Raw genomic sequence first — 57,671 nt, forward strand, 5'->3', positions numbered from 1 at the left:
ACCTGCGCTACGCGATGTACGACAAGTACTTCAAGAAGATCGGCAACTGCGTGGGCCCGTCCACCTGCGCGGCCGGCACCGGCAAGGACGCCTCGCACTACCTGCTCTCCTGGTACTACGCGTGGGGCGGCTCGACCGACACGAACGGCGGCTGGGCCTGGCGCATCGGCTCCAGCTACGCCCACAGCGGCTACCAGAACCCGCTGGCCGCGTACGCGCTGAGCTCGTACGCCGACCTGGAACCCAAGTCGGCGACCGCCGCGGGGGACTGGAGCAAGTCGTTGCAGCGGCAGCTGGAGTTCTACCAGTGGCTGCAGTCGTCCGAGGGCGCCATCGCGGGCGGCGCGACCAACAGCTGGGCGGGCCGGTACGCGACTCCACCGGCTGGCAAGTCGACCTTCTACGGCATGTACTACGACGAACAGCCGGTGTACCACGACCCGCCGTCCAACCAGTGGTTCGGCTTCCAGGCCTGGTCGATGGAGCGGGTCGCCGAGCTCTACCAGCAGACCGGCAACGCGCAGGCCAAGGCGGTCCTCGACAAGTGGGTCACGTGGGCGCTGTCCAAGACCACCATCAATCCGGACGGCACCTACCAGATTCCCTCCACCCTCCACTGGTCCGGCCAGCCCGACACCTGGAACGCCTCCAGTCCCGGCTCCAACAGCGGACTGCACGTCACCGTCGCCGACTACACCAACGACGTCGGCGTGGCGGCCGCGTACGCCAAGGTCCTGACGTACTACGGCGCCAAGTCCGGTGACCCGACGGCCAAGTCCACGGCGAAGGCGCTGCTCGACGGCATGTGGAACAACTACCAGGACAGCCTGGGCATCGCCGTCCCCGAAACCCGCACCGACTACAGCCGGTTCAACGACAGCGTGTACGTGCCGAGCACCTTCAGCGGCACGATGCCGAACGGGGACGCGATCAACTCCTCGTCGACGTTCGCCTCGCTGCGCTCCTTCTACAAGAACGACCCCGCGTGGTCGAAGATCCAGGCGTACCTGGCGGGCGGCGCCGCGCCCGTCTTCACCTACCACCGGTTCTGGGCCCAGGCGGACATCGCCCTTGCCATGGGTTCGTACGCGGAACTCCTCGAATAGCCCCCGCCGAAGTCCCGCGTACGCGCCCCCGTCGCAGGGAGACGGGGGCACCGACCGGGCGGTCCTCGACCACGTGGGGACCGCCCGGCATCTGTCAGGAACATGATCTTCGTGTACCACGTGGAATGGAATTGGGAGCGCTCCCAAATCCTGGGCGCTGCTCCCGCTCCCCACCAGTCCCCAGCGGAGGACCCGCATGCAACAGTTGAAGAACCACGGCAAGCTGCACACCCTGTTCGCCGTGCTGCTCGCCTCACTCGTCGCGCTGGCGGCGCTGATCACCGCCGCTCCGGCGTCGCACGCCGACACGACCATCTGTGAGCAGTTCGGCTCGACCACGATCCAGGGCCGATACGTCGTCCAGAACAACCGCTGGGGCACCAGCGCCACCCAGTGCATCACGGCCACGGACTCCGGTTTCAGGATCGTCCAGGCCGACGGCTCCGTTCCGACGAACGGCGCGCCGAAGTCGTACCCGTCCGTGTACAACGGCTGCCACTACACCAACTGCTCACCGGGCACCAACCTGCCGGCCCGGCTAAGTTCCGTGGCGAGCGCGCCCACGAGCATCTCCTACAGCTACGTGAGCGGTGCGCAGTACGACGCGGCCTACGACATCTGGCTGGACCCGACGCCCCGCACCGACGGCGTGAACCGCACCGAGATCATGGTCTGGCTCAACCATGTGGGGGCCGTGCAGCCGGTCGGCTCGCCAACCGGAACCTCCACCGTGGCCGGGCGTTCCTGGCAGGTGTGGTCCGGCAACAACGGCACCAACGACGTGCTGTCCTTCGTCGCTCCGTCGGCGATCGACAGCTGGAACTTCGACGTCATGGACTTCGTCCGCCAGGCGGTCGCCCGGGGACTGGCCCAGGACAACTGGTACCTGACGAGCGTCCAGGCGGGCTTCGAACCCTGGCAGAACGGTGCGGGACTGGCCGTGACCTCGTTCTCCTCGGCCGTCAACCTCGGCGGCGGCACCGGTGGCGGCACCGGAGGTTCGGGCGGCTCGGCGGCCTGCAAGGTGGCCTATGGCACGAACGTGTGGCAGGGAGGGTTCACGGCGAACGTCACCGTGACCAACACGGGCTCGTCGCCCGTCGACGCCTGGAAGCTCGCGTTCACGTTGCCGGCCGGGCAGCAGATCACGAGTGCGTGGAGCGCCCAACTCTCTGCCTCGTCGGGAGCCGTGACGGCCGGCGGTATGGCATACAACACGTCCATCGCACCGGGCGGCCAGGTCTCCTTCGGGTTCCAGGGGACCTATGACGGCGCCTTCGCCGCACCGGCCGCGTTCAGCCTCAACGGCACGTCCTGCACCAGGGCCTGAGGCCGTCGCGGCGGGCGGTCCGATCCCGGCCGCCCCGAAGGCCGCCCGCCTCCGGCCGCGGGCACCGGCACCGCGGATCCGCCCGGCCGACGTCTCTGCTCGGCCGGGCGGATCCGCCGCTGCTTCCCGGATCCCGTCGCCCTGGGCCGGGGCGTGCCACCGCTGTCCACCTCCTTCGCGCCGAGCCCCGTCGATCATGTGCGGAAGGCATGTGCCCGAGTCCTCCGTCCCGTAAGATCGGTGATCTCGCGGGTGGGGGAGGTGGTCATGGCCAGGCGACGACCTGGAGCGCCGACGCTGGAAGAGGTGGCCGCCCGCGCCGGGGTGGGACGGGGCACGGTCTCCCGGGTCATCAACAACGCGGCCGGCGTGAAGGAGTCGACGCGCCGGGCCGTCCAGCAAGCCATCGAAGAACTGGGGTACGTGCCCAATCTCGCGGCCCGCACGCTGGCCGGGCAGCGTGCGGACGCCGTGGCCCTCGTCCTGACCGAGCCGGACTGGAGGCAGTTCGCGGAGCCGTTCTTCTCCGAGATCGTCCGCTCGCTCGGTGACGCGCTGGCCGACACCGGGATGCAGCTGCTGCTCACTCTGGTTCGCTCGGAGGACGAGCGGCAGCGGTTTTTGGAGTACGCGCGGGGCGGCCGGGTCGACGGGGTCCTGCTGATGTCGGTGCACGCGGACGACAGGCTGCCGGACATGCTCGCCGAGGCCCGGTTGCCGACCGTGCTGCTGGGGCGCCGCTCGGGCGACGAGTACGTCAGCTATGTCGACGCGGACAACGTGGGCGGCGCCCGAAACGCCGTGTCCCATCTCCTGAGGCAGGGCCGCACGGCGGTGGCCACCATCACCGGGCCACTGGACATGTACGTCGCGCAGTGCCGGCTGCGCGGTTATGAGGATGCGCTGGCCCTGGCAGGCGTGAAGAGGTCACGGTCCTGGGTGGCGGAGAGTGATTTCTCGGAGGAGAGCGGACGTCGTGCCATGGCGGAACTCCTCGAACGGCATCCCGAGATCGACGCCGTCCTCGCCGCGTCGGACACCACGGCGGCAGGGGCGCTGCACGCACTGCGCGCGGCCGGGCGGCGGGTGCCCCAGGACGTCGCCGTCATCGCTTTCGACGACTTCCCGCTGGCCCAGCGCACCGAGCCGCGGCTGACCACGGTGCGTCAGCCCCTCGAGGAGATGGGGCGGGCCATGATCAGGCTGCTGCTGGAGGAGATGGAGGAGCAGTCCGTGGCCTGGCGCCATGTCATCCTCCGTACGGAGCTGGTTGTCCGAGAGTCGTCCTGACCGCCCTCCTCGAACCACCTGGCGGCCCATCGGACGAGGGCGGCGAAGCCGTACGGTTTCGGACAGTGGCGGCACGTACGGTCTCGTCCTCGACGAGCTCGGGCGGCGAGCCCGTCGCACGTCCTACGACGTTCCGAGGCGCAGGGCGAACCGATTCGACGCAAGCGCTTCGACCGGACCCACGACCGGCATTGCGCGGCAGTCGCGAAGCGCAAACGGCGCGAATCCCCGGTCACGGGCGTCTGCTTCGGCCAACGGTGTTCGCTCCGGCGCTCCGCGATCCGGGGCAACTCGGAGACGTTCCTGTTCAGGTGCGTCGCGAAGGGGCATCCGGAGGGTCGGTGACCGGCCACCGGCCACCCCCGCGCGGTCCCCAACGCCACTGCGGCAACAGGCCGGTCCGCGGTCGGGAGCCGTTCCATCGCAACTTTTCGTGACAACCAAGAGCTTGCGAACCGAGGAAATCAGCAGTCGAATCGATTCCGCAACAAAGCCGCAACACGGTCCCCAGGGCGGGTCTGCCCTTGGCAGCTCTGCGGGACCGGCAACACCGTCTGCCCCGACATCTCTCGGCAATCCCACTGCACAACGGCACGCTCAGGCACTTCGGCATGTGTCACCGCAACCACCGCCACCACCGCGACCCGACCGGGTTGCACCGGCACGGGAGGGAGCCCAGATGGGAACCACACGTACGAGACGCCGTCTGTTGCCCGGGCGCGACAGCGTCGAGCGGTTGCTCGCGGCGTTACGCCACCGTCGCGCGCCCCGGAACTCGTCGGCTCGGACATCTCTCCCCCCGGCGGCGGGCCCGGCCCGTTCCCGGTGGCTGACGTTCGCCCGGACGGGAGCCGCAGCCGCGCTCGTCGCCGGCGCTCTCGTCGGCGCCACGGCCACGGCGGGCACGGCGCGGGCCGCCACGTCCGGCCCCTGTGACATCTACGCGGCGGGCGGCACGCCCTGTGTGGCGGCGCACAGCACCACCCGAGCACTGTACGCCTCGTACAACGGGCCGCTGTACCAGGTCCGGCGCGCCTCGGACAACTCCACCCGTGACATCGGGGTCCTGAGCGCGGGCGGATACGCCGACGCCGCCGCTCAGGACTCGTTCTGCTCGGGGACGTCCTGCCTGATCACGGTCATCTACGACCAGTCCGGCCGCAACAACAACCTCACCCAGGCACCCGGCGGCGGCGCCGCGGGCGGCCCGGACAACCTCGCGAACGCGACCGCCGCGCCCACCACGGTGGGCGGACACAAGGCCTACGGCGTCTTCGTGGCGCCCGGCACGGGCTACCGGAACAACCACACCAACGGCATCGCCACCGGAGACAACGCCGAGGGCATGTACGCGATCTTCGACGGCACGCACTACAACGGCGGCTGCTGCTTCGACTACGGCAACGCCGAGACGAACAGCAACGACGACGGCAACGGCACGATGGAGGCCATCTACTTCGGCAACATCAAGGTCTGGGGCTACGGCAGCGGCAACGGCCCCTGGATCATGGCCGACCTCGAAAACGGCCTGTTCTCCGGCGTCAACCAGCACTACAACGCCAATGATCCGACCATCAACTACCGCTATACGACCGCCATCATCAAGGGCGGCCCGAACCACTGGGCGATCCGCGGCGGCAACGCGCAGTCCGGCGGCCTGTCCACCTTCTACGACGGCGTCCGGCCCAACGTCTCCGGCTACAACCCGATGCGCAAGCAGGGGGCCATCATCCTCGGCACCGGCGGCGACAACAGCAAGGGCGCCCAAGGCACCTTCTACGAGGGCGTGATGACCTCCGGCTACCCGTCGGACGCCACCGAGGACGCCGTCCAGGCCAACATCACCGCGGCCGGATACAGCAACGCCTCCGGCGGCACGGGCACGGGCGCGCTGCACGCGGTGGGCGCGGGCAAGTGCCTGGACGTGCCCAACTCGTCCACCACAGCCGGTACGCAGCTGCAGATCTGGGACTGCAGCGGTGGCGCCAACCAGACCTGGACGCGCACGTCCTCGGGCCAGCTGACCGTCTACAGCGGCAGCAGCCAGATGTGCCTGGACGCCTACAACAACCAGACGTCCGCCGGCACCAAGGTGGTGACCTGGCCCTGCAACGGCGGTGCCAACCAGCAGTGGCAGGTGAACTCCGACGGGACCGTCACGGGCGTCCAGTCCGGGCTCTGCCTCGACGTCACCGGCGCCTCCACCGCCAACGGTGCCCTGGCCGAACTGTGGACCTGCAACGGCGGGTCCAACCAGCAGTGGCGCCTGAACTGACCTGAAGGGCCCCGGCCCGAGGCCGGCTCGCCGCCGGTCTCGGGCCGCGCACCACCGCGTGACAGACAGCACAGGACCACAAGCGTCACCACCGGAGGATGACGATGTCCAGAGCCAGAGCGCTCCGCGGCCTGTGGGCTACCCCCACGGCGCTGCTCGCCCTGCTGGCCTGCGGGCCGGCCACGGCCGGGGTCGCCCACGCGTTGACGGCCGAGCGGGCAGCGGTGGCCGCCGACCTGTACGTGGCGCCGGACGCGGCGCCCGGTGGTGACGGCAGCGCCGCGCATCCCTTTGCCGCCCTCGACCAGGCGCAGCAGCCCGCGCACAAGCTGTCGGCCGACACGGACGTCGTCGTCCATCTGGCGGGTGGCACCTACCAGCTGTCCAGGCCTTTGGCCTTCGGCTCCGGCGACGGCGGCCAGAACGGTCACACCATCACCTACCAGGCCGCGTCCGGTCAGCAGCCGGTGGTGTCCGGCGCCCAACAGATCACTGGTTGGCAGGTCCATGACCAGGCGAAAAACATCTGGTCCGTCCACGTAGGTACGGGCATCAACACCCGCCAGCTGTATGTGAACGGCAGGGAGGCGCCGCGGGCGGCGATCCAGGTGCCCCGCTCCGCCTTCGCCTTCACCCAGACCGGCCTGACCGTCACCGACTCCTCCCTCGACTACCTGTCCGGCCTCTCGGACCAGAACCACATGGAGGTCGAGAGCCTCAACTCCTTCACCGACCGCTACGCCCCGGTCCAGTCCATCAGCGGCAGGACCATCACGATGCAGCAGCCCGCATGGAACAACAACTCCTGGGGCTACGACACCATCAACGCGCCGTTCGCCGGCGGGACGATGTACCTGGAGAACAACTACGCGTTCCTGCAGCAGGCCGGCCAGTGGTACCTCGACTCGTCCACCGGCGATCTGTACTACCGCGCCCAGTCGGGCCAGAACCCGAACAGCCTCGACGTCGAACTGCCCCGGCTGCAGAGCCTGCTCGGCATCAGCGGCAGCTACGGCACACCGGCGACGGGGCTCGCCTTCAGCGGCATCCGGTTCACGGGAACCTCCTGGCTCGGACCCAGCGGACCCGACGGCTACGCGGACCAGCAGAGCGGCGCGCACATCACCGGCGCCTACCCGATGCCGGACAACTGGCTGAGCAGCTGCAAGTCGGGATGCACCCGGTTCGAGGCCACCCGCAACCGCTGGGCGCAGATGCCCGCGGCCGTCCAGGTCTCGGCCGCCGGCGGCATCACCTTCTCCGGCAACACCTTCTCCGAGCTCGGACAGGCCGGGCTCGGCGTGGGCAACGACGGCGTCGCCAACGCCTCCGGCACCGGACTCGGTGCGAACGGCGTCACCATCACCGGCAACACGTTCACCGACACCGCGGGCAGCGGCATCCAGGTCGGCGGGATCCAGCCGGACGCGCACCATCCCAGCAACCCGCAGATGACCAACCAGAACATCACCATCAGCAACAACAAGGTCAGCGGCGTGGGCACCGACTACAAGGAGACCGCCGCCATCCTGTCCACCTACGTCACCAACGCGACGATCACCCACAACCAGTGCGACCACCTGCCCTACGACGGCATCGACATCGGCTGGGGCTGGGGCGCCAACGACCCGGGCGGCAGCCAGGACTACGTCAACCGGGGCACGTACAACTACCAGCCCGTGTACAGCACCCCCACGACGCTGAAGAACAACACCGTCACCCACAACCTGATCTACGACACCAAGAACGCGATGTTCGACGGCGGCAGCATCTACAACCTGTCGGCGAACCCCGGCTCGGTGATCTCCGAGAACTACATGTACGACAACAACCGCACCACCGCGCTGTACCTCGACGAGGGCTCCCGGTATCTGACGGTGTCGCACAACGTCGTTCAGGACGCGGGCAATTGGGCGCTCACCAACGCCAACGCGAACAACCACACTGACGACAGCACCTTCTCCGGCAACTGGTACAACGGCGGCAACACATACGTGGCCACCGGGCCTCCGCACAACAACGTCCTCACCGGCAACGTCCAGGTCAGCGGTACCAATTGGCCGTCGGGCGCGCAGCAGGTGATCCAGCAGGCGGGCGTCCAGTCCTCGGGCGGCGGTGGCGGATTCCCCACCGGCTCCCACCAGTTGGCGATCGGCAGCAGCGGCCTGTGCCTGGACGTGTACGGCAACGCCGGCAGCGCGGGCGCCGCCATCGACCAGTGGACCTGCAACGGGCAGGCCAATCAGCAGTTCCAGTTCGTACCGGGCGCCGACGGTTACGGTCAGTTGCAGGCGCAGAACTCGGGCCTCGTGGTGGGGGTTTCGGGCAGCGTCACGGCCGCCGGGACGCCGGACATCGTGCAGCAGGCGCCCAGCGGGGCGACCGGCGCCCAGTGGCTGCCGGTACGGCAGTCCGACGGCTCGTACTCCTTCCAGAACCAGAACAGCGGCCTGTGCCTGGACGTCTACGGCGGCGGCAGCAACCCCGGCCAACAGCTCGACCAGTGGCCCTGCAAGAACACGGCGGGCAGCAACCAGGACTTCACCCCGCGCTGACCGACCCCCACCCGCTCGTTCACCGCCACCCACTGTCCCGCACCCAGTGAGGAACACAGATGAAGAAGAAGTCCACGGCACTTCTGGCCGTCGCACTGACGGCAGCTGCCGCCACCGGCACCGCGTTGCCCGCGGCGGCCGCCACCGGCACCGGATCACCGGCCTCCACCGCACGGGCCGCCGCCGCGCCCACCGCCCTGCGGCTGATGCCGCTGGGCGACTCCATCACCTGGGGCGTCGGCAGCCCGTCGGGGAACGGCTACCGGAGCTTCCTGTGGAACCGGTTGGCGAACGAGGGGCATGCCCTGGACTTCGTGGGATCGGGCCGCAACGGCACGATGTCGGACCCCGACAACGAAGGCCACTCCGGCTGGCACATCAGCGAGATAGCCGGCATCGCGGACTCCGTGCTGGCCCGGTACCGGCCCAACGTGATCACCCTGGAGATCGGCACCAATGACCTGAACGGCGGCTCTCAGGCCGAACCCGCCGCCGAACGGCTCCATGCGCTCATCGACCAGATCACGGCCGACGCCCCTGACGCGACGGTCCTCGTCGGCACCGTGATCGTCTCCACCAGCAGCACCGAGGAGGCCACCCGCCCCGCGTTCAACGCCGAACTGCCCGGCATCGTCCAGGCCGAGCAGGCTGCCGGCAAGCATGTACGCCTGGTGGACATGAGCGCTCTGACCACCGCAGACCTGTCCGACTCCTTGCATCCCAACGACAACGGCTTCGGCAGGATGGCCGACGCCTTCAACGCCGGGGTCCAGGCCGCGGACGCGGCAGGCTGGATCAAGCCCCCGGTCTCCGTGGGCGCTCCGGTTCACTCCGGGGTCGCGGGGAAGTGCCTGGACGTCAACGGCGGCAACAGCGCCAACGGCACCGCCGCGCAGATCTGGTCCTGCAACGGCGGCGACGCGCAGCTGTGGTCCGCCCGCTCGGACGGCACCTTGCGGGCGCTCGGGAAGTGCCTGGACGTCACGGGCGGTGGTACCGCCAACGGCACCAAGATCGAGATCTGGGACTGCAACGGCGGCGCCAACCAACAGTGGCAGGCCTACAACAGCGGTTATCGCAACCCCGTTTCCGGCCGCTGTCTCGACGACCCCGGAGCGTCTGCCACCGACGGTACGCAACTGGTCCTGTGGGACTGCAACGGCGGATCCAACCAGCAGTGGACCGCACTGCCGGTCACCTCCGCCCAGTGACCCGACCGGGGTGCCGACGTCTGGACGGTGCCCCATCCCCCCCCCACACACAAGGAGACTGATTCCTCATGTCCTGGCTCAACGAAGAGCCCCGTCTGCGCACGGTGCTGGCCCTGGCCGCCGGACTGACTGCGGGCACGGCGCTGGCTCTCGCCGGTCCGGCGACCCCCGCGGCCCACGCCGCCTCCGGCACGCTGGGCGCGGCAGCGGCCGACAGCGGCCGCTATTTCGGTACGGCGGTGGCCGCCGGGAAGCTCGGTGACTCGACGTACTCCACGATTCTCGACCGGGAGTTCAACATGATCACCCCGGAGAACGAGATGAAATGGGACACCACCGAGCCCTCGCGCGGCGGCTTCAACTTCGGGCCCGCCGACCAGATCGTCAACCACGCCACAGCCCACGGTCAGCGCATGCGCGGCCACACCCTGGTCTGGCACTCCCAACTCCCCTCCTGGGTGAGCTCCATCACCGACCCCAACACCCTGCGCAGTGTGATGGACAACCACATCACCCAGGAGATGACCCACTTCAAGGGCAAGATCTACGCCTGGGACGTGGTCAACGAGGCCTTCGCCGACGGCGGCAGCGGCCAGCACCGCAGTTCGGTCTTCCAGAACGTGCTGGGCAACGGCTTCATAGAGGAGGCGTTCCGCACCGCGAGGACGGCCGATCCGGCGGCCAAGCTCTGCTACAACGACTACAACATCGAGAACTGGTCCGACGCCAAGACCCAGGGCGTCTACAACATGGTCAAGGACTTCAAGTCCCGCGGCGTGCCCATCGACTGCGTCGGCTTCCAGTCCCACTTCGGCACCGGCGGCCCGCCCGCGAGCTTCCAGACGACGCTGTCGAACTTCGCCGCGCTCGGCGTGGACGTCCAGATCACCGAGCTGGACATCGCGCAGGCGCCGGCAAGCGCCTACGCGAACACCGTCAAGGCGTGCTTGAACGTCGCGCGTTGCACCGGCCTCACCGTGTGGGGCATCCGCGACAGCGACTCCTGGCGCAGCGGCGAGAACCCGCTGCTGTTCGACAGCAACGGCAACAAGAAGGCCGCCTACGACGCGACCCTGACCGCGCTGGGCGGTGGCACCGGGACCCCGGGCGGCGGCATCGTCTCGGGCCAGGTGTACCAGATGAGCGTGGCCTCCGCGGGGCGGGTGCTGGACGTGCCGAGCGGGCAGACCGGGAACGGCACGCCGGTGCAGGTCTGGGACGCCAACGGGAGCGCCGCGAACCAGCAGTGGCGGGCGAACCAGAACAGCGACGGCTCGTACACGCTGACCAACATCGCCAGCGGGCGGGTGTTGGACGAGCCCGGTGGCCAGACCGGCAACGGCACGCGGTTGACGATCTGGGACAACAACGGCGGCGCCAACCAGCACTGGCGGGCGAGCCAGAACAGTGACGGTTCCTACACCCTGATCAACGTGGCCTCCGGCCGCGCCCTGGAGGTCCCCGCGGGGCAGAGCGCCAACGGGAGCCCCGTCCAGATCTGGGACTCCAACGGCGGCGCCAACCAGCACTGGAGGCTCGGGTGAGGTGACCGGCACCCGGTAGGGGCCCTCCGAGCGGACACCCGCGCCCGGTACGGCAGTCGTAGCCGGACGCGGGTTCCGGCCTGCCCTCAGACAGCGCGAACATGGGCAAGACATGGGATGTATCGAGCAGAGAATCACCAGGTGGGATCTATTGACAGGGTGTTGTGCCTGTGACATCACTATGCGACATGGGATGTATGAGTGTTCCCTGTGCGTGCTTGTGAGCGCGCAGACGGGAGCGGTCGACATCCCTTCCGAACCCTCTCGGACAGGCACGGCACTCTCCGTCCCCTTCCCCCGCATACGCGAGGACACAGAATGCAGCCTTCATCCGCTCCGCCTCGTCACCCCACCGCTCGCGCGTCCCGCTTACCGGCGGCCGCCGCCGTGTGCGTGATGGGACTGCTGCTCGTGCTGCTCGCGAACGGGCCGACATGGTCCGCGTCGACGTCGCCGGCACCCCTGGTCGGTTCGGCGTCGGGCCGGTGCCTGGACGTCAAGGGCGACGTCGACACACCGGGTACGACCCTGGACATCTGGGACTGCAACGGCCAGGCCAACCAGGCATTCCAGCCGACCTCGGCCGGTGAGTTGAGGACGATGAACGGCACCCGGTGCGTGGACGCCCTGGACGGGAGGACGACGCCCGGAGCCCCCGCGGTCATCCGCTCGTGCGACGGGCGGTCGACCCAGGTGTGGCGACAGAACGCCGACGGGTCCCTCACCGGTGCCGCGTCCGGATTCTGCCTGGACGCGAGTGGAGCGGGTACGGCCAACGGCACCGCGGTCATCCTGTGGACCTGCAACGGCCAGGGGAACCAGAAGTGGACCGCACCGGCCGCCCCGCCTCCGCCCCCGCCCGGTGGGTCGGGCCCGTGCGACCTCTACGCCGCGGGTGGTACCCCGTGCGTCGCCGCCCACAGCACGGTGCGCGCCCTCTACGGCTCGTACAACGGCCCGCTGTACCAGGTCAGGCGTAGCTCGGACAGTGCGACCCGGGACATCGGCGTGCTGGCGCCGGGCGGCTTCGCCGACGCCGCGGCCCAGGACGCCTTCTGCGCCGGCACCAGTTGCGTGATCACGGTCGTCCGCGACCAGTCCGGGCACGGCAACGACCTGTGGTACCAGGGCTCCGCCCAGGTCCCGGGATCGAGCCAGAGCAGCCCGGCGAAGGCGACCGCCGAGTCGCTGACCGCCGGGGGCACCAAGGCGTACTCGCTGTACATCAACCCCGGGAACAGCTACTGGCGCGACGGTCACCTGACGGGCGTGCCGACCGGTGCGGCACCCGAAGGGGCGTACATGGTGACCAGCGGCACCCATGTCAACGGCGGCTGCTGCTTCGACTACGGCAACAGCGAGACGACCAGGAAGGCCGACGCCGCCGGGGCGATGGACGCCATCAACTTCGGCACCGAGTGCTGGTTCGGCGGCTGCCAGGGAAGTGGCCCCTGGGTGCAGGCCGACCTCGAATGGGGGCTGTACCCCGGCGGCGGCCAGTCCTGGAACCCCGGCCAGCGGGCGTTCAACGACAAATTCGTGACCGCGATGCTGAAGAACAACGGCACGTCCAGGTTCGCCCTCAAGGGCGGCAACGCCCAGTCGGGCGGCCTGACCACTCTGTGGGACGGCGCCCTGCCCGGCGGATACAGCCCCATGAAGAAACAGGGGGCCATCGTCCTCGGCAGCGGCGGCGACTGCTGCAAACCCGGCGGTGGCGCCAACCTGAGCGCCGGCACCTTCTACGAGGGAGCCGTCGTCGCGGGCTATCCCTCCGACACGACCGACAACGCGGTGCAGGCCAACATCACGGCCGCCGGTTATCGCTGAACGCCTGTCAGTTCCCCCCTCCGGTCCAGGAGTAGATGCCCCATGCCCACGACCACCCCGCCGCCCCCTTCGCCGTCCCTGCGCAGAATCCTGGCGCTCACCTTCTCGGCCGTGCTGCTCGCCGTGGCGGCACCCCTGCTCGCCCTCGGCACGGCGCACCCCGCCGCCGCTCTCGGCAACGGACTCGCGCCGACCCCGCAGATGGGCTTCAACGACTGGAACGCGTACGGCTGCAACGTCTCCGAGTCGCTCATCAAGTCCACCGCCCAGGCCATGCACACCAACGGCATGCAGGCGGCGGGCTACACGTACGTCAACATCGACGACTGCTGGATGACCAAGAGCCGTGACTCCGGCGGCCACCTGGTGCCGGACCCGGCGAAGTTCCCCGACGGCATCAAGGGCACCGCCGACTACGTCCACTCCTTGGGCCTGAAGCTGGGCATCTACGAGGACGCGGGCACCGCCACCTGTGCCGGCTACCCGGGCAGCCTCGGCCACGAGAGCACGGACGCGCAGTCGTTCGCATCGTGGGGCGTGGACTACCTGAAGTACGACAACTGCAACAACACCGGCGTGCCCGCCCGGACCCGGTACACCGCGATGCGGGACGCGCTCGCGGCCACTGGCCGGCCGATCCTGTACAGCCTGTGCAACTGGGGCCAGGAGAACGTGTGGACCTGGGGCGCCGACGTGGGCAACAGCTGGCGCACCACGGGAGACATCAGCCCGACCTTCTCCAGCATGCTGTCGATCTTCCACAGCAACGTCGGGCTGGCCTCCTACGCCGGACCCGGCCACTGGAACGACCCGGACATGCTGGAGGTCGGCAACGGCTCGATGACGGCGACCGAGAACCGCAGCGAGTTCAGCCTCTGGGCGGAGATGGCCGCACCTCTCATCGCCGGCACCAACATCCCCCAGGCGAGCGCCTCGACCCTGGCCACGCTGACCAACTCCCGGGTGATCGCGGTCGACCAGGACCCCCTCGGCAGGCAGGGAACCATGGTGTCCTCCGCCGGGGGCCTGGACGTGCTGGCCAAGCCGCTCGCGAACGGGGACGTGTCGGTCGCGCTGTTCAACGAGACCGGCTCCACGGCGACCATCACCACCACCGCGTCCGCGATCGGGAAGACCGGAGCGTCCGCCTACACCCTCACCGACCTGTGGTCCGGCGGATCGTCCACGACCTCCGGCACCATCAGTGCCTCGGTACCGGCCCACGGCACCGTCATGTACCGGGTCGCGGGCGGCACCAGCGGCGGCTCGGGCAACAGCGTGACAGGGGCATTGCACGCTGTCGGCGCGGGCAAGTGCCTGGACGTACCCAACTCCACCACGACCGCCGGCACCCAGGTGGAGATCTGGAGCTGCAACGGCGGCGCCAACCAGACCTGGACGCACACCGCCCCGGGGCAGCTCACCGTCTACTCCGGCACCGGTCAGATGTGCCTGGACGCCTACAACAACCAGACCACGCCTGGCACGAAGGTGGAGATCTGGCAGTGCAACGGCCAGAGCAACCAGCAGTGGACGCTGAACTCCAACGGCACGATCACCGGGGTCCAGTCCGGTCTGTGCCTGGACGTGGCCGCAGGGGCCACCGCTGACGGAAGTCTCGTCGAGCTCAGCACCTGCACCGGCAGCAGCAGCCAGCGATGGACGCTGGGATGAACCGCCTCCCGCTTCGCCCACGGGCAGCTGCGGTGCCGCCGTGCGGCGGCACCCTCACCAAGGAGGTCTCCTTGCCCCGATCGGCAACCGATGACCGGCGAAGCCGGTTTCCGGCCGCGCTCCTGATCGCCCTGGTGTTGGCTTTGGCCGCGCTCGGCACACCGGCGTTCGCGACGTCCCCGCAGGCCGCCGCGCCGGCCGCGCCCGCCGCCGCGCAGCTTCCCTGCGACCTCTATGCCGCGGGCGGCACACCGTGTGTGACCGCTCACTCCACGACCAGGGCGCTCTTCGCGGCGTACAACGGGCCGCTGTACCAGATCCAGAGGTCCTCCGACCACGCCTACCGCGACATCGGGCTGCTCGCCGCCGGCGGATACGCCGACGCCGCGTCCCAGGTCTCGTTCTGCGCCGGCACCTCGTGCACGATCACGAAGATCTACGACCAGACAACCCGCCACAACGACCTGCCGATCTCCTGGGGCGGCTACTGGAAGGGCCCCGGTCCCAACGGATCCGACGTCGGAGCCGACGCCATGGCACTGCCGGTGACCGCGGCCGGCCACCAGGTCTTCGGCGTCAAGGTCACACCCGGAGTCGGCTACCGCATCGACCACGCGAGCGGCGTCGCCACCGGCTCCCAGCCCGAAGGCATCTACATGGTGACCTCGTCGAACTACACCAACCAGTGGTGCTGCTTCGACTACGGCAGCGGCGAGAACACCCACACCGACACCGGCAACGCCACCATGAACGCCATCTACTGGGGCAACGCCTGCTGGTTCAACGGCTGCACGGGCACCGGTCCCTGGGTCGAGGCCGACCTCGAGAACGGCATGTTCCACACCAATACCGGCTCCAACAAGGACCCGAACAACCAGGGCGTGCACCACCCGTTCGTCAGCGCGTGGCTGAAGAACAACGGCACCAGCAACTTCACCCTGAAGTACGGCGACGGCGCCGCCGGAGGGCTGACCACCACCTTCTCCGGCCCCCTTCCCAACGGCTACTCACCGATGAAGGTCGACAGCTCCGTCCTCCTGGGTACCGGCGGCGACAACAGCGTCTCGGGACAGGGCGAGTTCTTCGAAGGCGCGATGACGGCGGGTTATCCCTCCGACGCCACCGAGAACGCCGTCCAGGCCAGCATCACCGCCGCCGGGTACGGAACGTCGGGCGGCAGTGGCGGTGTCACCGGTGCGCTGCACGCGGTGGGCGCGGGCAAGTGCCTGGAGGTACCTGGCAGTTCGACGACTCCGGGCACGCAGGCGCAGATCAGGGACTGCTCCGGCGGGGCCAACCAGACCTGGTCCGAGAGCACCTCCGGTGAGCTGACCGTCTCCCTCGCAGGCAACCGCCTGTGCCTGGACGCCTCCGGGCAGGGCACCAGCCCCGGCACGAAGGTCATCACCTGGACCTGCAACGGCCAGAGCAACCAGCAATGGACGCTCAACGCCGGCGGCACCGTCACCAGCGCCCAGTCCGGACTGTGCCTGGACGTGTCGGGCGCCGCCACCGCCAACGGCACCCCCGTTCAGCTGTGGACCTGCAACGGCCAGTCCAACCAGAAATGGACGCTGAACTGACCCCGTGAGTCCATGCGCCCGACCCCGGGGCGGCGGCTCCCGCCGCCGCCCCTGCCCAGGAGGACCCGATGAGGATGAGAGCGAGACCCGGATTTGCGGCACTGGTGAGCGGCATCGTCCTGGCACTCGTCATGGCGCTGCTGACGACGGCCCCGAGCCAGGCCGCCGCGGGCACGGCGCTGCGCGTCGACCTGGCCTCGCCCCGGGGGCCGTCGACCGGCGTGGGGGAGGGGTTCCTCTACGGCATCAGCCAGGACGGCACGCAGCCCGTCGACCAGTTCCTCCAGCCGCTGGGCATCAACGCGTTCCGCGGCGGCGGATGGTTCTCCGGCGGCTGGATCAGGGACGGCTACCAGTACGGGTCCGCGACCCGGGCCGACCTCGACTCGATCACCGCGCAGGCCCGGCGACTCACCCGGCCGCCGTACCACGCGCAGTACCAGGTGCTGGTCAGCGACATCTACGGCGTCAACGGCGGCCAGCCCTCGAACACCAGATACCCGTGCGACAACGGCGACTGCTCGAACTGGATCAACTTCATCGACGCCACGGTGGGCGCCCTGCAGGGATCGGGGCTCACGTTCTCCTACGACATCTGGAACGAGCCGGACATCTCCGTGTTCTGGACCCGGGGTGTCAACAGCGCCCAGTACTTCCAGATGTGGGACACCGCCTACCGGGAGATCCGGCGCATCGCCCCCGGGGCCAAGATCGTGGGGCCGTCCCTCGCCTTCACCCCGCAGCGCAACCCTGAGGAGTGGGGGACCTGGCTCGCGCACGTGAAGGCCGCCGGCACCGTCCCCGACATGATCAGCAACCACAACGAGGGTGACGTCGACGACCCCGTCACCGTCGCCCAGAGTCTGCGCAACGCCCTGAACTCCGCGGGCATCGGCCCGCTGCCGCTGTCCTCGAACGAGTACCAGCCCGCCGACCGGGGGACCGCCGGCGTGACGGCCTGGTACCTGGCCCGGTTCGCGCAGTCCGGATACACCAACGCCATGCGCGGCAACTGGGTGTGCTGCGTCACGCCGAACCTGACGGGAGTACTCACCCAGAGCGGAGGCACCTGGCAGCCGACCGGCAACTGGTGGGCGCTGCGGGACTACGCCGACATGACCGGAACCCTGGTGGACACCTCCGGCCAGGTCGGCTCCACGGCCATAGCCGCCTCGGAGGACTCCGCCGCCCAACGCGCCGTGGCGCTCATCGGCGACTCCAACGGCTACACCGGGGCCGCCTCCGTGACGTTCGACGGACTGTCGTCGGTGCCCTGGCTGACGAACGCGGGCAACGTCCACGTCACCGTGCACCGCATCCCGGACCAGGCCCCGCTGAGTGCGCCGGGGACCGTGTACGACCAGAACGTGAGCGCATCCGGTGGCTCGCTCACCGTGCCGCTCACCTTCCAGGGCTCGCACGACGCGTTCGCCGTCTACCTGACCCCGGCCTCCTCCGGCGGCACGGGCTTCCCGGACGGCTACCACCAACTCGTCGTCGCCGACGACAACCTGTGCCTGGACGTCTACGGCAACTCCACCGCCGCGGGCGCCGTGATCGACCAGTGGACCTGCAACGGGCAGGACAACCAGCGCTTCCTGTTCGTGCCGGCCTCCGACGGCTACGGCGAACTGCGCGCCCAGCACTCCGGCCAGGACGTGGCGGTCGCGGGCAGTTCCACGGCGGTCGGCACCCCGGACATCGTGCAGCAGGCCCCCGGCACCGCCGCCAACGCCCTCTGGCTGCCCGCGCGCCAGTCGGACGGCTCGTACACCTTCCAGAACCGCAACAGCGGCCTGTGCCTGGACGTCTACGGCGCCGGCAGCACCGCGGGACAGCAACTGGACCAGTGGCAGTGCAAGAACGCGCCGGGCACCAACCAGGACTTCATCGTCCGCTGAGGCCGCACCCGACGCGGACTCCATCGACCTGCGAAAGGAAACCACCGTGTCAGCAATCAGACGGCTGCTGCGGCGCCTGCGCGCCTCGACCGCCGTGCTCACGGGCCTTCTCCTGGCCGTCGGCGGCCTTGTCGGCGCCGTCGCCGCCCCGGCGCACGCCGCCACCTCCCTCACCATCAACGGCGCGTCCGGAGGGCGGACCTTCGACGGCGTCGGCGCGATCAGCGGAGGCGGCGGAAACAGCAGGCTCCTGATCGACTACCCCGAGCCCCAGCGCGGTCAGATCCTCGACTACCTCTTCAAACCCGGTTACGGGGCCTCGTTGCAGATCCTCAAGGCCGAGATCGGCGGGGACACCAACTCCACCTCCGGCGCCGAGCCCAGCCACCAGCACACCCGCTCCGACCTGAACTGCGACCGGGGCTACGAATGGTGGCTCATGGAGCAGGCCAAGGCCCGCAACCCGAACATCAAGCTCTACGGTTTGGCCTGGGGCGCCCCGGGGTGGATCGGCGGCGGGAACTTCTGGTCCACCGACATGGTCAACTACCTTGTCTCCTGGCTGGGTTGTGCCAAACAGCACGGCCTCGCCATCGACTACCTCGGTGGCTGGAACGAGCGCGGCTACAACGTCTCCTGGTACGAGCAACTGCGCAACGCGCTCAACTCCAACGGCTACGGCAGCGTCAAGATCGTCGCCGCCGACTCGGACTGGACCGTGGCGAACGACGTCAACTCCAACTCCGCTTTCGCCGCCGCGGTGAGCGTCATCGGCACGCACTACCCCTGCGGTTACCGCTCCTCCCAGTCCAACTGCTCGGTGCCGTCGGCCGCCACGACCTCCGGCAAGCCCCTGTGGGCCAGTGAGAACGGCTCGGACGACTACAACGGGGGAGCCCCCGCCATGGCGCGCGGCATCAACCGCGGATACATCGACGGTCGGATGACCGCGTATCTCAACTGGCCGGTGGTCGCGGCGATCACGCCGAACCTGCCGTACCCCACCATGGGCCTCGCCCTGGCCTCCCAGCCCTGGTCCGGACACTACGCGATCGGCAAGAACACCTGGGTCATGGCGCACACCAGCCAGTTCACCGCCCCGGGCTGGAAGTACCTCGACTCCTCCAGCGGCTACATCGGCGGCAACCGGAACAACGGCAGCTACGTCTCGCTGAAGTCCCCGAACGGCTCCGACTACTCCACCGTCATCGAGACGATGGACGCCGGCAGCGCCCAGACCCTGAACTTCGACGTCACCGGTGGCCTGTCCGGCGGAACCGTCCACGTCTGGTCGACCGACGTCAACTCCTCGAACCCGGACGACTACTTCGTGCACACCGCCGACGTCACCCCCTCCGGCGGAGGCTTCAGCCTGACCGTGCAGCCCCATCACCTCTACACCCTGACCACCACCACCGGGCAGGGCAAGGGCACCGCCGCAGGCCCCGCGCAGGGCGCCATGAGCCTGCCGTACGGCGACACCTTCGACGGCTACACCACCGGCACCGAAGCGAAGTACCTCATGGACTGGCAGGGCGCCTTCGAGGTGACGGCCTGTGGCGGTGGCCGCGGTGGCAAGTGCGTGCGCCAGATGAGTCCGCAGAAGCCGATCACCTGGGACGCGCTGTCCGATCCGCACGCCCTGCTCGGTGACGTGGGCTGGAGCGACTACACCGTCTCGTCGGACGTGCTGCTGGAACAGCCGGGATACGCCGAGCTGATCGGCCGTGCGAACGGCCAGGACTACAGCAGCACCGGCGGTCTGAACGCCTACCACCTGAGGGTGAGCGACACCGGTGCCTGGTCGATCCTGAACTCGGGCACCAACGGCAACGTCTCCACCCTCGCCCGTGGGACGACCACGGCGCTGGGCACCAACCGGTGGCACACCGTCGCCCTCACCTTCTCCGGAAGTACGATCAGCGCCGTCATCGACGGCTCCACGGTCGGCTCCGCCACCGACCGCACCTGGGCCGGCGGGCAGGTCGGCTACGCGACCAGCCAGGGCGAGACGGCACAGTTCGACAACCTCTCCCTCACCCCCGGAAGCGGCGGTGGAGGAGGCGGTACGACCGGTCCGATCGTCGGCGCCGCCTCCGGCCGGTGCGTGGACGTGCCCAACCAGTCGCAGACCTCCGGAACCCAGGTGGAGCTGTGGGACTGCAACGGCGGCAGCAACCAGCAGTGGACGAGCACACCCGCCGGTGAACTGCGGGTGTACGGCAACGCCTGCCTGGACGCGGCGGGCGGCGGCACCAGCCCCGGCACCAAGGTCGACATCTCGGGCTGCACCGGCGGCGGCAACCAGAAGTGGACGCTCAACGCCGACGGCACGATCACCGGCGCCCAGTCGGGCCTGTGCCTGGACGCCACCGGTGCGGGAACGGCCAACGGCACCCTGCTGGAGCTGTGGACCTGCACCGGCGCCGGCAACCAGAAGTGGACACGCGAGTGACCGGCACCGGCCGGGACCGCCACCCCGTCACCTGACCCTGAAGGACCCCCACATGACCGCCTCCCCCCGCCCGATCAGCCGACGCCGTCTGCTCGCGGCGACCGGCGCGGCCACGGCCGCCGGCCTGCTGCGGTTCGCGCCTCAGGCCGCCGCCACCGACGGCCCCGCGAGCTACACCGCCACCTGGTCCTCCGTCGACCAGCACCCCCCGGCCCCCGCCTGGTTCAAGGACGCCAAGTTCGGCATCTACTACCACTGGGGCGCCTTCAGCGTCCCCGCGTACGGCAACGAGTGGTATCCGCGCAACATGTACGTCGGCGGCTCCAACGAGAACCAGCACCACATCGCCACCTACGGCGACCCCTCGGTATGGCCGTACCAGAACTTCCTCGACGGCGCTCGCGACAAGGCGGGCAACTTCGTCCAGTTCGCCCCGAAACTGGTGTCCCAGGGCGGCAACTGGGACCCGGACGCCTGGGCCCGGCTGTTCAAGTCCGCGGGCGCGAGGTTCGCCGGCCCGGTCGCCGAACACCACGACGGCTTCTCGATGTGGAACAGCCGCGCCAACCCGTGGAACTCCGTCCAGCACGGCCCCCGACTCGACCTGGTCGCCCTGCACGCCCAGGCGATCCGCGGGCAGGGCCTGAAATTCATGGCCTCCCTCCACCACGCCTACCACTTCAACGGCTACTACGACCACGTGCCGTCCCAGTCCGACCCGGCCCTGCGCATCCTCTACGGACAGCAGGGGACGGCGGCGGAGAACAAGCTCTGGTACGACAAGCTCATCGAGGTCATCGACGGCTACCAGCCCGACCTGCTCTGGCAGGACTTCGACCTCAACCTGGTCCAGGAGTCCTACCGGCTGCAGTTCCTCGCCCACTACTACAACCAGGCGGTCGCCTGGAACAAGGACGTGGCCGCGACCTACAAGGACGGGCTCGACAACCAGGGCGAGGTCTTCGACTTCGAGCGCGGCGGCCCGGCAGGACTGCTCACCCCCTACTGGCTGACCGACGACAGCATCTCCTCCTCCAGCTGGTGCTACACGGTGGGCATCGGCTACTACTCGACGCAGGCGCTGCTGCACTCGCTGATCGACCGGGTCAGCAAGGGCGGCACCATGCTGCTGAACATCGCGCCCATGGCCGACGGCACCATCCCTTCCGGTCAGCAGTCGATCCTGCTCGCCCTGGGGGACTGGCTCGGCCGCTTCGGCGAGGCGGTCTACGGCACCCGCTCCTGGTCCAGCTACGGCGAGGGCCCCACCAAGATGGGCGGCGGCTCCTTCAGCGGACCGGTGGCCGGCAAACCGCAGGACATCCGCTTCACCCGCAGCCAGGACAACAAGGTCCTCTACGCCACCGCGCTGGGCTGGCAGGGCGCCACCATGACCGTCACCACGCTGAACTCCAACCAGATCAACCTCAGCACCCTGACCGGCGCGCAGCTCCTGAACAACGCCGCCGGCACGTACGTCAGCCTGCCCGCACCCACCCAGGACGCCTCCGGCCTGCATCTGACCATGCCCTCGACGAACCCGCCGTTCAACGCCCTCGCCTACACGGTCAAGCTCACCTTCTCCGGCGAGATCCCCGTCCTGGGCGCACCCGGCGGCTCAACGACCTGGGTGAAGATCGCCAACGTGACCAGCGGTCTGGTTCTGGACAGCGGGGGCAACGTCGCCTCCGGCTCCAACCTCAAGCAGTGGAACTACGACGGCAGCGCCAACCTGCAGTGGCAGCTGGTCGACCTCGGCAACGGCTACTACCGGATCATGAACCGCGCCAACGGCATGGCCGCCGACAGCTGGGGCAACTCCGCCAACGGCGCTCCCGCCCGGCAGGAGGCGTGGAACGGCGGCAACAACCAGCAGTGGTCGCTGACCAGCCTCGGCAACAGCCGCTACCAGATCATCAACCGCGGCACCGGCACCGCCCTCGACGGCAGCGGCAGCACGACGGTGGGCTCGACCACGGTCATGTGGACACCGAACTCCAGCACCAACAACGAGTGGACCATCACCGCCGTGTGAACCGCCCGCACCACCGAAATCCCCCCGACGCAAGAAGGAGCGCGTATGAAACGCAGACCACTTCTGATGTCCATCGCGGCCGCGATACTTCTCGTCCTGTCGGCAGCCGGCACCTCGTCCGGCAACAGCCACGCCGCCCCCCGTCCGGCCGCGGCCGCCGCCTCGGCCACCGCCGGCTGCGGCAAGGCCCCGGCGCTGACGAGCGGCACCCACACGATCCAGGCCGGCGGGCAGACCCGCAGTTACATCCTGAGGGTTCCGGCCGGCTACGACAGCAACCACCCCTACCGGCTGATCTTCGGCTTCCACTGGCGCGGCGGCACGGCCGGCGACGTCGACTCGGGCGGAACGGACGGATACAACTGGTCCTACTACGGCCTGAGGCGCCTGGCGGACGCGAACAACAGCACGATTTTCGTCGCGCCCCAGGGCAACGGCAACGGCTGGGCCAATCCCGGCGGCCAGGACGTGGCCTTCGTCGACGCCATGGTCAGCCAGATCGAAGCGGGGCTGTGCGTCGACACCACCCAGCTGTTCTCCGCGGGCTTCAGCTACGGCGGTGCGATGTCCTACGCCCTTGCCTGCGCCCGGGCGACCGTCTTCCGGGCCGTCGCGGTCTACTCCGGCGCCAACCTCAGCGGCTGCAACGGCGGCAACCAGCCCATCGCCTACATGGGACTGCACGGCCTGAGGGACAACGTGCTGCCCATCCAGTCGGGACGGGACCTGCGCGACACCTTCGTCCGGACGAACGGCTGCACCCCGCAGAACCCGCCCGAGCCGGCCTACGGCAGTCTGACGCACATCATCACCACCTACTCCGGATGCCGGTCGGGCTACCCCGTCGTGTGGGCCGCGTTCGACGGAGCCGGCCACGACCCCGGCCCGATAGACGGCTCCACCGGTGACGGCTGGCGCACGTGGACGTCTGCGGCGGTGTGGCAGTTCTTCACCCAGTTCGGCTCCAGCACACCACCGCCCCCGCCCCCGCCGTCGAGCAGCCAGGAAATCGTCGGCCAGCAGTCCGGGCGCTGCCTCGACATCAACAACTCCACCACCGCCAACGGCACCCAGGCGCAGCTGTGGGACTGCAACGGCGGCTCCAACCAGCGGTGGACCCTTACCGCCGCCAAGCAACTGATGGTCTACGGCAACAAGTGCCTGGGCGTCGGCCAGTCCGCCGGCAGCGGCACCCCGGCGGCGATCTGGGACTGCGACGGGCAGCCGGACCAGCAGTGGAACGTCAATCCCGACGGCACGATCACAGCGGCCCAGTCGGGTCTGTGCCTGGACGCCAACGGCCAGGCAACAGGCAACGGGACGAAGGTCCAGCTGTGGACCTGCACGGGCGGAGCCAACCAGCAGTGGCGCCTGCAGAACTGACAGCCCCGGGCCAGGTACGGCACATGCCGACCTGGCCCGCGGGTACATGCTCGGCGAAGTCCATGCGCTCGCAGAATTCCTCGCCGCAGGCCAACCTCCGCACCCCATACAGGCCGCCCGTCCTGCGGTCGTAAAGACCCACACGGACACCGCTGATCCGGGCACGGCGTCCGCGCCGAAGCGCTCGATCACGCCGCGCGAGCCCAACGTCAGCCCCATCGACTGTCTGCCGCCGCCTGCGTGCTGATCCGGGCCGGCAGCAGCTCCTCCGCGACGGTGATCCGTCAGCAGCGGGCGACGGCCCGCCCCTGGCGCAGCACCGAGGCTTTGAAGCCCAGTGGGGCGCCGGTGCCGAGACCTCGAACAGCCGGGCGCGCGGGCCAGTCCATCCGAAAGGCCCGGCTGTCCATGCCGACGCGAGCGTCCCCAAATGAGTACTACTCATTTCTGTTAAGAAGTGCAGATGAGTTGATATCTCGCCTGAGCGCCGGCAGGGTTGAAGTAGCTCTGAACTGCCACTTTATCTCCTCTCATCATTGGCGTGCCAAAATACACCTGCTCATTCTCTTGACCGACGCCCTCTCTAGCCCCGATAAATGCAACTCATGGGCAACGTGGCTCAGAGAGGACACCGCACATGAGACCCCTACGCCTCGCCGGACTCGCCAAGGCACTCGCGGCCGGAGTCGTCGTCTTCGCGACGGTTCTGCCGGCCCAGCCGGCGCAAGCGGCCACGACGAACTTCTACGTCGACCCGACGGGTGGCAACGACAGCAACTCCGGCACCAGCACCACCGCTGCTTTCAGGACCATCCAGGCGGCCCAGGCCGCCGTCCGCGCCGCGAACACCAACATGTCCAGCGACATCGTCGTGAACCTGCGCGGCGGCACCTACAACCTCACGAGCCCGATCACCCTGGGCACGAGCGACTCCGGCACGAACGGCCACACCGTCGTCTACCAGGCCTACAACGGCGAGACGCCCGTCATCAGCGGCGGCCGGACGATCACCGGATGGACCGCCGCCGGAAACGGCGAGTACAAGGCGTCGGTGGGCAGCCTCAACTTCCGTCAGTTGTACGTCAACGGAGTGTGCGCCACCCGAGCCCGGTACCCCGACCTCGGCTCGGACTTCCAGCTCCAGGGCAGCGACAAGACCAACAAGCTGCTGCAGGTGCTCAGTTCGCAGATCTCCAACTGGAGCAACCTCAGCCAGACCGAGATGGTCCTCGAGCTGCAGTGGGCGGAGAACTACCTGCGGCTGAAGTCGTTCACCACCGCGGGCGGCACCGCCAACGTCTCCATCCAGGATCACGAGGCCGGCATCCTCTTCCAGCGGCCCTTCCCGGTCCTGTCCAGCGGCTCCCCGCTGCACTTCGAGAACGCCCACGAGTTCCTCAACGAGCCGGGCGAGTTCTACGTCGACACGGCAGCGCAGACGGTGTACTACAAGCCGCGCTCCGGCGAGGACATGTCCACCGCCACCGTGCAGGCACCCACCCTGCCGACGCTCGTGGAAGTCAAGGGCACCAGCCTCGACGCCCCGGTCCACGACCTGCGCTTCTCCGGCATCACCTTCGCCCAGACCACCTGGATGGAAGCGACCGACAACGGTCTGCTCAACGGCCAGGGCGGCAACTTCAACCTCTCTGCCGATCCCTCCAACCACCAGTACGTCGACCGTCCGCCGGCCGGAGTCCACGTCGCGGACGCCGACCGCGTCTCCTTCACCGGGAACACCTTCACGCAGATGGGGTCCACCGCCCTCGACCTGCACCACGGCGTCCACGACAGCAGCGTGACCGGCAACGTCGTGTACGACATCTCCGGCAACGGCATCATGGTGGGCAAGTTCTCCGACCCCACGGTCGAGTACCACACCATCTACAACCCGCCCACGTCCCCGGCGGGTGAGGACGCCCGCGAGGTCGTCAAGAACGTCACCGTCAACGACAACCTGATCACACGGATCGGCGAGGACTACCTGGGCACCGCCGGCATCAACGCGGGCTTCGTCAACAGCACCACCATCAACCACAACGACATCAGCGACGCCCCGTGGGCCGGCATATCGCTGGGCTGGGGCTGGCAGTCCGCGGCCAACGCCGAGGGCAACAACAGCATCAGCTACAACCGGATCGGCAACGTCGTGAACCGGCTGTGCGACACCGCCGGCATCTACCACCTCTCCAACGACCCGGGAACCGTCATGAACGGCAACTACGTTCACGACGTGGTCCGGGGCCCGGCCGCCTGCGGGTCCGCAGTGGCGGGCCTCTACCTGGACGAGGGCTCCAACAACATGAGTCTGTCCAACAACGTGTTGTCGCACACGGACGGTTTCATCAACCAGAACGTCAACGGCGGCAATGTGACGCTGTCCGGCAACGCGACCTCGGGCACCTCGGTGATCCAGGCCTCCGGACTGGAGCCCGCCTACCAGTCCTTGGAGGCGAGGCTCAACCTTGCCTACAACAAGCCCGCGACCGCGTCCACGGTCCTGAACTCGAGTGTGGCGGCCTCCAAGGGCAACGACAACGACAGCTCCACCGGGTGGTCGCCGACCGGGACGGACACCTCGGCCTGGTGGCAGGTCGACCTCGGCCAGGCCTACCAGCTCGGCCAGTACTCCCTGACGATGCGCCAGGACATCGACCAGCCCGAGACGCGCGCCAACTTCGAGATCCGCGCCTCGAACGACCCGTCGTTCGCCACCTACACCGTGTTGGGCCGCCAGGGCGCCACGACACTGCCGATGGCCTCCACGCTGACGGGGAACATCGACGTCCGCCAGAAGTTCCGTTACGTCCGGGTCGCCAATACCGACGGCGCCTACTTCTTCTTCTCCGACTTCAGCGTGCAGCAGGCCGGCGGTGCGCTGGAGGATGCGACCGGCACGCCGAACGTCAACCCGTCGACGTACTACACCATCAAGAACGTCAACAGCGGCCAGCTGGCCGACGTCTACCAGGCCTCCACCGCCGACGGCGCGAGCGTCGTCCAGTGGCCGGCCAACGGCGGCACCAACCAGCAGTGGAACATCGTCCAGGTCAGCGGCCAGCTCTACAAGATTGTCAACAGAAACAGCGGCAAGGTCCTCGATATCAACGGCGCAACTCACTACAGAGGGACCGATCTTCGGCAGTACACCTACAACGGCGGCAACAACCAGCTCTGGTACTTCGAGCCGACCAGCGGCGGATACGGCATCCGGAACTTCGAGACCAAGCAGGTCCTGGAGGTGGGCGCCGGCTCGACGGCCAACGGTGCGGCCATCGACCAGTGGATGGCGCTGAACCAGTCTCACCAGGCGTGGACGATCCAGTGACCCGGATGACGCGATAAGGCTCAGAAGACGGCAGGACCGGAATGCATCGGCTGAGCGGCTTCCGCAAGCTGGATGGTGCAGCGAGTGACTCGTATCCCCGTTGTTGGCAACCGGTGTGGCAAAGAACCTTGATGACGTGCTCCGTCAACGTGTCCGCTTCCTGTACGAACACCACTCGGGACCCGATAAACGCCCCAGGGACATCCCGTGAGGCCACACAGAAGTACCCCAATGGGCAGAGCCGACCTGGTGACCTTGTGCTCGGCCATGAGCTGTGGCACCTGAACGCCGGCCACCGCGGACACCCTCAACGGAACCGCCGTCTCCGCACGCTCCAGGCCGTCGCCGCCGTGGGAGCTGCCGCGCCACGCCGGACCGGCCGTACCGATCTTGACCGGCTCAGCACCAACGCGGCCCCGCCCGTCGCCGGCAGCGTCGGCGGCCTCATCGGACTCGGCTTCATCCTGCCGCATGCCGGCGAGCGCATGTCCCGCCGGAGGTCCGCCCGCCGCGAATAAGGCGCTCCGGCGCCCCGGGCCCGCGCAGTCAAGACGTACCGTCGGCCTGCGACCTCCTGACGCAAGAAACGAGCGTGACCTCATGAACACCCCCACCAGCGCAGCCAGTCACCATTCCCCCCGCCGCGCTGTCATCATCGGCGGAGGCCTCACCGCTATGCTCACGGCGCACGTGCTGTCGAAGCACACCGACGTCGTCCTTGTCGAGCGTGACACGCTGCCGGAGCAGCCAGAGGACCGCAAAGGCCTTCCCCAGGCCCACCACGTGCACATCCTGTGGTCCGGCGGAGCAGAAGCCATCGACACACTCGTGCCCGACACCCTCAAAGACCTCGAAGCGGCGGGCGGCCGCCGCATACCGCTGACCACCGGTATGGTCGCTCTCAGCCCGAAGGGCTGGTTCCGACGCTGGCACGAAAGCCACTACGCCATCGCCTGCCACCGCAACCTCCTCGACTGGGTGGTCCGCCGCCGAGTCCTCGGCGCCGAGAACAGCGCCGTCACGGTCCTGCAGAACACCACCGTGCTCGGCCTCACCGGCAACGCGGACACGGTCACCGGTGTCGAGATCAGCCGGGCGGGCGGCGAGACGGAGACGCTCTCGGCCGACCTGGTCATCGACGCGAGCGGCAAGGGCTCCCAAGCGCCCGCCTGGCTCAGGACCCTCGGGGCGCCCGAACCCATGTCACGTGAAGTCGATTCCGGGCTCGTCTACGCCAGCCGCCTCTACCAAGCTCCGTCCGGTCTCCCCGAGTCCTGGCCCGTCATCAATGTGCAGGCCGACCCGCGCGGACGCGGTCCCGGTCAGGCTGGCGTCATCGTGCCCATCGAAGACGGACGCTGGCTCGTCACCCTCTCCGGCACCCGCGGCGGACAACCCACCGGCGACGAGGACGCCTTCGTCGACTTCGCCCTCGGCCTGCGCCACCCCATCGTCGGCGAACTGATCAAAAAGGCGAACCCGCTCGGCCCGGTCCGCGTCACCCGCATGACAGCCAACCGGCGACGCTTCTACGAAAAGACAGCCCTGCCCGAGAACTTCCTCGTGCTCGGCGACGCGGTAGCCGCCTACAACCCGACGTACGGCCACGGCATGTCAGTGGCGGCCCAGAGCGCGCAGGCACTGGACAACATGATCCGGCGTCACGGCTGGCTCACCCCCGGTCTGACCAAGCGCGCACAGAAGGCGGTCGCCCAGCGCGTCAACGTCGCCTGGACATTCGCGACAGGCACGGACGTCTTCTATCCGGGCGCGACCGATCGCGGCCCCACAGCAAGCGAGCGAGCGGCCGCACGTTTCGTGGACCGCCTCACCCTCACCGCCACCGGATCCGGCCGCATGGCCCGAGACCTCACCGACGTGATGACCCTCGAGAAAGGCCCGGAACGACTGTTCAGCCCGCGCACCCTCATCGCAGCCGTACGGGGGCCCTTGAAGCCTCCACTCACCGCCCCGCCGCTGAGTCCCGAGGAGCGCCAGGCCATCGACTCCGCCTGACCAAGACCGTTCCTGTCGCACTGGGCATACCGGCAGGGCCCCGTACGGGGTGATGTGCGGGGCACCCCGCGGCGCCTCCTCGCAGTCCGGCGCACGCAAGACACCTCCCGCCGGGCCGCGGCGGCCGCCGTCATTGCTCACGGGGTTGCGCGAACGCCTTCGTGTTCGACGCCCAGCTGCTCGATGGCCGAGGCCATGTGCGCGTGCAGGACCTCCAGTGCTGCCGCCGCGTCCGCGCGGGCGATCGCGTCGGCGATGGGGGAGTGGGAGGTCGCGGCCATGGCCACGTCACGCCGCTCGCCGGCAGCGCTCATGATCACCGCGCGCATCGGTCCCTCGAGCTGTCGCCAGGTCTCGAGGAGGATCGAGTTGCCGGAGAGCTCACACAGAAGATGGTGAAAGCCGAGGTCGGCTTCGACCTTCACGGTCAGGTCCGCCCCTGACGCGAACGCGTCGTGGAGCTTCTCCAGGGCCCCTCGCAGCGCTTCGGCTGCCTCCTGTCGGTGCGGTGACGCGATGATCTGTGCCACTGCGAGTCCCTCCAGAGCTTCGCGGACCTGGAAGAGCTCGCGGACCTCTGTCGGCGTCAGCTGGGACACGCGCAGCATGCCGCGCGCCCCCGCGGTGACGAGCCCCTCCTGCTGGAGGTGGCGCAGGGCCTCCCGGCCCTGCCGGATGAGTTCCTCGCCGTGGGCGCCCCGCCGACGCTCCACGACCGCTACGGCCTGTCCGCCGCGGTGATCAAGGAACGCGTCCGCCGTGAACTGTGAGGCCCGCCCGAGGGCCCGCGCACGGCACTCGCCTCCCTTCTCCTTCTCACCCTCAGGAGCACCGCATGACCCGCCAGCACACGGTCCGCACCGCCCGTGTCACCGGCGCGGGCTCCCGACGCGGCATCGGGCGCGCCACCGCGCACGCCCCGGCAGCCGCCGGACACCACATCGTCGTCCTCGACCACGAGCACCGAGGACAGGCACCGCCGACCACGATCACGTCCCACTCCGAGCGATCCGGACCCACCGCTGCTGTCCTGGGAACCATCCGTTCGTCCTTCCGCCGAGAAGGGCCGACCGCCGGGCGGGTGAGGTGTCAGAGATCCAGGACGACGTCCTGCGCGGGTCTGCTGCAGCAGATGAGGATGTTCCCGTCGCCCGGCGGCTCGACCGGCTCCGGGGAGTAGTCCACGGTCCCGGACATCATGGCGAGCTCACACGTGTGGCAGACGCCCGTGCGGCACGACCACTGGACCGGGACGTCGCATGCTTCCGCGAGTTCCAGCAGGGAGTTCTGGTCGTCGTTCCACGGGACGGTCAGTCCGCTGCGGGCGAAGGAGACGGAGGGACCGGTGCCCGGGGCGCCGTCCGGCCGGTGCGGCGCCCTCGCCACGGGCGGGGACTTGATCCCCGGAGTGAGGGAGGGGCCGCCGCTGAAGTTCTCGGTGTGCACGCGGGAGGGCCGCAGGCCGGCCCTGACCAGTGCGTCGGTCATGCCGTCCATGAAGGCCGCCGGCCCGCAGACGTAGGCGTCGGCATCGGTGGGCAGGCCCAGAGAGAGGATCCGCTCGGCGGAGATGCGGCCTGCTTCCGCGTAGTCCTTGCCGCGCTCGTCGGCGGGATCGGGCCTGCTGTAGTAGACGACCGACCGTGCGTCGGCCAGGAGTGCCACCAGGTCACGCACCTCCTGGGCGAAGGGATGCTCACGGCCGTTGCGGGCGGCATGCAGCCACCACACCTGCCTGCGGGAGGAGGTGTCCGCCAGTGAGTGCAGCATGGCCAGTACAGGGGTCGCCCCGATGCCGGCGGACACCAGCACGACCGGAGTGTCACCACCGGCGAGGCAGAAGGTGCCGCGCGGTGCGGCGAACTCCAGGCTGTCGCCCGCCCGCACGTGCGTACGCATGTAGGTGCTCGCCAGGCCGTGCGGTTCCACCTTCACACTGATCCGGTACGTACCCGTGCCGGGTACGCCCGACAGCGAGTAGCTGCGGATCAGGGAAGTGCCGTCCTCGGCCGTGCGCATCCTCACGGTCAGGAACTGTCCCGGCAGCGCGGCGGGCAGGGCGGAGCCGTCGGCCGCGGCCAGACGCAGGGAGATCACGTCGTCGCTCTCGGGGCGGACGTCCGTGACCGTCAGAGGGCGGAAGCCGCGCCATGCCGGGGGCGGGACGCCTGCCGCGGCGGTGAGGCCGGCGCTGCCGGACGACGTGGTCGCGCCCTGGTCGGCCTGTTCGAGCAGGGCGCGCATCGAGCCCTGCCAGCCGGGACTGAGAGCGGGTATGCGCAGGGCTCGGCGCACCTGCTCGGGGGTGTGACCGGAGAGGTAGAGGACGGAGTCGATCTCCTCGACGGTCATGGCTTCCGGACCGGTGGAGACCTTGACGATCTGCTGCCCGGCCTCCACCTCGCCCTCTTCGATGACACGCAGATAGAAGCCGGGGCGATGGTGGGCCACCAGCAGCGCCGCCATGCGCGGCTCCCTCAGGCGCATGCCGACCCGGTAGCAGGTCACCCGGGGCTGCGAGACCTCCAGAAGGGCTTCGCCGACCCGGTACCGGTCGCCGATGCACACCTCGTCGTCGGGGAGCCCGTCGACCGTGAAGTTCTCCCCGAAGCTGCCCGGCGTCAGGTCGTCCCGGCCCAGTTTCTCGGACCAGAAGCGATAGGAGTCGAGTTGGTAGACCAGCACCGCCCGCATTTCCCCGCCGTGTCCGCCCAGGTCACCCTGACCGTCACCGTCGATGTTCAGCCGCCGCACCATCCTCGGCCCCGACACGGGCTGCTTGTGCACCCCGGTGTACACGGTCCTGCCGTGCCAGGACACGTCCTTCGGCATCCCCACGTTGACGGAGATCAAGGTGGCCACCGCTCGCCCTCCTCGTCCATCCTCAGCCGGTCACACGGCCGAGGAATCCGTGGATCCAACCGCTGGTTGGGTCCAAGTGCGTTTCCCGGGCGAAATGACCGGCCGGGAGCAGATGGACTTCGGCAGCGGGCAGATCGTGCCAGTTGTCCGGACTGACCAGGCTCGCGTCCCCGGCTCCGTGCTCGTACTGCCGGCGCGTGGTCCCGGGGCTGAACCTCGCCCGCGCGCCGGGTTCGGTGTCGGGACCGGGTGATGTCGCGTACGAGCACGTACGAGAACAGATCGTCCCAGAAGGGTTCGGCGAAGCCCTGGGGGCCCACGCAGAAGCGGAACGGTCGGGGCTTCCGCGGTCCGGTGATGCGTGGGGAGCACGACGGCCTCCGGTGGTCACCCCGAGCGACGATGTTCTCTGCTCCACCGCCCGAATTGTCCGATTTCACACTAGACCCGGCCGCCGACGAGAGCCACCTCCGCGCTGGCGGTCGTCCTGGACGGGGCGCAGCCTGGAATGAACGGGACGCATTGCCGCCGACGAGTCGACGGCGAACACACGGTCATGCTCGGGCGGTTCATGCGCCTGGCCAAGAGCACCGGCCGAACCTACGACATGCCTGGCGCCAAGCAATGGCGGGTTCGGCCCCCCTCACCAGAGCGCTGTGCTGGCCCCCACGCCGCCGACGCGGTGCCGTCCACAGCCTCCCGGCTACCGCCCCAGCGGGTCGCGACGACCGCGATGGGCGGCATGGGCCGCTCCTACGACGGTGCCTACGCCCAGCACGTGACCGTCCCCGCCGGGCAGGGGCATCCCGTTCGAGACCGGCCCGCCGAACGCCGGAACCGACCGAAGCGACCCTGCCGCACTCCGAGGAGGAACCCGCCCGCCACTCGCCGACCGCCTGCGCCCCCACACGGCTGGAGGTCGCGCCACACCGAGGACGGGTTCGGCTATCCCCCGGTCCGTGGGGTGAGGGTGGCTCGACGGGAGCGGTGAAGGAGGGGAGGCGAAGACGAAGGCGGATGAGGTTGCCGACCGTGGGCAGCGGAGAAAGCCGCTGATGCCGAAGCAGCCGGAGTAATCGGGCATGTGAGCCAAGGGTGACGGCCCCCCGTTTGGCCGGTCAGGGCCTTTCCGCGCCGTCAGACTCCTAGAAGGAAAAGCTCAGTTGGGGCGTGCGTATGGGTGAGACGGGGCTGGGTGTGACGGAGCGTGGCGTCCATCGCCCACGCGCGGCGACGGGGGACCGGCCGGGTGGGCGACAGTACGGCGACGAGCAGCGGCGGGACGACGGGCCGACGCGTCCGGTGCCGCGGCACGTAGCCTGCGTGATGGACGGCAACGGCCGCTGGGCGCAACGGCGTTCGCTTCCACGAACGGCGGGCCATCGGGCTGCGGAGACCACCGTCATCGACATCATCGAGGCGGCACGGGCGGCCGGAGTCGAGTGGCTCAGCCTGTACGCCTTCTCCACCGAGAACTGGAACCGTCCCGGTACCGAGGTCGACTACCTGATGCGTTTGGTCCGCCGGGTGGTGCGCAAGCACGCGCCGCTGCTGCTCGCCCGTGGCATCCGCTGCCGCTTCCTCGGTGCCGCAGACCCGCGCATCCCCCGTGAACTGGCCCAGGACTTCGACGATCTGGCGACGCTGACCGCCGACAACCGGGGGATGACGCTCACCGTCGCCTTCGACCACGGCGGACGCCGGGACATCGTCGAGGCCGCCAGGTCGCTGATTCGCAGCGGGACACCCGCCGATGACGTGACGGAGCGGCTCTTCGCGAGCCACTTGCCCTTCCCCGACACCCCCGACGTCGACCTCGTCATCCGCACCTCCGGCGAGCAGCGCATCTCCAACTTCATGCTCTGGCAGGTCGCCTACGCCGAATGGGTCTTTCCCGAGGTGCTCTGGCCGGACTTCCGGGCCCCTGACTTCCTCGCCTGCCTGCACAGCTACCGGCGCCGTGACCGCCGCTTCGGCGGCGTGCCGCCCCAGACGAACGGAGACCCGTCATGACGACCGGAACCACGGGAACGGCCGACGAAGCACCCCTGTTCGGCCCGGAATCGCAGTTCCGCGCCTTTTTCGACGACCCACGCTGGGCGCTGGCCATGATCCGCGCCACCGTGCTGGAGGCCGCCCACCCGCAGATCGGCGCCGCCCTCGCCGACAACTCCACCTTCGTCGCCCACCCCTGGCGTCGGCTGCGCAACACCTTCCTCAGCATGCGGCGCATGTTCGACGGCGACCCAGCCGTACGAGAACGGGAGGCCGCCCGACTCAACAGGCTGCACGCCCGCATGAGCGGCTCCGACTCCCGCGGCCGCGCCTACGACGCCATGGACCGCGCGACCCGCGCCTGGGTGGTCGCCACCCTCTACGAGAGCGCCGTCACCATGTGCCGACTGAGCGGTCAGCCGCTCGGCCAGGACACCATGGAGCGCATGTACGCCGAGTACCGCGCGTTCCTCGCCGCGCTCGACGGCGATGCCGGAGAACTCCCCGAGGACCTGAACGACTTCTGGCGGTACTTCGACAAGGTTGTCGAGGACGAGCTGGAGAACACCGAGGCGGCCCGCATCATCCTCTACCGGCTCTTCGACCACCTGCCCGCCCCGGCACTGCTGGACGGCGTGCCGACACTGTGGGCGGCCGGCCGGGCCGTCGTCGGTCCGCTTCTCGGCGCGATCACCGTCGCCTCGCTTCCCGAGCCCTACCGGCGCAGGGCCGGCCTGCCCGAGATGCCCGGCGCCCCGACCCTCATGCAGGGTGCCTACCTCGCCGCCGGGCTCACCCGTTTCCTGCCCGAGGGCTGGATCAATGCCGAAACCATCATCGAGACCCTCTCCCTCTCGCCCGACAGCGACGACCCCCGTGCCCGGACCGTGACCGCGCTGCGCGCCCGCATGAGGCGGGCATCGGCCCTTCTCCGCCTCCTCACGCCACGCAGCGGTGACATCGGCCCCGACCCTGACCCGGCTACCTCGTCGACCACGGGAGAGGGCCGGCGCTCGGCGGAGGAGTTCTTCCGTCAGGTGCTGGACCAGACCGGCGACGGCCACCTCGACTGGCCTGACCTCGCCGCCATGGCACGCGAACTGGCCACCCGCCTTGACCTGGACGAACCCGAGGAGACCCGGCTCTACGACGCCTTCGCCGCCTGGTGGCGCGAGCTCCAGGCCGCCCTCGACACGGACGGCGACGGCCGTGTCAGCGCCGACGAGTACGCCGCCGCCGTACCCTCTCTCGCCGGTCCCGCGCTCATCCGCGTCGCCGAGGTGCTCTTCGACGCCGCCGACAAGGACGGCAGCGGGACGATCAACGCGGACGAACACCGGGCGCTCTTCCGCACCGCCTTCCACCGTGACCTCACCCTCACCGACAGCACCTACGGCCGCAGCGCCTTCGTCGGCGACTTCCTTTCCTTCATGTCCGGCCGCCGCAGGAACACCGCGTACGACCCCCTTCTCGCCGACGCCTGACGCACTCGTGCCTCTGGCAGCGTCGGCAGCCAGGCGACGTGGCAGAACAGCAGTTCCGGCCTGGTGGGTGCGTCGGGCGGCGTCAGTTGCTGACATCCACGGCGAGCACGACGCGCCCGTCGGCGGCGCGCGGCAGTGGCGTGCAGGCAAGCAGCCTGCGCAGGTGGCGCGGCTCGAGCCGACCGTGACCGACCGCGCCGCGTCGGTCAGCTCGAAGAGAGCATCCGTGCGGGGCTGGAGGCAGTCGTAGAACCGGACACGAAAGTGGGACAAGACGCCCAACGCGGCGTCAGCGCACTGTTCAGCGGTGAAGCCCTCCATCAAGGGGTCAGGTGAACGGGCCAGGTCAAACGCCAGACTCAGTTGGCGAGTTCGGTTTGGCGAAGGCCGCGGAACACCGCCGGGGTCGCCCACCCGCGCAACGTGGCGTGAATCGCCGACCGGAATGCGGCCTCGGCCGTGGCGGCGTCGAGGGCCCCGGCCAGTTCGAGAGTCACCAGCCCGTGCAGGGTGACCCAGAGCGACAAGGCGATCGACGTTGCCTCGCCGACGAGAACGGACGCCGCCAATGCGCGATCGACCGCCGCGCGGAGCGGACGGATCGGGTCACTGGCACCGACCTCCCCCGACGGGTCGAAGGACTGCACGCCACCGAACAGCACCGTGTACAGGTGGCTGTGTCCGCGTCCCCAACGACGGTAGGCGACGGCCAGCGCATAGAGGTCGGCGAGAGGATCCGCGGAGGTCTTCGCCGCCGACAGGTCTTGGAACAGGCTGGCGACGACTCTGTTGCGCACCGCACCGATCAGCCCGTCCTTACCGCCGAACAGCGAGTACACCGCCGTCGTCGACGCCTCGGCAGCAGCGGCCACGGCGCGGACCGTGAGCGACTCCCGCGGACGGGTGGCAAGCATCTCGGTCGCGCCCCGGGCACGTCAGTGGGTCGGTCGCCGTAGTGGCCGGCCGGCGGACCGAGTGGCCCTCGCCCTCGTGGCCGTCCACGCCGCCTGCCTCGCGCGATCCGCCGCCTCCAAGTCGACGACCTCGACGTCGGCAACGGCCGACTGCTCGTCGACTGCCGCGTCCTACCCCTGGACGAGCTGACGCTCCCGCTCCGCACCTCGTTGGCATTGGTCCGGGCACCGGACCCGGACACGGCACGCGCCATCCTGACCCCGGACCGGTACGCCGACATCGAGCTGCACAATTGGCAGTTCGACGGGCGACCGTCATCACCCCATGACCCGAACCCACGGATACAGCGGTCTGACGCACACCAGTGCACCCGTGGGACACCTATGCCGTTCTGCCGGCGGCAGAACATCGGCCCGACCGGGCTCGACGATCACTACAGTCCAGACTTGTGGCGACGATTACGACGCGTACGGTGGAGTACCCGGCCGACGGTTTGACGATGATCGGGCACATCGCGCTCCCGGCCGGTGTCGACCGCCGGCCCGCAGTACTGCTCGGGCCGGAGGGCATGGGGCTCAGCGACGTCGAGCGCCGCCGGGCCGATGCTCTCGCCGAACTGGGGTATGTAGCGCTGGCCTTCGACCTTCACGGCGGGCGCTACGTGGGTGCCCCAGAGGAGATGCTGGCCCGTTGCATGCCACTGCTCGCTGATCCCGACCGGATGCGGCACATCGGCCACGCGGCACTCGATGAGTTGCGCACCGAACCCCGGACAGACCCCGACCGGATCGCCGCCATCGGCTACGGCACCGGGGGCGCCATCGCACTGGAGCTCGGGCGAGCCGGGGTCAACCTGCGCGCGATCGGCACAGTCAACGCAACCACCACGGGCCGACCGGGCGAGGCAGCGCGCATCCGCTGCCCGGTGTGGGCCGGGGTCGGATCGGAAGACCCGATCATGCCGCCTGCTCAACGAAACGCGTTCACCGCCGAGATGCAGGCCGCGGGCGTCGACTGGCGCCTCGCGGTCTATGGCGGCGCCTTGCACGCCTTCCACCACCCGCCGGTCGACCACCCCGTGGTCCCCGGCGTCGGCTACCACCCGCAGCACGCGCAGCGAGCCTGGCGCGACGTCATCGACCTGCTCGCAGAGTGCCTGCCGGTGACGGAGGACCGGGCGGCATGACCCGGACAAACATGCCGGCGCCAGGACAGGCCGGCGCCGGGCACTTACAGGCGGCGTCACTGTGTTGACCACGCGTAAAGCCGCATCAAGACCTACTCATTGCCCCCTTGCGTGGCTCTGACGCTGGGGGCGCCGTTGTGATCGCGGACGCCGTCCGGATGACGAAGGCGGCCAGGGCGACGGTGTAGCCGTCGGCGATCCAGGTGAGCGAGCTGTTGGTCGCCGACAGGTCGATGGCCAGGTCGGGGAGGGCGAGGTTGAGCGCGGAGACGGAGGCGACGGCCAGGACCAGTGACAGGCACATGGCGAAGAGGACTCCGCGGTGGCCGGCGCGACCGGGGGCCGGGACATGAGGAACCTGTCTCAGTCGGTGCCGGGCTGGACGAGCTTGAAGACAAGACGCGCGGCGGTGCGCTGGGCATCCCGGCGCAGGCGCACCGGGGCCGGGCGGGCTGGGCGCGCATTCCATCGGTGTCTGGGAGCCGGGGACCAGCCCCGCGGAGCCGGCGTTGTCCGCGACGGTGTCGACCAGGGTGATCCGCCAGTCGCGGATACGGCTGTCGACTATCTGCATGCGGGAGCGACCGCCTCGGTGGCGGCCAGTACGTCCTCGGTGGTCACCCCGAGGCCGCGCAGCGGCCGGGCGAGGCGGAAGCAGATCTCCGGTTCGACGCGCGGGGCGCAGTAGCGGGTGGCGCGTACGGTGTCGCCGTCGCGGTGGACCATGTCCTCCAACAGGTGCCCGAAGTCCGGCTCGTGCATGCCGAGCAGTTGCTGCATCGGAGCGGAGGTCAGGCCCACCTTGTGGCCGATCGCCGTCGCCTCGGCGGCCGGCTGTCCGGACTCGGCGCAGTCCGGAGCCCCTGCCGAACCCGGAACGGGCGTCGAGTTCCACTCGGGCGAATGTCGTGAGCATGATCGAGTCGCGCCCGTGCCGATGCCGTCTGCTCGGCGCGGCGCCGGCCCGGGGAGGGCGGCTCTCCTGTCCGTGTCAGCGGTCGAGGTGCGCCCGAAGGAGGTTGGGTTCCTTGTTCGTGAGGTAGGCGGCGCTCGGGACGTACACCGTGTTGCCGTGGACCGCGACGGAGGTGGGGGTCTGCAGGCCGTCGGCCGCGGTGAGGACGGCGGTGTGGGTGCCGTCGGGGCGGACGAGGTCGACCTGGTTGTCGTCGCGGGCGGCGAGCAGGGTGTCGCCACGGCCGGTGAAGGCGAAGTCGTCGATCGACGGCATTCCGGTGGCCCGGACCTGGATCTTGCCGGCAGTGCCCCGTGCGGTGAGCGGGATGCGCAGTACGGTGCCCTTGTCGAGGTTGGTGGCCCAGACGGCGCCATTGTGCAGCTTCAGTCCGTTGGCGCCGGCGAAGGTGCTGGGCTTCAGCGCGTCGCCCTCGGCCCATACCGTGGCCTTGCCGCCGCGCGCGGGGACGCGGTAGATGACGCCGTGCACGGAATCGGTGACGTAGAGACGGCCGGTGCGCCGGTCGAGGGCCAGGCCGTTGGGCAGGCCGTCGGCGGGTAGGGCGGCGATGCGGTGCGGGCGGCCGCCGGGACGTATGGCCCAGATGCCGGTGAGGTCGTCGGTGCCGGTGGCGTAGGTGACGTAGAGGGTGCCGTCGTGCGCGCGGGCGATGCCGCCGGCGAACGCCTTGCCGAGGTTGGGGGTGTTGGCCTTGGCGGGAGCCGGGAGGGTGGCCAGCACGCGGATCCGTCCGGACGGGGTGACACGGACGATCTGCCGGGCGAAGGAGAACGTCAGGTAGGCGGATCCGTCCCCGCCCAGGGTGATGTTCTCGGGCTGCTGCCCGGCGGACATTGTGAAGTGGGCCGCGATGTGGGGCTTGGAGAGCGGCTCGGTGGCAGCGGTGGCGGTCGCCGTGGTGGCCAGCAGGGCCGCTGAGGTCGCGAGGAGGGTGAGCAGGGTGCGGCGGGGCATGGGGTGGTTCTCCTGGTGCGAGGGGGATGGTGGATGCGTCGTCGGCCCGCGTCGCGGTCGATGACAGGGGGGCGGTGTGGTGGTGGGAGTGTCGGCTCAGGGGGCGACGAAATCTTGATCGTGCTCGCCCAGCCGTGGCCGCCTTCCCGGAGCTGCAGGGCCATGTGCAGCAGTTGGAAGCCCTCCAGTTCGCGCGCGTGCTTGAGCGCGCCGACGCCGACCGGGTTGAGCCCGCCGGAGGTGGCGAGTTCGGCGACCCGCTTACGGGCGGCCTCGTCGTCGCCGGCGATGAAGGCGTCGAGCGGTGTGCCGTCCACCTGTCCGGCCACCGGCGTCGTGGCGAACGTGGTTGTTGGTTCCTTTCGTACGGCGACCGGCCCCCGGCGTCGGGCACGGCGGCCGTGTCCTCTTGCGGAGCGGTCCTGTCGAGTCGTCACCTGACGGGAACGCGCACCACGTCGAAGGGAAGCTGCGGGTCGGCTATCTAAAACTGGAAGTTGACGATCAGCAGATCGTGGCCGTCGAAGGACGCCGTGGACGGGCTGCGCATGCCGTGGTCGTGGACGGTGTGCACGAGCCTGGCCCGGGTGAAGTCGTCGCTCAGCTTCAGGACACTGATCTGTCCTTCGGGGTGGTCCTGCTCGGTGACGGCGTAGAGAGTGTCGCCGTCCAGCAGCATGCCGTCCCCGGAGACGCCCTTCGCGCCGCAGAGGTCGATCGGGACGACCGTCCGGGTGCGGGTGTCGATGCGGTAGAAGGCGTACTCGTTGTAGTCGGAGAGCAGGACGTAGCGGCCGTTCTCGGTGACGACCAGGCCGTTGAGTAGGGCGTGCCGTGCTGGCGGGCGATGCCCTCGGGGTGGGTCTTGCTGCCGTGGATCGTGTAGCTGGTGGGCAGTGCAGCGCGGGGGTGGACCGCGGTGACGGCCGACGTCCCGGCCGGGTCGGCGGTGGCGAGGGCCGGGGCGGCCGTGCCCAGGACGAGGAGCGAGGCCGGCGCGAGGGCTGCGGGGTGCGGGTGACGTAGACCGGCTGAGGACATGACAGGTCTTCCTGTGGGGCGTGAGTCCGGGACGGGAACGAGAGGGGCCGGGTCAGCGGTCGGCGGGGAACAGCGACCGGTTGGCGATGTCGATGATGAACGGGCCGACGTGAGAGGGATAGCGGTCCACGATCGCCTGCTTGTACGCGTCGCCGTCGTCGCCGAGCAGCTCGCGGGCGTCGGCGAGGTAGCGGCGGACGTCCTCGTACACCTCCGGGCCGGTGGGGGCGCCGTGGCCGGCGAGGATCGTGTCGTAGCCGCTGTCGGAGGCCAGTGCCTCCACGGCCTGCTGCCAGCCGGTGATGTCGTTGTTGCCCAGGTAGAGGTGGACGTCGTTGTAGACGAGGTCCTGGGCGATCAGGACGCGCTGTTCGGGCAGCTTGATGAGGAGTTCGTCGGCGGCCTCTCCGCCGGAGACGGCCTCGAAGACGAACGGGACGCCGTCGATGACCTCGGTGCCCGGGGTGAGCTCCACTGACGGGGTGAAGTCGGTGACCGGGATGACCAGGCCGGTGGGCAGCCGGCTCTCGCCCCGCGCGACGATCTGCTCGCGGACTTCCGCCAGCGCGTGGACCGGGACGCCGAAGCGGGCGGCGCCGTTGTAATGGTCCGGGTGCGCATGGGTGACGACGAGCCGGTCCAGCGGCTTGCCGAGTCCCTTGGCGTAGCCGACGGCCTCGTCGGCGTAGGCGGGCAGCAACTGGGCGTCGATCGCGACGACGCGGGCCGGGGTCTCGATCAGCTGCGTGGTGGTGTGGAAGGTGTCGGCCGGGGACATGTAGCTGTGGATGCGGACCGCGCCCTTGTCGAGGACCGTGACCGTGCCGTTCATAGGGGTTCTCCTTGCGGTGAGGGCGGCCTTGCCCCGCCTTGACGCCCTCTACTCTCGTCGTGAAACCGCAGGCAAGCGAGATACGCTGGAGACCCGGCATGGTAAATCGAGGACATCCGGGAGACCGTGATGCTGTCCGCAGATCTTGACGAGAGTGATCCCTCCGTGGGCGCTGCCATCCTGAGGCTCGGCTTCAACCCGCCCGAGGAACGGGTCCCCGGCTTCGAGATCATCGACCTGGCCACCCTGCACCAGCGTCGCCGGCGCCGCGGCAGACCGGCCGACCTGGTGCACCGGGTCGACTTCCACACCCTCACCCTCATGACCGAGGGCAGCGGCGAACACGCCGTCGACTTCGTCACCTACCCCTGCCGACCCGGCACCCTGCTGTGGGTCCGCCCCGGCCAGGTGCAGCGCTTCGTACGACCGGGCACGGCAAACGGCACCCATCTGCTGTTCACACCGGCCTTCCCGCCTTACTCCAGCAGCGCCGACCGGCTCGTCAAGGAGTGGTACGGGCCCGCGTGCTGGCAGCTGGGTGCCAGCCCCCAGTACGCCGTGCTGTCCACGCTGCTGGGCCAGCTGCGGGCCGAGTACGACCGCCCACCGGGGGCCGCGTCGGCGGAGATCCTCCAACTCCTGCTGGCCACCGTGCTGTTGCAGATCGACCGACTGCCCCACCCCGACGGCGGCGGCAACCCGCACGCCGGCGGAGAGGTCTACGCCCGCTTCCGCACCGAACTGGAACGCTCCTACGCCACCACCCGCCGCGCCGCCGACTACGCCCACCGCCTCGGCTACACCGTCAAAACCCTGACCCGCGCCTGCACGGCCGCCACCGGACAGCCCGTCAAAAACGTCATCGACGGCCGCGTCGCCCTGGAGGCCAGGCGGCTGCTCGCCCACACGGACGAGCCGGTGGCGACCATCGCCCGCCGCCTCGGCTTCCCCGAACCCACCAACTTCAGCAAGTTCTTCACCCGCCACACCGGCGTGACGCCGGGAGACTTCCGTCAGGCCCACCAGGGCCAGCAGTGGACTTGAGGCGGCTCCGGATGCGACGTCTCCACCGACGAGCCCGTCGGGTGCGGCCGGTCAACCGGGCGGCCGTGATCGGCCCGATGCCCGGGGTGTACGTCAGCGCGCCGCCCGATGCCTCCACAAGTCTCCGCATCCCGCATCGGGGCAGCATTGCCCGTGAGCTGCTTGGTCACACCGGCGCCGTCCTCTCCGGGTTGCCGTAGTAGGCGTCGAGGCCGTGCTCGCGGGGGTAATGACGGTCCAGCAGATGTCTGGAAGGCGAGCCCGCCAGGTCGCTCCGGGTGTCCGTTTCGGGCCCAGTCGGTGACGGACACGCTCACTGGCTGCGCCCTTCCTTCAGCGTGCCGGCGTTCCGGAAAAGGGGTCGAGAGCCGCAGGGCCGACAACAACGTGCGCCGGGCAAGCGGGTGGGTGTAGCGCCCGTCTGCGCCGAGAAGTCGGAGCGGGCCGTCGGCCGTGCACATCACCGCAGGTAGCAGCGACTCGTTCGGCGATGGGCAGGGTCGGCCATGGGGGCACGCGGTGTGGCCCGGGTTCACGCGCGGTTGATCGCACCCGTGGGTTCGAGGTCCAGGCCCGGCCCGCTCGTCGTTCCGAATGTGTTCCAGGCTCTTGACGGCCACCTTATGACTGCGTAGACATGGCTGCGCAGTCAGACGGAAAAACCCTCTGTCGAAGGCAGTGCGGCCACTGGGAGACATCATGACGCGAACGCAAGGACGGGCCGGAAGTTCCGGCCCGCCCAGGAGCGTGGACGTGGCGCGACTGGCCGGTGTGTCGCAGAAGACGGTGTCCAGGGTCTTCAACAACGAGGCCTACGTCTCCGCCGAGGCGCGCAGGCGCGTTCTCGAAGCGGCTGAGGAACTTGGCTACCGGCTGAACCCGCAGCCCGCGCCCTGGCCTCCGGTCGGACCCGGTCGATCGGCGTGGTGACGCTCGGTACGGCTCTGTACGGACCCGCGTCACTGCTGATCGGCATCGAGCGGGCCACCCGGGGCACGGGCTACGCCCTCCGCGTGGTCACCACCCTGGAAGGCGATCCCGGCGGCATCTCCGCAGCCGTGGACTCCCTCCTCGAGCAGGGAGTCGACGGAACCGTAGTGACCGGCTCGCTGATCTCGGTCGTCCCCCTCGTCGTGGCCTTCCTGATGCTCCAGCGGTACTGGCAGAGCGGTCTGTCCGCCGGCGGCGTCAAGCAGTAACCCCCTCACTCTCCCTCGGAGGTTCCTTCATGGCGGTCCTGCCCGCCCGTGTCCTGTTCGGTGCCGCGTACTACCACGAGTACACGCCCGCCTACGGCGGCATACGGCCCGACGAACAGCTCAAGGCCGACCTCGACCTCATGGCCGAGGCGCACTTCACCGTCATCCGGGTCGGTGAGTCGGTCTGGTCGACCTGGGAGCCCAGCAACGGCAGCTTCGATTTGGACTGGCTCCAGCCGGTGCTCGACGGCGCCCACGAACGCGGCATCTCCGTCATCCTCGGCACCCCGACATATGCGGCACCGCCGTGGCTGGCCCGCCAGTACCCGGAGATCGCCGGCGAGAAGGCCACCGGACGGCGCCTCGGCTGGGGTGCCCGGCAGGAGGTCGACTTCACCCACCCGGCGTTCCGGTTCCACGCCGAGCGGGTGATCCGGAAGATCGTCGCCCGGTACGCCGACCATCCGGCGGTCATCGGGTGGCAGGTGGACAACGAACCGGGCCTGCACCTGCTGCACAACCACGGCGTCTTCCAGCGCTTCGTCGACCACCTGCGCGCCAAGTACGGGGACGTGGAGACCCTCAACCGTGAATGGGGCCTGGTCTACTGGTCGCACCGGCTGTCCGACTGGGCCGACCTGTGGACCCCGGACGGCAACGAGCAGCCCCACTACGACGTCGCCTGGCGGCAGTTCCAGGCCGACCAGGTCACCGAGTTCATCGGCTGGCAGGCCGACATCGTCCGGGAGTACGCCCTCCCCGGGCAGTTCGTCACCACCTGCATCTCCTACACCCGGAGCGGGGTGGAGGACGACCAGCTGTCGGACCGCCTCGACATCGCCTCCGGCAACCCGTACTACGACATGCAGGACGGCCTGCTGCTGCCCGACCCCACGCCCGACGACCACGAGCAGAGCTGGAAGACCACCGGGGTGTGGTCCATGTACCAGACCGCCGACTGGATGTTCTCCTCGCGCCAGGAGCCGTTCCTGGTCACCGAGACCAACGCCCAGAGCATCGGTTTCGCGTGGGACAACCGGCCCGGCTACGACGGCCAGTGGCGTCAGGCCGCCTGGGCGCACGTGGCACGCGGCGCCCGCATGATCGAGTACTGGCAGTGGCAGACCCTGCGATTCGGCGCCGAGACCTACTGGGGCGGCGTCCTCCCGCACTCCGGCCGACCGGGTCGCGTCTATGCCGAGATCGCCCGTCTGGGCGCGGAGTTCGCCAAGGCAGGCCCCTTGGTCGCCGGGCTCGAACCCGACGCCGACATCACGATGGTGTACTCGACCCCCAGCAAGTGGCTGATGCAGAAGTATCCGCCGCTCGCCAAGCCGGACGGCTCCCTCGACCCGGCCGCCTACCACCGCATCTTCGACCCCTTCTACCGCGGCGCCTTCGAGACCGGCCGCCAGGTGCGCATCGTCCACGCCCGGCAGGTGCACGACCCGAGCGGTGAACAGGACGGCATGGCGCCGGACGAGGCCGTGCGCCGGCATCCGGTCCTCGTCGTCCCCGCCCTGTACCTCGCGGCCGACTCGACCCTCGACTGGCTCGCCACCTATGCCCACGCCGGCGGCCACCTGGTCCTCGGCCCCCGCACCGGCTACGCCGACCACCAGGCCAGGGCACGGAACGAGCCCGCTCCCGGCCGTCTGGCGGAGGCAGCGGGAGTGGCGTACGAGGAGTTCAGCAACCTGCCACGCGAGGTACCGGTCCACGCGGCGGAGGGCAGCCCGTTGCGACTGGCCGAGGACGCGACGGCAACCCGCTGGCTCGAGGCGCTCACCGTCACCGACGCCGAGGTGCTCGCCACCTACGATCACCAGCACTTCGGCCGCTGGCCGGCCGTCACCAGCCGTCGCCACGGCGAGGGCCGGGTCACCTGCGTCGGCACGGTACCCGGCCGGAGCCTCGCCCGGGCCCTGGCCCGCTGGCTGGCGCCCACCGCACACAGCGGATGGCAGAACCTCCCGGACTCCGTCACCGCCACCACCGGGACGGCAACGGACGGCCGCCGTGTCCACGTGATCCACAACTGGAGCCCGGAGCCCGCCCGGGTCACGGCTCCCCGGGGGTTCACAGACGTCCTCGACGACGCCCCTGTTCCGGTCGGCACGGCGGTCGACCTCGGCGCCTGGGACGTCAGGGTGTTCGTCACCACCGGCGACGACGGGCCCGCCTCACCCTGAGGCGGCCTTCCCGACAGGCGGCCGGGCGCGCCCTTGGCACCGCTCGGCCGGCCCGCCCCGGGAAAGCGGGAAGCACCGATGACAGTACCGATGACAGGAGCAGAACCCCTCCTGTGCGTACGATCCTCAGTCCGCACAGGCCATCGAAGGGCTTGACACCCCTCTTCTGGCCGTGCGGGGGCCCGGCACCAACACCTGGCCCCCTGTCCGACCGCACCAGGTCGAACGTCTTCGCCACCGTCGGGTGGCGAAGGGCCGTCCGGACGACGGCGGCCCCACATCCGGCCGCCCTGGAAGAGGGGTTCGGAGCCGTGGCGGTCGAGTTCCATGCAGCCGAGTTCGTCGACGTCGGCGAAGACGGTGATCGTCGTGCCGTCGGCGGGACGGACATCGGCATCTACTCTGTCAGTGCTGCCACTGTCGCCCCTCCGCTTGTCATGTAACGCCCGGCTGTTGGAGGTGCCTCAGTCGAGCCAGATCAGCACCGCGTGACCGGTGGATGCGGCACCTTGGAAGAACTCTGTCAGGGGAGTAAACAGGTCGCGTGCCCACTCCAGTGAGGTGGGCGAGTCCCAGATTCGGGGGTAGATCTCGGCCTCGGCGAGTTCGGAGGGGTCGACACCTTGGGTGAGCTGGTCATACGGTTCTCGTCGGCGCAGACCGCATGCAGCGCCTCCTCAACTGTCGCTCCTGCCCAGGCCGGGTCGTCTACGAAGTGGACGTGTGCCTCGTACTGTTGGTCCCCCCAGGGCTCCATCAGCGCCGCCGTCACGTTCTGCCACGCCTGGTCGTCGTGGTAGTCGGTCCTGATGACCAGGACGTCGAACTCATCACGGCCGGTGACGGCGGGCAACGCTCTCATAGATCCTTCTCCTCGGCGACGATCGGTGAGCCGTGCCCGACTGTCTCACAGGCCGTTTCCGAGGGTCCCTATCAGCAAGGGCCCACGCGCGCGCAGCATAAGACCTTTCTGGGCCTGGCGCGTGCCACGGGCGCCACACGACGTCTCGGGGCTGCCTCCGGCGCCGGATGCCTGTTCAGGCGGTCGCCGACCGGAGCTGGTGTGGCATGTTCCAGCCCTCAGCGAGTCTCGACGGGTGAACGTTGCACCTTTGTCGAGGGGGACTTCCTCACCGCCGACCTTCCAGCCGCGGGCCACGACTTCGTCTGCTCAGTGACCGCGAACCACCACATGGACTTCGAGGCGGCCATCGTCCGCATGCGTGAGCTGCTGTGGCCTGGCGGCACGCTGGTCGTGGTCGGTCTGGCCCGCGAGACGAGCGTGACGGAGTGGGCGGCGTTGATCGCGGCTGCCCCGATCGTGCGGATCACGAAGGTGCTGCGTCGCGCGCGTGGCCCGCTGGGTATGCCGGTCCCCGACCCGCAGATGAGCTATGGGCAGGTGCGGGCCGCCGCCCGGCGACTGCTGCCCGGCGTGCGCCCGCAAGATCAAGCCGGCTGACGACCGCCGAAATGGGAGGAGTTAGCACTTTCAGGGGAAATGCTCATGTGTGGCGTTTTGTGCTCGGATGGTGACCGCCCTCGGCGAAACGTCAGGACCTGGCCTTGCGCTCCATCTCGGCCAGCAGCTCTGCCAGCGCGGGTACGGCTACGCGCAGCGCGTCGCGGCTCTGCGGGCGCAGCGCCTCCACCGCCTCTCGCAATGCGCCGGTGCTCGCCCGGTCGTACTGGTTCAGCAGTTCCAGCGCTCGCGGCGAGGGCGCCAGCCGTACGGTGCGCAGATCGGTACCGGAGGGACCGCGCTCGACCAGGCCCGAGGCGGTCATCGCGCGGACCAGGTTACTGACTGTGGAGGGTGCGATGCGCAGCCGCTCGGCGACCTCCCGGGGGGTCGCCGAACCAGCCGCTGACAGTACCCGCAGCAGCTCGATCTGCGCCTCCGGCAGGTCGGGCAGGTCCTCCGCGTTCCGTGTCCGCCGCAGCACGGCCCGCCGCAGCGGGCCCAGCAGCCGGCCGAACTCCATTGCGATGTCCGCGTCACTCATCCCCATGGCGCCATTCTGCCGGAGAGCATATTTTGCTGCAAAATAATTTTGTGACAAAATGAAGTCATGGCTGACAATGAAACCCTCACCACGACAGTCGAGCAGCCGGCCCCCGCGCAGGACCTCTCCGGCATCGTCGGACACCGCTTCATCTACACCTACGCCAACGGCTGGCAGTACGAGATGTACGTCAAGAACGACCGCACCATCGACTACCGCATCCACAGCGGCCACGTCGGCGGCCGCTGGGTCAAGGACCAAGAGGTCGACCTCGTCCAGGTCGACGACGACTGCTACAAGGTCTCCTGGACTGAGCCCACCGGCACTTCGGTCAGCGTCAACGTCCTGCCCGGCAAGCGCCGCCTGCACGGCGTGATCTTCTTCCCGGACTGGATCCGCACCCACGGCGAGCGCACCGTCTGCTTCCAGAACGACCACCTGGAGGAGATGCGCCGCTACCGTGACCAGGGCCCCACCTACCCGATCTATGTGGTTCCCGAGTTTGCGAAGATCACCCTCTTCGAGTACGTCGGCGCGGACGACGAGACGGTGATCTCCGTCGCGCCCGGCGACCTGCCAGCAGGCTGGGCCGACCGCGCGAACTGACCCGGCATCCCTCGGCGAGCCGCATCCCCGGCCCCCAGTCCCCGCAGGTGACAAGGCCCGCCGTGCTTACGATAACCGCTCAGCGCCCTCGGCCAGCAAAGACCGCCAGCCCCGCTGCGGCTGCCCTGATCCCATCCTCTGAGCTGGGCCGCAGCCGCGTAGCGTTGTCTTTCCGGCGAGAACTGCGGGATCCTCGCAGTGAGGGCGGCTGGTCGACGGCTGACGGCGGCCTCGCTGTTGCGGATTGCCCGATGGAGCCGTGGTGGTGCGCCAAAGGGGCCGGTTTCAGAATGCGGTGACCCCTTGGTGGACCTGCTGACCGTCAGTTCCGAGGCAATTCAGTCGCACTGGGCCTCGCGGGAGGCCGACTGCCCGCTCCTGCGGGTCTGGCTGCGGCGGGACCGTTGTCGATGAAAATCGCTCTGCCGCCTGGCGCGAGCGTGGCGGCGCCGCTGTTCCAGAAGTCGACCAGCCGCGTCGGCCGGCCGCGACGGTGCACGACGTCCCCCGCTTCCCCGGCGCAGATAGCGCACGCTTGGCGAACGCGTTGTCGCGACCGGTCCCTCGTTCCAGGCGGGCCGGCGCACTGCGACCGTACGGACCACCTTCCATGCCGACGTGCACGACGCGGCCCCGCGGCGGTGGTCGGTGGTGCGGCGGACCATGCGGTCGCAAGGACAGCGGCGACGGCGGCCGCCGGGGTGAGCAGACGTCGGCAGTGCATACGCCCTCGACTTCCGCCCTGAGTGTGCGTCAGGGCCGCAGGCTCGAGATCACCCGCTGGGGAAGTATCGGGCGGCTTGTCGGTCAGGTCCGCGCGCCGGCTCCGTCGTACGCGAGCGCACCGCCAGGTGCCACGTGAGATGGTGCGCCCGGGGCTCGCTGCCGGATCGGGAGAGGGGTGAGCCGGCCAGGTCGCCTCGGGTGTGGGTGCCGGAACTCACGCGTTCGCGTCGCGGAGCGTGCGCAGGATGCGCTCGAGGTGGCGGCGGTCCTCGGCTGAGAGTGGTCCGGCCAGGTGGGTACGCAGGTGGGAGACGTGGGCGGTAAGTGCGTGGTCGAGCGCCTGACCGCCCTTGTCGGTCAGTACGGCGAGTGCGGCTCGGCGGTCGGCAGGATCGGGGTCGCGGCGGATGAGTCCTTCCTTTTCCATGCGGTCGGCGAGCCGGGTGAAGCCGCCCGAGCTGAAGGACACGGCCTCTGCCAGGTCCGTCATGCGGAGCTGGTGGCCGGGGGTGCGGCCCAGTCGCAGCAGCACTTCGAACCAGGTGTGCGGTATGTCCAGATCGCGGTTCACCAGGGGCTTGATACGGCTGTGGGCCTCCACGAAGAGACCGAAGAGTGTCACGTCGTCGTCATTCAGCAGTTGCTCATTCACTCCTTAAGGATGGCAGAAGGGCATGCGTGGAAGAATCTGCCGTTGCAATATCTGTTGTTACAGATATATTATCTGCGTCGGCAGATACTTGCCGTGTCCACCCCGCAGATGTGGAGTCCGCCTCATGGGAAAGCGCGTGCTGGCCGCCGCCGGCGTCAACGGCGACATCGTCGTCGGCTTCACTGCAGCCACCCTGAACCTGCTCGGCCGGCCAGTTCATGAGCGACCGCGCTGCCCTCGACCGTCATACGGCCCGCCTCGGCCTCCGCACCGGCGATGTACACGGCGCCAACTCGTCCGCCCCCACGTCCTCAGCCTCCACCCGTTCGACCAGCCGGGCACCCAAGGCTGAACCCCTGCTCGACACGGGCTGCCCGCCTCGACCCGGTTCACGTCGTACACCTTGCCGCGAGGCGATTTCCCCGACCATCACCCTTCACCCGAGGAAGCACGCATGAGCACTCTCTCCTTCAAGGTCCTCGATCTCGACTTCCCGGCCGGCAGCAAGAACAAGACGGCCACCCTCGTCACCGGCGAGAGCGAGGCCCTGCTGGTGGACGCGGCCTTCACCCGCGCCGACGGCCACCGTCTGGCCGCCGAGATCCTCGACTCGGGCAAGACGCTGACCACCGTCTTCGTCTCGCACGGCGACCCCGACTTCTACTTCGGCGCCGAGGTCATCGCCGACGCCTTCCCCGAGGCCGTCTTCGTCGCCACCCCGATCGTCATCGAGCACATCAAGCACTCCTACGAGGGCAAGCTGAAGGCCTGGGCGGCGCTCGGCGCGAACCTGCCCACCCGCCTGGTCGAGCTGGAGCCGCTGACCGGTGACCTCACTCTGGAGGGCCACCGCCTCGAGCTGAGGGGCGGCCCGGCCGGCCTGCCCGACCGGCACTACCTGTGGCAGGCCGAGTCCCGGGCCCTGCTCGGCGGTGTCCTGCTCTTCCAGCAGGAGCACGTCTGGGTCGCCGACACCCCCACCCCCGGCGACCGCGCCGCCTGGATCGGCCTGCTCGACGAGATGGCCGCCCTCGACCCGCACCTGGTCGTCCCCGGCCACCGCCTCCCCGGCACCGCGGCCGACACCTCCGCCATCACCGCCACCCGTGACTACCTGGTCGCCTTCGAGGAGGAGCTGGGCAAGGCCGCCGACGGTGCCGCGCTGAACGACGCCCTCGTCAAGCGCTTCCCGGACAACGGCATGCTGATCGCCGCCCAGATCGGCTCGAAGGTCGCCAAGGGCGAGATGAAGTGGGGCTGACCATGAGCGAGTTCGCCGCCTCCACCGCGCCCGCCGACGTCGTCCGCCGCCAGTACCTGGCCTCCGCGGCGGGTGACCTGGACGCTCTGCGCGCCACCCTCGCCCCCGACGTGGAGTGGACGGAGATGGCCGGCTTCCCGCTGGCCGGGACCTACCGCACGCCCGAGGGCGTCACCTCGAACGTCATGGAGCAGCTGGGCAAGGAGTGGGAGGGCTGGGCCGCGCACGACGACACCTACGTCGTCGACGGCGAGAACGTCGTCGTCCTCGCCCGCTACACCGCGGCCAACAAGGCCACGGGCAAGCCGATCGACGTCCGCGTCGCCCACCACTTCGTCGTGCGGGGCGGGCTCATCGTCCGCTTCGAGCAGTTCGTGGACACCGCGCTCGTCCGCGACGCCATGACCGACTGAGGCGTACCGCACCCACCGAGAGGCAGGAGACAGAGATGTCCGCTGCGGACAACAAGGCACTCGTGATTGCCTTCTACGAGCAGGCGTTCAACGACTACCAGCCCGAGGCTGCCGCCGCCGCGCACCTCGGCGCGAGCTACACCCAGCACAACCCCGAGGCGCAGGACGGGCCGCAGGCGTTCGTCGGCTATGTGCACTGGCTGCGCGGGCAGTTCCCCGGCCTGCGCCTGGACATCAAGCGCACGGTCGCCGAAGGGGACCTGGTGGTCACCCACAGCAACCTGCACCTCAAGCCCGGTGACCGGGGCATGGCCGTCGCGGACTTCTGGCGCGTCGCCGACGGAAAGATCGTCGAGCACTGGGACGTGATCCAGGAGGTGCCCGAGAAGAGCGCCAACGACAACACCATGTTCTGACCCCGCGGCAGCAGCACGGCACCCGTGCCGTACCCGGGCGCCGTGCTGCTCCGCCGCCGTGGTCCTGCCGCACCACACAGACAACCGAACAGAACAGAACGGACAGAGAGGCTCACCCCCACCATGACCAGCCTTCCCAGCCGACGCCGCCTGCTTGCCACCGGAGCGGGCGCCGCTCTCGGTCTCGGTGTCGCCAGCGCCTCCGTCACCCCCGCTCAGGCCGCCACCGGCCAAGCCTCTGCGGGCCGCGTGGCGACGGGCGGTGGCGAGGAGAAGCGGACTCTTGACGAGCTCTACCAGGCAGCCCTCGCGGAGGGCGGCAAGCTCGTGCTCTACGCTGGTGGTGACATCTCCAGTCAGGCGGACGGAATCCGCAACGGCTTCAAGAGCCGGTTCCCGGGCATCGACCTGACAGTGGTCGTCGACTACAGCAAGTACCACGACGTCCGCGTCGACAACCAGTTCGCGACCGACACCCTGATACCCGACGTCGTACAGCTCCAGACCGTTCAGGACTTCGTGCGCTGGAAGGAGCAGGGCCGCCTGCTCGCCTACAAGCCGGCCGGTTTCTCCAAGCTCTACGCCCCCTTCAAGGACCCGCACGGCGCCTGGGTCGCCGTCCAGGTGAGCGCGTTCAGCTACATGTACGGTCCCGCCGCGGTCGGCTCCGACATCCCCAGCGGCCCGCTCGACCTGGCCGACGCCCGCTGGAAGGGGAAGATCGCCTCCTCCTACCCGCACGACGACGACGCGGTCCTCTACCTCTACACCCTCTACGTGGAGAAGTACGGCTGGGACTGGCTCGCGCAACTGGCCACCCAGGAACTTCAGTTCGCCCGCGGCAGCTACACCCCGAGCGCGGCCGTCACCAGCGGCCAGAAGGCCATCGGCATCGGCGGATCCGGCGCGCCGCTGTCCACCGGGCCGGTCAAGTGGGTGCTGCCCGAGGAGGCGCCGTTCATGTCCTGGGGACAGCGGGCTGCGATCCTCAAGCAGGCCAAGAACCCCACCGCGGCCAAGCTGTACCTGAACTGGCGGCTCTCCGTCGAGCAGCAGAAGGCCGCCACCAACGGCTGGTCGGTCCGCACCGATGTCACCCCGCCGGCCGGGCTGAAGCCCGTCTGGGAGTATCCCAACGGCAACCTCGACGGCTTCCCGCGTTTCATGGCCGACCGCGCGGCGATCGAGCGCTGGAAGCAGACCTTCGCCCTGTACTTCGGTGAGGTCAAGGGAGACCCCTCACCGGGCTGGCTCGGACTGCACCCCGGGGCCTGACCGCCGACCGTTGCCGCCGGCCCCGCACTCCCCGCGCGCTGGGCCGGCGGCCCTCCAATTCCCGGCCGCCGGTTGGGAGGGCGTCGGCTGGTGGCCGCCGGTGGTCACGATGGTCTGTCTGCTTCGAGTGAGTGGATGGGGCGGTGCCGTGGTGGTCCCGTTCTTGTGCGCGAAGCACTGCGCACGCGACGGGCGCAGGAACCGGGTTTTCGGCGGCTTCGGCTCACCGGCCGGCCGGAGGCGCCGAACCGGGTGCCGTACACGGGTAGTCCTAGACGCTGACCGGTTGGTCGGTCACGGGGGTTGGACGCGGCCGGCGTGCAGCACTGACCACGGGGTGCGGGTGCTGACGCCGTCCTCCTCCTGCTGGAGGCGTTCTCGGGCGCCGCCCTGGATGACGTCGACGACGAACTGGTCGTGCAGCTTGCCCTCACGGATCTCACGGCACGCCCCACAATGGCGGCCGTCTTCCTTGGATCCAGCAGGCCGAGTTCCTCGTTCGCCAGGGCGGCGGCTTCCCTCACCGCGGCCAGAGCGTCGATCAGATGCGGGCAGGCGGCAATCGGCGTGCCTGTGATGGCGAAGTTCTCCCGGGCGCGCAGGGTGTGGATGCCCCAGTACCCCTCGGCGGGGACGTCGCGGTCGCCGAGCAGGTCGTGCTCGCTGCGGTGCGCTACGGTCATGGCAGGCCGGGCCTTCTCGCGGAGCGTGTTCAGGCGTGCGGGTGCGTGGGGCGCGGCAAGAGGACGAGCGATCACGACCCGCCAGGGCGGTGCGACTTGCCACGGCCACGCCGCGGAAGGTCCGGGCACCCTCACCGCCGTCGGTACCGGCTCAGAACGACTCGTCCTTCGCCTTGTCGCGGGCGCCGCCGGACGGCAGGAACCAGACGGTGGCGCCGTAGAAGGGGACGGGTGCCTTCGGCCATCGCCGGGCGTGCGGCAGGACCTCGGCCCGGAGGCCGTCACCGGGGGCGAGGGCGAGGCGGTGATTCTGGTTCGTCATAGACCGATTGCAGCAGCGGGCCGGGCAGCGCGTCCAAGACTCAATCTCGATGTGGCTTATAGGGCCGCCCTATAAGGCGATCTCTACCGCGGTTCAGTCGGTCTCTCCGTCCGGGAGGCCATCGCCGCCGCGGACGGCGGGCTGCGGCGGCTGATCAGCGCGATACGCAGCCGCTTCGGTCCGGAGCACACCAGCGCACCATCGACCTCGGCATGCCCACGTTCTCCCACCTGGCAGGACGCACAGGATCCAGCCCACAGCCGGGTCTTTCCGCGCGTTGACCAGTCGCCCTGTGACGGGCCGATATGCAGTTCGGAGTCGGTCAGCCCGCATCGACTCCGAGTTCGATCACCGGTCCTACCAGGGCAAGAGCCTGATCGACGACCTCGTCCAGGCTTTCGCTGCCGTCGCTGTCCACCCAGCGGCGCAGGGCGGCTTGGAAGGCCGTCAGGGCGACGCCGGCAGCGACGGCAGGACGCAGGTCGACGTCCGGGTCCAGTCCGGCACGCAGGGCGAGGATGCCGGTCATCTCGGCCTGCCACTGGGACTGCCGCTCCAGGAAGCGGGCCAGAAGGGCCGGGGTGTCGAGGATCAGCCTGCTCACGCGCAGCATCTTGGCCGGATTGCCGACGCTCATCGAGGTGAACACCGACAGGGCACGACGCAACGCCACCGCGGGCGGCTCGTCGGCGGGCCGGGCGTTCAGCTCCGCGCACAACTTCACGCCGGCTTCCGCCAGCATGTGCACGATCACGTCTTCCTTGGAATCGAAGTAGCGCGAGAACGTACGGCGTGACATTCCCACGGCGGCCACGATCTGGTCGACCGTCGTCTCTTCGAATCCCTGATCGGCCAGCAGCTTGACCGCGGCCTCCGCCAGTTCGCTGCGCACGAGCAGGCGCTTGCGCTCCGCCATGTTGGCCGCCGGGGCCGTCTTCGCATCTCCCACGACACCGATGCTAGTCCGAGCCAGACGAGTCTCTCCAGGCCCTCATTGACTCACTGTGTCATAGACGGCAGTCTGAGCCTCATGTCAGACAGCAAATGGACCGCATCCCGCATCCCCGACCTGACGGGCCGGACCTTCGTCGTCACCGGAGCCAACAGCGGCCTCGGCCTGGCCACCACCCGCCACCTGGCGCGGCACGGTGCGCACGTCGTCATGGCCGTACGCAACGAGGCCAAGGGCCGCCGGGCCGTCGCCGACATCCGCGCCGCCGATCCCGACGCAAGCCTTGAGATGCGCCATCTCGACCTCGCCGATCTGGACTCGGTCAAGGCGTTCGCCGCCCGCGCGCACGACGACGCCCTGCAGGTCGACGTCCTGATCAACAACGCGGGTGTCATGACGCCACCCCGAACGCTGAGCCCCCAGGGCCACGAGTCACAGTTCGCCGGTAACCACCTCGGCCACTTCGCCCTCACCGGCCTGCTCATGGACCTGCTGCGGCAGGGGCGTGACCCGCGTGTGGTGACCGTCAGCTCGATCGGGCATCACGGCGGGCAGATCCACTTCGACGACCTCTCCGGCGCCCGGAAGTACCAGCGCGTGAAGTACTACGACCAGTCGAAGTTCGCCAACGTCCTTTTCGGTCTGGAACTCGACCGCAGGCTCCGCGCGGCCGACAGCCCGGTGCGCAGCCTGCTCGCCCACCCCGGGATCACAGCCACCAACCTCCAGCAAACTGGCCCGACCGGCCTGTTCCGGGTGGGAGGCGCCCTCGTCAACCGGCTGTTCGCCCAGGACGTCGAGATCGGCACGCTCCCCCAACTGCACGCCGCGACGGCACCGGACGTCGAGGGCGGGCAGTTCTTCGGCCCCGACGGATGGAAGGAGTTGCGCGGACATCCCACGATCGTCCGCCCCGACCCCGCGGCGGAGGACCCTGACACCGCACGCCGCCTGTGGGTGCTGTCCGAGGAGCTGACCGGTGTGGTCTACTCAGCCGCCCCTTCGGCATGACCCAAGGCCCATCTTCGGCCCGCATACAGCTGCAGCGGTGGGGGAGTGCCCTGAGGAGTGCGTGCTGCCGTGCCTCGGCCTCACGGCTCCGAACGGTGATGAGACTCTGAAAATCGGCCAGAGCTGCTTCTCTTCCTCACTTGTTCCGGTTTCGGACGGTGTGGGGAGGGTGGGGAGTATGAGACATGCTTGAGGGGCCGCCGACCGTCAGGTCGGCGGCCCCTGGCCTCGGTTACGCGCTGGGCCGACGTTGCGAACGGCATCCGGGCACCTGGCTGGCGCGCCGGCTCCGATCCGACAGCTGGAGCGGCATGGCCCAGACGTTCCTGACGCGTCACGGCGGAACCGCCGTGCTCACCGGCAGGTTCGTCGGAGTCATCCGGGCCTTCCTGCCCTTCGCCGCCGGAGCGTCCGGCATGCCGTACCGCCGCTTCTTCTTCTACAGCGCGGCACGCATCGCTGGTCTGGGGCGCCGGTAACGTGCTCCTCGGCTACTTCGTCGGCACGGCGGCGACCAGGGTCCTGCACTCGGCAGGGCTGATCGGCGCCGCCGCGCTTGCCGCCGTTGCTGTGGCGCTGTTCTGCGTTGTGTGGGTCCACAAGCGCCGTCGCGGCCGCTTGCAGGCCGCGAGTGCCGTGGTGGCGTCGGGCGGGGTTCCTGGAACCTCCGAACAGCGGCCAATGCGCGTCGTCACGTATTCCGAGGAGAAGTAGTCCATGGGACGCGCCGGGACCTGCACTGACCGCGCGGCACCGACGTAGGCACGGGTCGCCCGCACCCTCGACAGACCCACGCCGCCGCACGCCGAAGGCGTCGGATTCGGCACGGACGCTGGTGATCACCGACGTCCCGCCCTTCTCCCCGGTATCGCAGCGGCCGCGCATGTCAGCACCCGGCGCGAACTCGGTGAGAACGGCAATGAGGCTTCTCAGCACCGCGGAGCGAGGTCGGACGGGTCGACCGGGGCACTGGCGGGCGGCGGAGCAGCCGCCTCGACGCTCCCACGGGCGCTGTATGCCGTCGAAGGCCAGACCGGTGTGGAGCTGGTCGCGACGATCAGCCGTCCGTCACGCCCTCGGCCCACGCCCCCCATTCGCAGGCCCCGGGCAGCGGTTCGAACCGCTCCGGCGTTGTCGGTCAGCTCGTCC

Annotated in this window: 42 protein-coding genes and 7 pseudogenes; 33 read left to right on the forward strand and 16 right to left on the reverse strand. The window is 69.4% G+C overall.

All coding sequences use genetic code 11. The features are described from left to right. The 14 genes and pseudogenes from ACZ3KP_RS39615 to ACZ3KP_RS39680 form a co-directional block, all read left to right on the forward strand. Positions 1-1,106 (forward strand): glycoside hydrolase family 48 protein (locus ACZ3KP_RS39615; protein ID WP_467505849.1); only part of this gene is annotated, 1,106 nt, incomplete at its 5' end. 196 nt (positions 1,107-1,302) lie between these two features. After that, entirely contained in the window at positions 1,303-2,436 is a 1,134-nt protein-coding gene (locus ACZ3KP_RS39620) for a glycoside hydrolase family 12 protein (RefSeq protein WP_358986737.1), read from the forward strand. A gap of 267 nt (positions 2,437-2,703) precedes the next feature. After that, positions 2,704-3,726: a LacI family DNA-binding transcriptional regulator gene (locus ACZ3KP_RS39625; protein WP_467505852.1), complete on the forward strand. Its 1,023-nt coding sequence runs from the start codon at positions 2,704-2,706 to the stop codon at positions 3,724-3,726. Between the two features lie 679 nt (positions 3,727-4,405). Further along, on the forward strand, positions 4,406-6,001 hold the full coding sequence (locus ACZ3KP_RS39630; RefSeq protein ID WP_467505854.1) for an arabinofuranosidase catalytic domain-containing protein: 1,596 nt from the start codon (positions 4,406-4,408) through the stop codon (positions 5,999-6,001). Between the two features lie 104 nt (positions 6,002-6,105). After that, positions 6,106-8,556 (forward strand): RICIN domain-containing protein, encoded by a 2,451-nt coding sequence (locus ACZ3KP_RS39635; RefSeq protein ID WP_467505856.1) that lies wholly within the window; start codon positions 6,106-6,108, stop codon positions 8,554-8,556. Between the two features lie 59 nt (positions 8,557-8,615). Beyond that, positions 8,616-9,767: a ricin-type beta-trefoil lectin domain protein gene (locus ACZ3KP_RS39640; RefSeq protein ID WP_467505858.1), complete on the forward strand. Its 1,152-nt coding sequence runs from the start codon at positions 8,616-8,618 to the stop codon at positions 9,765-9,767. Positions 9,768-9,835: 68 nt separating this feature from the next. Beyond that, a pseudogene (locus ACZ3KP_RS39645) lies at positions 9,836-11,299 on the forward strand (glycoside hydrolase family 10 protein); the annotation flags it as partial. Positions 11,300-11,707: 408 nt separating this feature from the next. After that, entirely contained in the window at positions 11,708-13,141 is a 1,434-nt protein-coding gene (locus ACZ3KP_RS39650) for an arabinofuranosidase catalytic domain-containing protein (RefSeq protein ID WP_467505860.1), read from the forward strand. 42 nt (positions 13,142-13,183) lie between these two features. Then, positions 13,184-14,815, forward strand: coding sequence for a glycoside hydrolase family 27 protein (locus ACZ3KP_RS39655; RefSeq protein ID WP_467505862.1), 1,632 nt, complete (start codon positions 13,184-13,186; stop codon positions 14,813-14,815). A 71-nt stretch (positions 14,816-14,886) separates the two neighbouring features. Then, complete coding sequence (locus ACZ3KP_RS39660; RefSeq protein WP_467505864.1) at positions 14,887-16,398, forward strand: arabinofuranosidase catalytic domain-containing protein; 1,512 nt, start codon at positions 14,887-14,889, stop codon at positions 16,396-16,398. 68 nt (positions 16,399-16,466) lie between these two features. Then, entirely contained in the window at positions 16,467-18,299 is a 1,833-nt protein-coding gene (locus tag ACZ3KP_RS39665) for an RICIN domain-containing protein (RefSeq protein ID WP_467505866.1), read from the forward strand. Between the two features lie 46 nt (positions 18,300-18,345). Next, positions 18,346-20,754 (forward strand): ricin-type beta-trefoil lectin domain protein, encoded by a 2,409-nt coding sequence (locus ACZ3KP_RS39670; RefSeq protein WP_467505868.1) that lies wholly within the window; start codon positions 18,346-18,348, stop codon positions 20,752-20,754. 52 nt (positions 20,755-20,806) lie between these two features. Further along, positions 20,807-22,789, forward strand: a complete 1,983-nt coding sequence (locus ACZ3KP_RS39675) for an alpha-L-fucosidase (protein WP_467505870.1) — start codon at positions 20,807-20,809, stop codon at positions 22,787-22,789. Between the two features lie 66 nt (positions 22,790-22,855). Further along, on the forward strand, positions 22,856-24,172 hold the full coding sequence (locus ACZ3KP_RS39680; protein WP_467505938.1) for a ricin-type beta-trefoil lectin domain protein: 1,317 nt from the start codon (positions 22,856-22,858) through the stop codon (positions 24,170-24,172). 30 nt (positions 24,173-24,202) lie between these two features. Here the strand turns inward: ACZ3KP_RS39680 and ACZ3KP_RS39685 are convergent. Further along, positions 24,203-24,585: pseudogene (locus ACZ3KP_RS39685) on the reverse strand (SAM-dependent methyltransferase); the annotation flags it as partial. A 224-nt stretch (positions 24,586-24,809) separates the two neighbouring features. On the opposite strand from ACZ3KP_RS39685, the gene ACZ3KP_RS39690 reads away from it, so the two are divergent. Continuing rightward, positions 24,810-27,500: an RICIN domain-containing protein gene (locus ACZ3KP_RS39690; protein WP_467505872.1), complete on the forward strand. Its 2,691-nt coding sequence runs from the start codon at positions 24,810-24,812 to the stop codon at positions 27,498-27,500. A gap of 675 nt (positions 27,501-28,175) precedes the next feature. Further along, positions 28,176-29,516, forward strand: a complete 1,341-nt coding sequence (locus ACZ3KP_RS39695) for an NAD(P)/FAD-dependent oxidoreductase (protein WP_467505874.1) — start codon at positions 28,176-28,178, stop codon at positions 29,514-29,516. Between the two features lie 137 nt (positions 29,517-29,653). On the opposite strand, the gene ACZ3KP_RS39700 is transcribed toward ACZ3KP_RS39695, so the two are convergent. Together ACZ3KP_RS39700 and ACZ3KP_RS39705 are read right to left on the reverse strand one after the other, a co-directional pair. Continuing rightward, positions 29,654-30,229: a GntR family transcriptional regulator gene (locus ACZ3KP_RS39700; RefSeq protein ID WP_467505876.1), complete on the reverse strand. Its 576-nt coding sequence runs from the start codon at positions 30,227-30,229 to the stop codon at positions 29,654-29,656. 376 nt (positions 30,230-30,605) lie between these two features. After that, a complete protein-coding gene (locus ACZ3KP_RS39705) occupies positions 30,606-32,378 on the reverse strand; it encodes an MOSC domain-containing protein (RefSeq protein WP_467505878.1) in 1,773 nt (590 codons plus the stop codon). Positions 32,379-33,554: 1,176 nt separating this feature from the next. On the opposite strand from ACZ3KP_RS39705, the gene uppS reads away from it, so the two are divergent. Next, positions 33,555-34,391 (forward strand): polyprenyl diphosphate synthase, encoded by an 837-nt coding sequence (gene uppS, locus ACZ3KP_RS39710; RefSeq protein WP_467505880.1) that lies wholly within the window; start codon positions 33,555-33,557, stop codon positions 34,389-34,391. Continuing rightward, complete coding sequence (locus tag ACZ3KP_RS39715) at positions 34,388-35,857, forward strand: oxygenase MpaB family protein (RefSeq protein ID WP_467505882.1); 1,470 nt, start codon at positions 34,388-34,390, stop codon at positions 35,855-35,857. Before uppS ends, ACZ3KP_RS39715 begins: the two co-directional genes overlap by 4 nt. Before the next feature lie 359 nt (positions 35,858-36,216). On the opposite strand, the gene ACZ3KP_RS39720 is transcribed toward ACZ3KP_RS39715, so the two are convergent. Beyond that, complete coding sequence (locus ACZ3KP_RS39720; RefSeq protein ID WP_467505884.1) at positions 36,217-36,771, reverse strand: TetR-like C-terminal domain-containing protein; 555 nt, start codon at positions 36,769-36,771, stop codon at positions 36,217-36,219. Positions 36,772-36,984: 213 nt separating this feature from the next. On the opposite strand from ACZ3KP_RS39720, the pseudogene ACZ3KP_RS39725 reads away from it, so the two are divergent. Further along, positions 36,985-37,089, forward strand: a pseudogene (locus ACZ3KP_RS39725) (YciI family protein); the annotation flags it as partial. A gap of 131 nt (positions 37,090-37,220) precedes the next feature. Then, positions 37,221-37,958 (forward strand): dienelactone hydrolase family protein, encoded by a 738-nt coding sequence (locus tag ACZ3KP_RS39730; RefSeq protein WP_467505885.1) that lies wholly within the window; start codon positions 37,221-37,223, stop codon positions 37,956-37,958. Positions 37,959-38,043: 85 nt separating this feature from the next. Here ACZ3KP_RS39730 and ACZ3KP_RS39735 read toward each other — a convergent pair whose 3' ends face one another. The 5 genes from ACZ3KP_RS39735 to ACZ3KP_RS39755 all read right to left on the reverse strand — a co-directional run bounded on the left by ACZ3KP_RS39735 (position 38,044) and on the right by ACZ3KP_RS39755 (position 41,764). Next, entirely contained in the window at positions 38,044-38,262 is a 219-nt protein-coding gene (locus ACZ3KP_RS39735) for a hypothetical protein (protein ID WP_467505887.1), read from the reverse strand. Positions 38,263-38,522: 260 nt separating this feature from the next. After that, positions 38,523-38,738: a hypothetical protein gene (locus ACZ3KP_RS39740; RefSeq protein WP_467505889.1), complete on the reverse strand. Its 216-nt coding sequence runs from the start codon at positions 38,736-38,738 to the stop codon at positions 38,523-38,525. A gap of 211 nt (positions 38,739-38,949) precedes the next feature. Then, positions 38,950-39,891 carry an SMP-30/gluconolactonase/LRE family protein gene (locus ACZ3KP_RS39745; RefSeq protein WP_467505891.1) on the reverse strand — a complete coding sequence of 314 codons (942 nt, stop codon included), beginning with the start codon at positions 39,889-39,891 and terminating at the stop codon, positions 38,950-38,952. A 484-nt stretch (positions 39,892-40,375) separates the two neighbouring features. Beyond that, the gene (locus ACZ3KP_RS39750; protein ID WP_467505892.1) at positions 40,376-40,570 is read right to left on the reverse strand and encodes a hypothetical protein; all 195 of its coding nucleotides are present in this window, start codon (positions 40,568-40,570) and stop codon (positions 40,376-40,378) included. 414 nt (positions 40,571-40,984) lie between these two features. After that, positions 40,985-41,764, reverse strand: coding sequence for an MBL fold metallo-hydrolase (locus tag ACZ3KP_RS39755; RefSeq protein ID WP_467505893.1), 780 nt, complete (start codon positions 41,762-41,764; stop codon positions 40,985-40,987). 129 nt (positions 41,765-41,893) lie between these two features. Between ACZ3KP_RS39755 and ACZ3KP_RS39760 the strand changes: the two genes are divergently transcribed. The 4 genes and pseudogenes from ACZ3KP_RS39760 to ACZ3KP_RS39775 all read left to right on the forward strand — a co-directional run bounded on the left by ACZ3KP_RS39760 (position 41,894) and on the right by ACZ3KP_RS39775 (position 46,199). Then, on the forward strand, positions 41,894-42,808 hold the full coding sequence (locus tag ACZ3KP_RS39760; RefSeq protein ID WP_467505895.1) for an AraC family transcriptional regulator: 915 nt from the start codon (positions 41,894-41,896) through the stop codon (positions 42,806-42,808). Between the two features lie 699 nt (positions 42,809-43,507). After that, positions 43,508-43,911 (forward strand): annotated as a pseudogene (locus tag ACZ3KP_RS39765) (LacI family DNA-binding transcriptional regulator); the annotation flags it as partial. Next, a pseudogene (locus tag ACZ3KP_RS39770) lies at positions 43,900-44,007 on the forward strand (carbohydrate ABC transporter permease); the annotation flags it as partial. The pseudogenes ACZ3KP_RS39765 and ACZ3KP_RS39770, both read left to right, overlap by 12 nt. A 29-nt stretch (positions 44,008-44,036) precedes the next feature. Beyond that, on the forward strand, positions 44,037-46,199 hold the full coding sequence (locus ACZ3KP_RS39775; protein ID WP_467505897.1) for a beta-galactosidase: 2,163 nt from the start codon (positions 44,037-44,039) through the stop codon (positions 46,197-46,199). 464 nt (positions 46,200-46,663) lie between these two features. On the opposite strand, the gene ACZ3KP_RS39780 is transcribed toward ACZ3KP_RS39775, so the two are convergent. Both ACZ3KP_RS39780 and ACZ3KP_RS39785 read right to left on the reverse strand, forming a co-directional pair. After that, complete coding sequence (locus ACZ3KP_RS39780; protein WP_467505940.1) at positions 46,664-46,858, reverse strand: DUF1877 family protein; 195 nt, start codon at positions 46,856-46,858, stop codon at positions 46,664-46,666. Further along, positions 46,855-47,061: pseudogene (locus ACZ3KP_RS39785) on the reverse strand (DUF6924 domain-containing protein); the annotation flags it as partial. The pseudogene ACZ3KP_RS39785 and the gene ACZ3KP_RS39780, both read right to left, overlap by 4 nt. Positions 47,062-47,373: 312 nt before the next feature. Here ACZ3KP_RS39785 and ACZ3KP_RS39790 point away from each other — a divergent pair. Continuing rightward, positions 47,374-47,661 carry a hypothetical protein gene (locus ACZ3KP_RS39790; RefSeq protein WP_467505899.1) on the forward strand — a complete coding sequence of 96 codons (288 nt, stop codon included), beginning with the start codon at positions 47,374-47,376 and terminating at the stop codon, positions 47,659-47,661. Positions 47,662-47,752: 91 nt separating this feature from the next. On the opposite strand, the gene ACZ3KP_RS39795 is transcribed toward ACZ3KP_RS39790, so the two are convergent. Next, entirely contained in the window at positions 47,753-48,211 is a 459-nt protein-coding gene (locus ACZ3KP_RS39795; RefSeq protein WP_467505901.1) for a MarR family winged helix-turn-helix transcriptional regulator, read from the reverse strand. 60 nt (positions 48,212-48,271) lie between these two features. Here ACZ3KP_RS39795 and ACZ3KP_RS39800 point away from each other — a divergent pair, with 60 nt between their 5' ends. After that, positions 48,272-48,811, forward strand: coding sequence for a phenolic acid decarboxylase (locus ACZ3KP_RS39800; RefSeq protein ID WP_467505903.1), 540 nt, complete (start codon positions 48,272-48,274; stop codon positions 48,809-48,811). Positions 48,812-49,751: 940 nt separating this feature from the next. On the opposite strand, the gene ACZ3KP_RS39805 is transcribed toward ACZ3KP_RS39800, so the two are convergent. Continuing rightward, entirely contained in the window at positions 49,752-50,189 is a 438-nt protein-coding gene (locus ACZ3KP_RS39805; protein ID WP_365713607.1) for a MarR family winged helix-turn-helix transcriptional regulator, read from the reverse strand. A 454-nt stretch (positions 50,190-50,643) separates the two neighbouring features. Here ACZ3KP_RS39805 and ACZ3KP_RS39810 point away from each other — a divergent pair, with 454 nt between their 5' ends. The 4 genes from ACZ3KP_RS39810 (at position 50,644) to ACZ3KP_RS39825 (ending at position 53,554) form a co-directional block, all read left to right on the forward strand. Continuing rightward, complete coding sequence (locus ACZ3KP_RS39810; RefSeq protein WP_467505905.1) at positions 50,644-51,450, forward strand: MBL fold metallo-hydrolase; 807 nt, start codon at positions 50,644-50,646, stop codon at positions 51,448-51,450. Between the two features lie 2 nt (positions 51,451-51,452). Continuing rightward, positions 51,453-51,863 (forward strand): nuclear transport factor 2 family protein, encoded by a 411-nt coding sequence (locus tag ACZ3KP_RS39815; protein WP_467505907.1) that lies wholly within the window; start codon positions 51,453-51,455, stop codon positions 51,861-51,863. A 35-nt stretch (positions 51,864-51,898) separates the two neighbouring features. Beyond that, on the forward strand, positions 51,899-52,279 hold the full coding sequence (locus tag ACZ3KP_RS39820) for a nuclear transport factor 2 family protein (RefSeq protein ID WP_467505909.1): 381 nt from the start codon (positions 51,899-51,901) through the stop codon (positions 52,277-52,279). A 123-nt stretch (positions 52,280-52,402) separates the two neighbouring features. After that, positions 52,403-53,554, forward strand: coding sequence for an ABC transporter substrate-binding protein (locus ACZ3KP_RS39825; RefSeq protein WP_467505911.1), 1,152 nt, complete (start codon positions 52,403-52,405; stop codon positions 53,552-53,554). 381 nt (positions 53,555-53,935) lie between these two features. On the opposite strand, the pseudogene ACZ3KP_RS39830 reads toward ACZ3KP_RS39825, so the two are convergent. From ACZ3KP_RS39830 to ACZ3KP_RS39840, 3 genes and pseudogenes are all read right to left on the reverse strand, one after another. Then, positions 53,936-54,237, reverse strand: a pseudogene (locus ACZ3KP_RS39830) (lyase family protein); the annotation flags it as partial. A gap of 151 nt (positions 54,238-54,388) precedes the next feature. Then, positions 54,389-54,559, reverse strand: coding sequence for a hypothetical protein (locus ACZ3KP_RS39835; RefSeq protein ID WP_467505913.1), 171 nt, complete (start codon positions 54,557-54,559; stop codon positions 54,389-54,391). A 322-nt stretch (positions 54,560-54,881) separates the two neighbouring features. Further along, positions 54,882-55,475 (reverse strand): acyl-CoA-like ligand-binding transcription factor, encoded by a 594-nt coding sequence (locus ACZ3KP_RS39840; RefSeq protein WP_132888402.1) that lies wholly within the window; start codon positions 55,473-55,475, stop codon positions 54,882-54,884. Positions 55,476-55,589: 114 nt separating this feature from the next. Between ACZ3KP_RS39840 and ACZ3KP_RS39845 the strand changes: the two genes are divergently transcribed. The 3 genes from ACZ3KP_RS39845 to ACZ3KP_RS39855 all read left to right on the forward strand — a co-directional run bounded on the left by ACZ3KP_RS39845 (position 55,590) and on the right by ACZ3KP_RS39855 (position 57,236). Continuing rightward, the gene (locus ACZ3KP_RS39845) at positions 55,590-56,522 is read left to right on the forward strand and encodes an oxidoreductase (RefSeq protein ID WP_467505915.1); all 933 of its coding nucleotides are present in this window, start codon (positions 55,590-55,592) and stop codon (positions 56,520-56,522) included. A 185-nt stretch (positions 56,523-56,707) separates the two neighbouring features. Further along, complete coding sequence (locus ACZ3KP_RS39850) at positions 56,708-57,001, forward strand: DedA family protein (RefSeq protein WP_467505916.1); 294 nt, start codon at positions 56,708-56,710, stop codon at positions 56,999-57,001. 1 nt (position 57,002) lies between these two features. Further along, positions 57,003-57,236, forward strand: coding sequence for a hypothetical protein (locus tag ACZ3KP_RS39855; protein ID WP_467505917.1), 234 nt, complete (start codon positions 57,003-57,005; stop codon positions 57,234-57,236). Positions 57,237-57,671: the final 435 nt, after the last annotated feature.

The organism is Streptomyces sp. NPDC020958 (assembly GCF_055562175.1).

Coding starts and splice junctions, on each gene's coding strand:
- ACZ3KP_RS39775 (WP_467505897.1), top strand. CDS start 44,037: ATGGCGGTCCTGCCCGCCCGTGTCCTGTTCGGTGCCGCGTACTACCAC.
- ACZ3KP_RS39640 (WP_467505858.1), top strand. CDS start 8,616: ATGAAGAAGAAGTCCACGGCACTTCTGGCCGTCGCACTGACGGCAGCT.
- ACZ3KP_RS39795 (WP_467505901.1), bottom strand. CDS start 48,211: ATGGGGATGAGTGACGCGGACATCGCAATGGAGTTCGGCCGGCTGCTG.
- ACZ3KP_RS39715 (WP_467505882.1), top strand. CDS start 34,388: ATGACGACCGGAACCACGGGAACGGCCGACGAAGCACCCCTGTTCGGC.
- ACZ3KP_RS39800 (WP_467505903.1), top strand. CDS start 48,272: ATGGCTGACAATGAAACCCTCACCACGACAGTCGAGCAGCCGGCCCCC.
- ACZ3KP_RS39675 (WP_467505870.1), top strand. CDS start 20,807: ATGACCGCCTCCCCCCGCCCGATCAGCCGACGCCGTCTGCTCGCGGCG.
- ACZ3KP_RS39810 (WP_467505905.1), top strand. CDS start 50,644: ATGAGCACTCTCTCCTTCAAGGTCCTCGATCTCGACTTCCCGGCCGGC.
- ACZ3KP_RS39840 (WP_132888402.1), bottom strand. CDS start 55,475: ATGGCGGAGCGCAAGCGCCTGCTCGTGCGCAGCGAACTGGCGGAGGCC.
- ACZ3KP_RS39625 (WP_467505852.1), top strand. CDS start 2,704: ATGGCCAGGCGACGACCTGGAGCGCCGACGCTGGAAGAGGTGGCCGCC.
- ACZ3KP_RS39740 (WP_467505889.1), bottom strand. CDS start 38,738: ATGCAGCAACTGCTCGGCATGCACGAGCCGGACTTCGGGCACCTGTTG.
- ACZ3KP_RS39665 (WP_467505866.1), top strand. CDS start 16,467: ATGAGGATGAGAGCGAGACCCGGATTTGCGGCACTGGTGAGCGGCATC.
- ACZ3KP_RS39635 (WP_467505856.1), top strand. CDS start 6,106: ATGTCCAGAGCCAGAGCGCTCCGCGGCCTGTGGGCTACCCCCACGGCG.
- ACZ3KP_RS39720 (WP_467505884.1), bottom strand. CDS start 36,771: ATGCTTGCCACCCGTCCGCGGGAGTCGCTCACGGTCCGCGCCGTGGCC.
- ACZ3KP_RS39735 (WP_467505887.1), bottom strand. CDS start 38,262: ATGTGCCTGTCACTGGTCCTGGCCGTCGCCTCCGTCTCCGCGCTCAAC.
- uppS (WP_467505880.1), top strand. CDS start 33,555: ATGGGTGAGACGGGGCTGGGTGTGACGGAGCGTGGCGTCCATCGCCCA.
- ACZ3KP_RS39825 (WP_467505911.1), top strand. CDS start 52,403: ATGACCAGCCTTCCCAGCCGACGCCGCCTGCTTGCCACCGGAGCGGGC.
- ACZ3KP_RS39655 (WP_467505862.1), top strand. CDS start 13,184: ATGCCCACGACCACCCCGCCGCCCCCTTCGCCGTCCCTGCGCAGAATC.
- ACZ3KP_RS39835 (WP_467505913.1), bottom strand. CDS start 54,559: ATGACGAACCAGAATCACCGCCTCGCCCTCGCCCCCGGTGACGGCCTC.
- ACZ3KP_RS39760 (WP_467505895.1), top strand. CDS start 41,894: ATGCTGTCCGCAGATCTTGACGAGAGTGATCCCTCCGTGGGCGCTGCC.
- ACZ3KP_RS39750 (WP_467505892.1), bottom strand. CDS start 40,570: ATGCTGCTGGACGGCGACACTCTCTACGCCGTCACCGAGCAGGACCAC.
- ACZ3KP_RS39695 (WP_467505874.1), top strand. CDS start 28,176: ATGCTCACGGCGCACGTGCTGTCGAAGCACACCGACGTCGTCCTTGTC.
- ACZ3KP_RS39820 (WP_467505909.1), top strand. CDS start 51,899: ATGTCCGCTGCGGACAACAAGGCACTCGTGATTGCCTTCTACGAGCAG.
- ACZ3KP_RS39630 (WP_467505854.1), top strand. CDS start 4,406: ATGGGAACCACACGTACGAGACGCCGTCTGTTGCCCGGGCGCGACAGC.
- ACZ3KP_RS39845 (WP_467505915.1), top strand. CDS start 55,590: ATGTCAGACAGCAAATGGACCGCATCCCGCATCCCCGACCTGACGGGC.
- ACZ3KP_RS39850 (WP_467505916.1), top strand. CDS start 56,708: ATGCTTGAGGGGCCGCCGACCGTCAGGTCGGCGGCCCCTGGCCTCGGT.
- ACZ3KP_RS39620 (WP_358986737.1), top strand. CDS start 1,303: ATGCAACAGTTGAAGAACCACGGCAAGCTGCACACCCTGTTCGCCGTG.
- ACZ3KP_RS39690 (WP_467505872.1), top strand. CDS start 24,810: ATGAGACCCCTACGCCTCGCCGGACTCGCCAAGGCACTCGCGGCCGGA.
- ACZ3KP_RS39745 (WP_467505891.1), bottom strand. CDS start 39,891: ATGCCCCGCCGCACCCTGCTCACCCTCCTCGCGACCTCAGCGGCCCTG.
- ACZ3KP_RS39680 (WP_467505938.1), top strand. CDS start 22,856: ATGTCCATCGCGGCCGCGATACTTCTCGTCCTGTCGGCAGCCGGCACC.
- ACZ3KP_RS39650 (WP_467505860.1), top strand. CDS start 11,708: ATGGGACTGCTGCTCGTGCTGCTCGCGAACGGGCCGACATGGTCCGCG.
- ACZ3KP_RS39755 (WP_467505893.1), bottom strand. CDS start 41,764: ATGAACGGCACGGTCACGGTCCTCGACAAGGGCGCGGTCCGCATCCAC.
- ACZ3KP_RS39815 (WP_467505907.1), top strand. CDS start 51,453: ATGAGCGAGTTCGCCGCCTCCACCGCGCCCGCCGACGTCGTCCGCCGC.